Here is a 57,671-nt window from a genome sequence, read left to right on the forward strand (position 1 = left end):
TGGAATGTATCAAGTCCATCTGTAGATACTTTCTTTCTTCGCCAAGCAATCTGCGCCAATGAAGCACCCATCTTTAATAATTCCTGTTCATCTTCGTCCAATTCCATGTCTTTAATCTTTTGTGATGTTCTTGCTTCATACTCAGCCACCGCTTGCTCATACTGATTAGCAAACAAAGATTTTCCATTGATCCAATTAAAAAAGAACGGTTTGTAACTATTGTCTCCGTTCTTCGCTTGAATATATAATTCTGAAAATTTGTTAAATCCATTTGCAGTCGATTCTATGATGATGCGTCCTGATTCACTAACCGCCTGCGATAATGCATGTAACTGTTTATCTGCGTTCTTCCAAAAAGCAAACTCAGACAGATGCACGATACCGTTCAATGTATCGCCACGACCAATCTCTTTATTACCTGCCGTCAAGCAAGTAATCTTGCTACCATTATCAAAGCATAATGCTTGTCTGTTATTTACGATCAGTTTCGGTTTGATGATATCTGGTAATGAGTGATATTGCTGTTTCAATTTATCAAAAATCGTATTACAACTTGATTGATTGTGACTTACCAGAAAACAAGTCGTATTCTCATGCACAACACATTCTCTGATTGACAATGCAATCGTGATAGAGGAAATACCTAACTGACGGCTCTTTAAGATAATGTTGTTTGATTGCATATTTTGTACCAATTCCTTCTGCTCATCCGTTAAGATAAATGGTACAAGTTTTCCTTCTTTATCTGCAATCTTGATGAACGCTTCAATCCATGCCACCTTATTCTCGTCTTGCCACAACCAAGCAAGTTTTTGTGCATTTGTTTTACTGATCATCATGCACCGCCTTTAAGAGCAGGAATATTAATACCAGATAATAACACGTCCAATTCGTCCTCTGAATCCTCAAAGAAGTCACTATTATGGAAGTTTTCAACGTACTTAGCCGCATTGACATCTCCATTCAGTGCCTTGTTCATCATCTTCTGGTATATCTGCATTGTGTTTAGTGTTCTCATATTTTTCATGTATATTTTAATTGCTTTCTGAGCATCATCACGAATGAGCCAGTTATTCTCGCAGAATTCTTCTGTTTTGTTTGTTCCATCCTTGCTCTTGAACTGCATATCGCATTGACATAATTCGTCCCATTTGCATCTTTTCTTCTTATCTGACAGATACCACTGCACATACTTTGCAATGTGATATGGGCAGATTTCCTGCATCTTTTGAAGCAATGTTTTATCTTTACTCTTTGCCATTTGTTTCTCCTTTCCTGTTTGATTTTTTTTAAAAGTCCGATAATATCCGATTGCGCAACTTGTTGTGCGATCGAAGTTCAACATTTAAGTGAGCGTAGCGAATCTAATGTTGGACATCTAGGGGTTTGGGGCTTGTCCCCAACATGATGAGGAAACACTTAACGCTCTTCATTTACCTGCGGTAGCAATGTCGAGAAGGAACGCTAACGCTTATCCTATCTCTCCTAAACTGCGCAATAAATTGCTTGTTTACTTGGGATAGCAGAGAAGAGGAGTAGTAAAGTAATCGTCGTTTTCTCCAGTGTTTATAAGGGATTTCATGCATTTTGCGTACGTTTTCGTTACGACCCTATATAGAAGCATCGTAACAATTTTGTACGCAAATCGGCAAAAAATCCAGTAATTATAAGGGGAAAACGACGATTCTATACTCTCGCCCTAACTATCGTCCACAATCTAACGTCCTTACTACGACCACCAATTTTTCGTTTTGTTCTTTTCTTGTCTATTTTATAAGGTATGCCCATCTGCAATAACCGTTCATTTATTGTCTTAGCAGTTTTAACAATTCGTCTGTCTTTACGTACACCCAATTCCTGTACAAGTTCATCTTTCTGCGTATCCCAAAATTCTGTTTTATCGTTTGCATACCTTTCCAACTTGATCATAATTTCAATACATTCTGGATCATAAATTTCATATTTCATTCTCTCAATTTCACGAGTTCTTTTGTTGTATTTGTGCGTTCTCTCAAACTTATCAGCAAGATATGCGCAGTATCCGTAATCGCTGAGTTTTATCATCTTATTATATAACTCGATGTCGCTTTCTTTTTTCTTGAGCATCAATTGATTCACTTTTAAACAATTATCTTTTTTATCCTTATAAATGATTCCGCTCTTGTCTACATTCGCGTTGAATCTTAAATATTCTCTATAAAATTCATCTTCTCCGTTGAAGTCGAGGAATTGTGCAGGCGTAATATCTTTCTTAATCTGTGTGATCATACCGCCTAATTGTTCGTTGGTTCTGGCACGAACATAAACGTCAATCTTCTCTGAGTATGCACCATTGTCTTTCCTTCTGCCGATACGTCTTCTGCCCATGCACTGGATCAGTGAACCAAGATCACGAATGTCTATCATGACCTCTTTTACATCTTTGTCTTTGATGTTAACGCCTGCATCTAGGCAAGCAGTTGTGATAAGTAGATTCTCTTCGAATCTCTCATTTTCAAGCATCTGATTCAATTTATCCTTATCCATATACTTGGCATACTCTTTGTTACTCTCACTACAGCAAAAGATTGCATTGTCCTCGAACTGCTTGTATAATTCATATGCCTTTTTGACAGAGTCAATGAAAAAGATTGCCTTTGTACCTTTGTGAATTATCTCTTCTGCCTTACGTTTAAATGCGTCCTCACGGTAGAAGAAGTAGAGTTGATTGATAAATGACCAATTGGTAGGTATCTTGTATTTGAGTGGCTTAATTCCTTCTCTGATGCCTAATTTCTGGGCGTTATCTCCCAAATAATCTCTCATATAAGATTCAATATTCTCGCCCGTGGCGCTCATGAATATCTTAACCGCAGTAGGACATTCCATGATCATGTCATAAGCCACGTCTGTCGTGTCATTAAAGGACGCATCTTCTGTGAAATAATGATATTCGTCTGATACAATGTAACCGTAGTCGTATGGATTAAAGAAGTCCTCTTCTCCGAAGTCATTGTATCTTGACTTGTGCATGGAAAACTTCTGATATGTAACAATGTCTATCACATCATCTTTGCCGTCTGATTCAATTTCCATGATGAACTGATCGACACATTTGCGACGATGGATAAGGAAGAGAATCTTCTGACCCTCTTCCTTTGCAATATCATATAAGGTGTTCTTGATAAAGTAGGATTTTCCAACGCCAGTACCTGCCTCAATAATGACAGGTACATCTGGTTCCCATTTTTTAATATCTTCAACTGTGATTAGATCGCTTACTCTTGTATTTTTACTTACTTTTTTGTTTGTTGCCATTTGTTTGTTCTCCTTATGTTACGTTAGATTATTTGGATAAATACTGTTTGATTGTCTTTTCAAGATTTTCAGATTTTCTGAAAATAAATACATTTTTGTCTGGACATTTTTCATTGCGTTCTATTTTTTTAAGGATGAATCCTTGCATCATTAAATATCCTGCAAGTGCTTGATTGAATATAATTTTGTTTTCTGTTTTTGTTTTGTTCATGTGTTTGTTCTCCTATACTTGTATTTGTTTTGTTGAGTGGTCGACAAATTGTCGATTACTGATATTAATTAGTAGCCCTCAGTTTGAGGTTAACTGACCTAAATTCTGAGTGCCAAGATTGTTGGCAGTCAAAATTTTGGTTTTATATTTTTCCTCTGAATCTAACTGACCTAAATTTTGTACGTTAACATTATTAACGGTCAGAATTTTTGGTTATGCAAACATTTTCTTTTTTAATTCTTCGACTTCGGCTCGTGCAATATTCATCAATTCTTCTCGTAATTCTGGCGTAGATTTGAAGAGATATTCTGTTTTATATTTGTTTCTCCGATTTTGGCGAATCCTTACAATTGGGTATCCTTTTTTTGTCAATTTATTTACAAGTTTTCTCTGTTCAATTACAATTTCGCCTCTGTTTGTGTATTTCATAATTATTCTACCTCGTCTTTTTCTTTAATCTCGATTGAGTAATTTACTGTGTTCGTTCTTGTCAATGCATGACAATATTGTTCTTTCTTGATAATATCTCGGTCACATTCTGCATACAGACCATAGATATCTTCGATTTCGCTCATAAAAAATTTATCAACGAAAAATTCTTCTTTTGGTAATTTTATCTCAAGGACCTCTGCCGTTTCCCAGAGTAGTACATCGTTGATCTTATCAATGTCTATATTCGTTTTAAGATAACCGTTTTCTAATGTAATCTTTCCATTCAGATGATACTTGTTTCTGATTCGCTTGAAATCTTCTTGAGTATGTCGCTCAATACAATTATAAAATTCTGGCAGATCAAGTACATCTACCAGATAATGCTTAATATATGGTCTGTATCTATCGTCATAGTATCCAAGGAATGAACTATCAATGGTGAGTAGTATCATTATTGCTTCATCTGTCATATTTTTAGATAATCCATACAGTGACCACAACAATAATACTGTCGATCCCGCATATTTCTCTGTGTAATTCTTTTTCGTAACATCTTCTATTAGATTAGGATTGATTGATTCTTCGTTCTTGTAATCTTTCTCAGAAAATCTTGTGATGTGATTGTCGAAGCATTTGCCTTGATATTTGGCAAAGTCCACGCCTATTTCTTCTGTAACTGTGGCGTTCTTTGTTTTAGCCGATACGTCAATCGGAATATCTGAATAATTTGCGACTTGCCTTAATAAGAAAACTTCTTTAATGTCCCATCCCATTACTTCTTTTAGGATTGTACAAGACAATAATGAGTCAATGTCATCTGTTAATATTGTATGATAGTTGTTTGTTTTATCGTTATACCATGTTGGTAAACTATTTTTTAAATTCTCTTTCAATTTTTTCACCTATTGTTGGTGAACAAGATGGATAACCACCTTGCCCCCTCAATAAGTGAACAAAACTGAAAGTGAATAAGAATTTAACCATCTTATTCACCTTCTTTCTACCATTATAAGGTCTGCTAGTTACCAAGTTCCTGTTGAACTAAAATATAATTACGCCATACCCCATTTCGGGGCATAGCAGTTATTTGTTTAACCGAGTTATTTTTGACGTTGTGGCTTTTTTGCTTGTTTTCTTTTCCTCTCGTGGCTTCAATAAGCCATAACAGCAGTTTAACCAATCATTGTACATCTTCTCGGTCGGGATTACCTCGCATCTTTCAATGCCCTTAATCCATCTGGTTGAGCATCCGAGACACTCAGCCATGTACTTTTGTGTTAAATTGTGATAAATTCGTAAAAATTTTAAACGATCTCCGCCAAGCATCTCGTTGCTCCTTTCATTTATTCTCCATCACTTACTGTTGGTGTGATTGTAGAACCTGCGACTACAACTCCACTGTCGTCAATCAGTGCAACTGCATAGTATTCTGAGCAATAAACAGTAGTTGTTCTTGTAGATGCATCTCTGGCAGGTTCAACAAAAGGATTCTCTTTAGGAATTAATCCAATAGATTCTTTTTTGATAGTAAGGATATACCCTTCATGTTTTGCTGTGTCGTAAAGGCGATCAGTTACTAACACTGGAATTCCTCTGAAATATCCTAATAAGTTATTCTGCATGATTCCTGTGCCATCGGCTGTAAATGTCTTTGTCTTGTCAACGAAGCCATCCATCTTAAGAAATGATGGCACGAAAGCGCTATGAATGTAGATACCAGCAAAATCTTCTGCATTGGCATCATCTCCATATAAACCTAAGATAGCGTTCATCTCATCGAACGTGATCTGATGTTTTGTAGCAAGTTGACTCTTCAAAGGTGTTGTCAATGCAACATTAATGCAATCAGTGTCAAGTTTTCTTGCCAGAGAGATTGCCTGCTGTTTTGCGGCTTCATCTAATGCATTTCCGAACTCAACTGCGTCGTCGTAATCGTTTACGGATACAGCAGGAGCGGCAACCATCTTAATAGTTGCTTGTGTGCTTGTCTGTTTTAATGCTGTCTTATCCATCGCTGTTCCAACTGTAATGTCTTTTGCATCACCGATGTAAGCCCATTTTGGCATAGACACTGTTTCCCCAGGTTTACCGACTAAAGATTTAACTACTTTTGCACACTGAGAGATAACTACCTTTCCTTCAATTTTTTCACGTACTAATTCAGCATAAACATCTGGGATGATCATGTTTTTATTCACTGCATTTGTAGAATTGTTTACAATATTTGCCATTTTGTTTCCTCCTTAATTATTTGTTATTAATTTGTGTTTTGATGTCTGAAACATCTTCTCTGATGTCATCTAAGTCATCCTTATAAGATGTAAGCACCTGCACGAATTCTGCATTTGTCGCAGATAATTTTTCGTTTTGTTCTTGTGCTTTTGAGATGACCGAATATAATTTTTCTTCTCTGTTTTCGTTCTGTTGTTGCGATTTCTCCCACAATTTCCAAATGAAAAAAGCCATGGCAATTACCATGACAATCGGAAATCCTAACTGACTTATCGCAGTTTGAAGTACATTGTAATCCACTCCTTTGTCTACCTTTCCGAAAACCGTATTTAACGAGCGCAAAAGTTCCTTGGTTTCCCCACAACTGGGGAATTATCTGGCTAATGCCTTATATAACTCAGGATTATCTTGAAAAAGTTGTGCTTTTTCTCCGTAGGACATCTTTTTGAAGTCGGACTTTGTAACTGCTTGCTGTTTGCTGTGGTTGGTGGGTTTGCTCCCATTGTTCAACAGATAGCCATTGATTGCCACACTCACGGCTTCTAATCCTGCGTCCACATCTTCACCAAGATTCAGATACTGTCCTAACTCTGTTGGTAAGCCAAGTTCAGTAAGTTTGCTTGATAATTCTGTCTGGCGTTCCTTTGCCAGTAATTTCTGTTCTCTGGCTTCTAACTCTCTCATACGATTCTCAAATTGAATTTCGCTATCTGACTTCTGAGCAGGTTTATACTGATTTAATTCTTCCTTTACAGTTCTGAGTTCGTTTGAATACTTTGTACGAATCTTATCGCCCTCAGATTGAAGAATCTGCTGTACTCCTGCAAGTTGTTCATCAGATAGATTTAATGTTTCTAGTTCCATGCTCACGTCCTTTCCAGTTGCATACAAAACGCCCTGCAATAGCAGTTCTATCTGTTGCCCCTGTAATGATGTTGTTAATTTGTTGTATCAAAAAAAGACCTATCAAAACGATAGATCTCTTTCTTCCTTATTATATAATTGTGTTTAACGTCGCAGATTACGACCTTTGGATTTCTAAAATGGTAATTTGCCACCTTAAGATTCAAGGGTTACCGATTTGGTAACCCCTGCTACGTCTATATACATTTGAATTAAATAACGAACATTTTTATGTTTGGGATATGCGCCCCCTTATACGCACATTTCAAATTTCATTTTGTGCCGTAAATACGGGACTTGTAAATAATTTCCAATTTTTCAAAGTCGCTAAAACACTAGGTTTTTAGCCAAATTTTGATTTGTCCACGTTGGCAATTTGATAGCGTTACATGTCTAATATATGCTTCTCCATATACACACATTTCACCAACCGTTTTTTTCGGCTGTTTACCATTTTTTTTAAATTATTTGACCGAAAATAACGGCTGTTTTTTAACCAATATCAAATGCTAACATTTTGTATTTTGCCTCTCCATATACGCACATTTCGTGTTCCGAAAATAACGGTACATTTCATTTTTTCAAAATTTTTTGAAACGATTTTTTCGGTACATTTTTACCCAATATCAAAAGTTCAATTTCTGCATTCTGCTTTCTTAAGAGATACCCCCTCTTCCATATAGTGACTTTTTATGTTCTGGAAAACTCGGTACATGTAAATAATTCCCAGTTTAAAAAACCGCTAAAATACTAGGTTTCTGGACAACGCTTGATAGCGTTACATCGTTCTTCCTATACAGCCACTTAGCACGTCGCCTGTAAATGGCTATTTTACTGAGTTTTTCAATGTTTTTTTAGATGTAACTGGGAAATTTTTTGCCGTTTTTTTCCAAAATCTCCTGCCTCTCCTATTACAACAAGATTCGTGTTAAAAAAAATCCTTATAAACACTGACTTTATAACCCCTTTATTTTTAAAAGAGGGAACTTTTTTGACCGATTTTGTCTAAAATTGATTATGGGACTAGCACATTACCATTTGGGGAATCTGCTTTCTCTCCTATTACTGAGAGAACGCTATCGTTCAAATCTATTGTAATTACTGGATTTAAGAGGTGTTTTAAAATAAAAAGGGGAATTTTTTGGACTGATTTTTTCCAAAGGTGATTGTCTCTCCTATAGCCGAGAGAAGTACAAATGCTTAAACGCCTATAATTCCTAGTGTTTTTACATCTAAAAAAATAAAACCTAGACGATTTTTGCAAAATTTTTACTATTTCATGTTCTTCCTATACCCGCACTTAGCAAAAACTCTCAACACCGCATAAACACTAGGTTTAAGCGGTGTTCAAAAATAAAAATGAGAAGTTTTTGGGCGTTTTTTTACCAAAAATCTGAACCATCGACAGATTGTCTACGGTTGATTTACGGCTTTCCGTTTTTGACAAACCGTCCTCGTTCTGAGGACACTTAAACTAATGACTCCACGGTAACGTCCTTAGTTGCTTCTAGTTTCTTGGCTGTATGATAAACACGAAGCGTAAACTTCTTACCATTTGCGCCTGTGTCTGTTGTTTTTAAGGTTAATGTATTGGCTGTTGTGTCGAATATCTCCGTTGCAAACGTAAACGAATAGTCACTAATGATCTCATACTGCAACCCGTCCAGATGCTCTTTTACACCATCATTCTTTGTAACAAAGGTAAATACCATATCTTTATTTATAAACATTTTGTTATACCTGCTTGTGATAGATAGTGTCCAAGGATTAACCTCTGGCTCGCTCTCAGTAACCGTAATTTCGTCTGTTGTAACTTCTACATCGTGTTCTGTCCATCTTGCAGTAAATTTGACTATGCCTATCTTGATAAAGGTAACTGTGCCGTCCTGAGCGATTGTTGCTACATTATTATCTGATGATATCCATTCAATCGTAGGATTATCTACTATTTGATCATTAATATAAGCAGTTGTTTCCAGTTTGGCACTAGAAGGAATCTGGTATGCCTTTTCATAAGCACCTAATACAAGACGATAGTTAACTGTTGGTTTCCCATCTGCGGTACGCTCGCAAAACAAGTGGCAGATACCATTCCTTCGTAGGATATTGTCAATCTTATATGTACCACCATACTCATTAAATGTATCACTAATAGATATGCGCTTAGACGCTAAATTATCCTCTACAAGCAACTCTAGGTTTCCTGTCAACAAAATCATCGTCCCATCATTTGAAGACGCCATAGAAGCCATTTTCGTGCAGCAGCAAGGAATCCCCGTGACAGTTCCGCTGTTAAGGTTTATTGTACCATCTGTCTGCTGTATAGTAGATTTGTAGTAAACATCATTTTCTGCCGTTTCTTTGTTTAGAACGATGTAATACCTACCTTTGTACTTTAAAAGCGTTCCGGTGGACATAGGAGCATCTATTTGATAGTAAATAATCGAAGTATCACGTTCCTCAAGCCCATCATTATTTCTACGAAAGACAACCTTAAAGTCCTGTGCTTGTGTTACGGCTGTCATAGTTTTGCTTTCTCTCTGCATTGTTTTATTAAAACTTCTTTTTAAAGTGTCCAATTAATCACCGTCCTTTCTTCCTCATGGAGATGTGAGTGCCTTCATGTTCATGGTTTTTTATAGTATCTAACGGATTGAATCGTTCAAAATCAATCTGTAAATCATTTCCAAATAACGTAACATATTCTTTTGTCATGTCCAGAGTAGAGTGTCCCATAATCTTTTGTAGTCGGAATATATCGCCACCATTGATGATCCAATGCTTGGCGAAGGTATGTCTAAATAGATGGCATGATGTTTTGCTCACGTTATGTTTTAAATTGTAGTTATGGACTAACTGTTGATATGTTCTCACGGCTGACTGCTTGCCATAATCATTGCAGAAGAGGTAATCTTCTGGTTCTCCGCCACGAATTTCAAGATATTCCTGCAAGATTGCAGATAAGGATTCAGATAAAGGGATTACCTGTTGCTTACGGTTCTTGGTTTTGCGTAGCACGATAAAACCGCTTGAAAAGTCAACGTCACAGATACGCACATTTAATGCCGTACGTATACGATTTGCTGTTGCAAGTAAGTAGTTTTCGAATACCCACGTTTTGTACTCGGCAAACGTGCATTTGCGCAGATTTGGTTTTTCTAATAGTCGTTCTAATTCATCATCGGAGTAAGTTTGCTTGATTGGTTTTTCGATTTTGCATAATTGTATTTTAAAAGATTCCATATAACCACAATCCATACAGTAGTACAAAAACGCTCTGAGCGTCCTGAGATAAGTATTGATTGTTACGTCTTTGATTCGTACTTCGTCACGAAGCCATAAGACATAGTCGTCAATTGTGTCTTCTGAGATTGTATGCACTCGTTTTCTGGAGTCACAAAAATCGAAAAATCTTTTGTTGATTTGCTTATAAGATAGGATTGTTCTTTCTGATAAGTTTCTGACTTTGCATTTTTTTAAATACATTTCAAATGCTTGATTGAGAGTTAGATTTGTTGGATTTGACATCTTTATTTTTCGCATGATTCCCTGCCTTTCGTAGCGCTTGACTAGGTCAAGATTAAACGAAAAATCTAGCGAAAAATAAAAAAGCGATTCAGAAGCAAATCACCTCTAAACCGCATAAATACGCGCTTTTTTGAATGTTTGAATTGATCACTAGAACCTAAATCTAGCGCGTCTGCCAATTCCGCCACATCCGCAAATATACTATATACATTCACAAGAATCTCCGAACTCATATTCATCTTATGATTTCAGCTCTCTCGTTGACTGCTTGCTTAGTATATCAATTAATTTACAGAATGTCAAGCATTTATTTCATAAATTTTAAAGAAAAATTTTCATCATCCCTACTTTCTATTTCCTATACTACTTGATTACTAGTGAAGCGAAGAAAAATCTAGCGAAAATCAAAAATGCGATCTAGAAGCAAAATACTTCTAAACCGCATAAAACTTAACTATACTGAGCGTGCGGGGATTCGAACCCCGGACAACTTGATTAAAAGTCAAGTGCTCTACCACCTGAGCTACACACCCATATTCATTTTCTCATCGCTGTAAATATCAGCGAAAAACAGGGTGGGTAATGGGATTCGAACCCACGGCCTCCAGAGCCACAATCTGGCGCGCTAACCAGCTGCGCTATACCCACCATATATATTTTTACAAAAGAAAAGCGAGCCTGAAGGGATTCGAACCCCCGACCCACGGCTTAGAAGGCCGTTGCTCTATCCAACTGAGCTACAGACTCAAAAGCGGGTGATGGGAATCGAACCCACGTGATCAGCTTGGAAGGCTGGAGTTCTACCATTGAACTACACCCGCTTAGTCGGGGTGACAGGATTCGAACCTGCGACCTCTTGATCCCAAATCAAGCGCTCTAGCCAAGCTGAGCCACACCCCGATTCTATTGTGTTGGCTGTGAGTGTTTTTTGTTTGTGTCGCTCACAACAAAACCTATCTTACTCTATTATTCTCTATTTGTCAACACTTTTTTTCAATTTTTTTCAAAAAAAATTTTACAAACCAAAACGGAAGCATCTGAAACGATGCTTCCGCCTTGATTTTACATGCTTTTGAATTATTTTACTTCTTCAACGTCATCGTCTTTTGAATCCTCTTCTTCAAAAAAATCATCATCAAAATCGTCATCGAAGTCTTCATCAAAATCATCCATGTAGTCAGGTGTCAGATATTTATAAACTGCATATGCAATTCCTGCTACTGCTGCAACTGCACCAAGAATAGCAAGTGCCCATACAATTTTATTATCTTCTTTGTCCCTTTTGCTCATAATATCTGATACCTTTGCCATTTCTAAAAAATCACTAAAATTTTTCATGCCGCTCTTCCTTTCTATTCGTTTTTTTTATTATATCACTTATTGTTGCCTATTACTAACTATTTTTATTGCTTTATGTCAACTTTTTTTAATTTTGCAAAAGAAGCAAACATCTTCTTTCTCCCACACTTTTCAAAGTCAACCGTAACCTCATAATCACGACCTCCTGAAACAATGTCTTGCACAATTCCCTTGCCAAATTTTATATGAGACACCATATCCCCAACCTGATAAGATAATGTTACAGAAGATGGTGCTGCAAAAGTTTTTGTCTGATATGGCTTTCTAAATTTTTGAGCACGTGTTGCTGAAAATAAAGCCTTTTCTTTGCGTTTTTCTCTCGATTGCGTTTCCATTCCTATTTTCATCAGATTTTCTGGAATTTCATCAATAAATCTTGAAACAGAATTAAACTGTGTTCTTCCATGTACCATTCTTCTTTTTGCTGCACTTAAATAAAGTTTCTTCTTCGCTCTTGTAATTCCAACATAGCAAAGTCTTCTTTCTTCCTCCATATCATCATCATTTTCTGACATAATGGTCATATAACTTGGGAAAATTCCATCTTCCATTCCACAAATAAAAACGTAAGGAAATTCAAGACCTTTTGCACTGTGAAGTGTCATTAAAACAACTCGATTATCTGATTCTTCTAAGTTATCAATGTCCGCAACAAGTGCAATTTCCTCTAAAAGACCTTCTAGAGTCGGTTCCTGTGTTTCTTCTTCATAAGTTACAATCTTATTTAAAAGTTCTTCAATATTTTCAATACGACCAAGAGCTTCTTCTGTCTCCTCTGCTTTTAATTCTTCCACATATCCAGTCTTTTGTATTATTTCATCAAAAAGCTCTTTTAAAGTTCCTATCGCTTCTTGATTTCTAAATTCTTGAATCAAATCTGCAAATCCCTGAATTTTCTTTTTTGCATTTCCAAGAGTGGTTATCTGCTCTGCTTCAAAACATGCGTCCAAAAAGCTGATTCCATGCTCAATCGCATAAGTTTCTACTTTATTAACAGTTGCGGCACCAATTCCACGCCTTGGAACATTGATAATCCTTTTTACCGCCAAATCGTCTTGTCCATTATCAACCGCTTTTAAATAGCTAATCATATCTTTTACTTCTTTACGCTGATAGAAATTGGTTCCTCCTACAATTCGATACGGAATATTTTTTATCATAAATCGCTCTTCAAATACACGAGATTGAGCATTTGTGCGATATAAAATTGCTATATTTTTATACTCATATCCTTCATTTGAAAGCTCTTCAATCTTTTCTGCAATTTGCCCGGCCTCTTCATGTTCTGTTTCATACTGATGGAATTCAATAAAATCTCCTTCCTCATTTTCTGTCCAGAGTTTTTTCTCTTTTCTTCCATGATTATGCGCAATGACCTCATTAGCGGCATTTAAAATATTTTTTGTAGAGCGATAATTTTGTTCCAACTTAATCGTCTGTGCATCTGGAAAAATATTTTCAAAATTCAAAATATTTTTGATATTGGCCCCACGAAATCGGTAAATTGATTGATCATCATCTCCAACTACGCAAAGATTTCGATACTTTCTTGCCAACATACTTACCAGCTGAAACTGAATTGTATTTGTATCTTGATACTCATCAATCATAATATAACGAAATCTTTCCTGATAATAATCAAGCACTTCTGGATGAAATTGAAATAATTCTACTGTTTTAAACAATAAATCATCAAAATCAAGCGCATTATTTGAACGAAGCTGTTTTTGATATTCTTTATAAATTTCTGCAATTTTTTTCTTTCTAAAATCAAATTGATTCTTTATTTCATATTCAGATGGTGTAATGAATTCATCTTTTGCTGATGAAATTTCACTGATAATACTGCGCTCTGGCATCGTTTTTGTATCAATTTTATAAGTCTTGCAAATCGAACGAATCAATGATTTTTGATCATCTCCATCATAGATTGTAAAACTGTTCCCATATCCAAGCTTATCAATATGTCTTCTTAAAATTCGAACACAAGTAGAATGGAATGTACTAACCCATATATTTTCCGCCCCATATCCAACCAGCTGATCTACCCTTTCTCTCATTTCTCTGGCCGCTTTATTTGTAAACGTAATCGCCATAATATGATAAGGATTTACCCCCTGATCGATTAGATAAGCAATCCTGTGCGTCAAGACTCTCGTTTTTCCTGATCCTGCTCCTGCAAGCAATAATAACGGCCCTTCTGTACAAAACACAGCTTCTTTTTGTTGTTCATTTAATGTATCATAAATATCCATAAACGTTTCCCTTTCCTCTTTTTTTTGCGTGGCTTTATTATACTACACAAAGCAGAAAATGCACAGAACTCTTGTCATATAGTTTAAATAACCGTATAATGTAGTTATAAGATAAGGAGAATTACCATGGAATTTGAAGACAAACTGAAACAATGGATGGAGCTGGACTATGTACCGCCAGAAGATATCCCAAACATCGATCTATATATGGATCAAATCACAACATTTCTGGAAGAACAATTAAAAAATACAAAACGTTATGAGGAAGACAAAATTTTTACTAAAACCATGATTAACAATTATTCAAAAAATGGTCTTCTTCCTCCTTCTAATAAGAAAAAATATTCCAGAAATCATATGATCCTTTTGATCTATATTTATTATTTGAAAAGTTTTCTTTCGATTTCTGATATTAAAAACTTCTTAAAACCTCTGACAGATACCTTTTATAACAATCCAAAAAATCAAATTTCTTTCTTTGAAATTTACAAAGAAATTTTTCAGATGGAACACAATTACAACGAACCAATCCGTGAATCCATTATGGAAACGTTCGAAAAAGCACAGGAAACTTTTCCTGAACTGTCTGATGGAAAGCAAAAAGAACTACTTCAGAAATTTTCTTTTATCACCCTGATGGGCTATGATATTTACTTAAGAAAACAGGTTCTTGAAAAAATGATCGATGAATTATATCAGGACGATGAAACAGACAAAAAAAAGAAGAAATAGGATTGCTCCTATTTCTTCATTTTTTTAAATACCATATCATAGCCGTCGCTTCCATAATTCAATGACCGATTGACCCTGCTAATCGTTGCTGTGGATGCTCCAGTCTTTTCTGCAACTTCCAAATAAGTATGCTTATCTCTCAGCATAGAGGCCACTTCAAATCTCTGAGCTAATGATTCTAATTCATTTACCGTACATAAATCTTCAAAGAATGTAAAACACTCTTCTTCTGTTTCCAGCGTTAAAACAGCCTGAAATAATTTTTTCACAGCTTCTGTCTTAATCTTCTTACCCATTTGCTTTACTTCCTTTCTGTGCTTGTATTTCCAATATACAGCATCAGCGTGCTAAAGTAAAGAAGTTATTTTGTTCTTCCTTCTTTTTTAAGACGGTAAAAATAATCTTTTGTTTCTTCTACAACAACTCCGTTTAATGCAAGCAATGCAATCAAGTTTGGTAAAGCCATCAGTCCATTACAAATATCTGCAATTGTCCATACCGCTTCTACTGTCATAAAAGGTCCGATAAATACTGCTAAAATATACAGCCATTTAAATACCATAACGACTTTATGTTTTCCATTCGTCAAATATTCAAGACAACGCTCACTGTAATAATCCCATCCAAGAATTGTTGTAAACGCAAAGAATACAAGACACATCATTAATAAAAATGAAGAAAACTGTTCTGGAAATGGAAGCCCAATTGCAAAGGCTTTTGTTGTAACATTAACACCATCTAGACCCATATCCCATGCACCTGTCATAACAATTGAAAGACCTGTCATAGTACATACAACAATTGTATCAATAAATGTTCCTGTCATAGAAACAAGTCCCTGACGTACAGGCTCATTTGTCTGTGCTGCTGCTGCCGCAATCGGTGCAGATCCAAGACCAGCTTCATTGGAAAAAATTCCTCTTGCAATTCCCTTCTGCATAGCAACAATCATAGCTCCAATCGCTCCACCTGCTGCTGCACGCAGTCCAAATGCTGACTGAATAATTTCTACAAACGCTGATGGAATCTGTGGTAAATGTGTCACTACAATAATTAAACAAATCGCAATATATGTAACGGCCATAAATGGAACGATAATTTCAGATACTTTGGAAATACGTTTGATTCCACCGATAACAACAAGTCCGACACAAATAGTCAAGATAATTCCTGCGATTACAATACTCCAAGAATAACTTCTTCCAAATAACTCAACCGTATGGAGATTTTTTGGATCAAAAAATCCATTCACTGCGGAAGTAATACCATTTACCTGAGTAAAAGTTCCAATTCCAAATAGTCCAACCATTGTTCCAAACACACAGAACAATTTTGCAAGCCATTTCCAGTTTTTCCCCATTCCGCGTTCAATATAATAGAATGGTCCGCCAAGTGCATGTCCGTCCTCTGCGATCACACGATACTTAACTGCCAGCATTCCTTCTGCATATTTTGTTGCCATGCCAAATAATGCTGCAAGCCACATCCAGAACATCGCACCAGGTCCTCCAGCCACGATTGCTGTCGCACATCCTACAATATTACCAGTTCCAATTGTTGCTGATAATGCGGTACATAGAGCACCAAAACTCGTTACTTCTCCTGTTCCATCTTCTTCGTTATGGAAAATGTAATAAAGCGCTTTTTTAAGATGCAGAATCTGCAATCCTCCAAGGCGAATTGTCAGGAAAATTCCAGTTGCAAGAATTAACACAATCAATGGAATCCCCCAGATAAAATTATCAATCTTTCCCAAAACCTGATTCACTGCTTCTAACATAGTTTCTCCTCCAAAAAAATAGTATGCGAATACATTCTTCTCGTGTATTTTAAAATTTTATACACAAAAAAGAGCTGATTAACATCAGCTCTAAAGAGTATCTATCCATTGCTTTAAAAGCTCTGTCCTTTTGCCTGAGAGATTTGCTACAAAAAAATTTGCAGTCGTACACCTTCGGCGCTCAATTAAGAGACTCTCCAGAGATTTTGTTTTCGTACAGTCGAAAACCATGTTCATCATATTTAAATTCGCAATATCTACTTTATCTGAAAACATTAGACTTTTCAAGTATTTTTTTCAGATATTCGAAAGATTTTTTATATTTTTTTTAGATTCCGATCATATTTTCATCAATTTATTGTCACATTTTCTTCACATTTTTTGCCTATACTATGAATATAGCAAATAGCTAATACTCAATGCTAACTTTGCTAAAACTTTTTTTCATACTTTTTCATAATGCCGGGAATTAATTCCCGGCTCCTCTCATTTTATAGATATTTTCCATGTTCTTTGATCCCTCCTAATACTTCCTTGATTTGTTGAAGATTATCTAAAAAATAAATTCCTTGCTGTCTTTCCACCGAGGACAGTTCCATTTCTATCATATGCTCAAGCAACCCTTTCAAATGATCATAATAACCATTAAGATTATATAAAATACATGGCGCATCCAGCTGCTTTAAAGAAAGTTTTGATATAATCTCCGAGATTTCTTCTAACGTTCCAGTACCTCCAGGAAATGCGATAAATGCATCTCCAAGCTCAATCATTTTTTCTTTTCGCTCTGTGATATCTTTTGTTGCAATCAACTTTGTAACTGCTTCATATTGTACTTGTGCATCAATGAAAAATTGTGGTTCAACTCCTATTACTTTTCCTTTAGATTTGATAACGCTTTCTGCAAGTGCTCCCATAAGTCCCGTTTTAGATCCTCCATAAACAAGGTGATTTCCACTTTTTCCAATCCAGGTACCAAGCTCTTGAACGGCCTTTTTCAAAGATGGATCAGATCCTTCACTCGCTCCAAGATATACCGTTATATTCATACAAATTCTCCTTATATTTCCTTCTTTATACATGTTTCTGCTTCTCTTCCATTTTATCATATATCCAGTCAAAAATTCTTGCGCAGATACATTTTATGTGATACTATCAATGCAATTGAACAATGTTTAAAACAACCAAAAAGCCATTTGACCACTATCTGGCGGTCAGATGGCTTTTTTTATAAAAAACAAAGGAGATTTTTTAAATGGAATCATATAATTTTATCTTATTTTTAGCAGTCATTCTGCTATCGACAAAATTACTCGGAAATATTTCAAAAAAAATTCATTTACCAGCTGTCGTTGGTGCATTAATTGCAGGCGTAATTCTCGGGCCTTCCGTTTTAAATTTTATTTCTCTGGAAGGGGATGCCGGTACCTTTTTAGAATATACAGCAGAAATTGGCGTAATTCTTTTAATGTTTAATGCTGGACTCGGTACGGAAATGGAAGAATTAAAAGAGAATATGTTAGCTTCCGCCGTGACAGCCTTAATTGGAGTGCTTGTTCCTCTTATTGGTGGTTTTCTTTCTTATGCATTATATTTCAAGACAGATTTTTCGAATTATAACGAACTGTTAAAAGCCTTTTTTGTTGGTGTTGTTTTAACAGCCACTTCTGTCAGTATTACCGTAGAAACATTACGGGAAATGGGGAAATTAAAAGGACGTGTTGGAACTACCATTCTTGGTGCAGCTGTGATTGATGACATTCTTGGAGTCATTATATTAACTGTAATCACAAGTTTTAAAGATCCTAGCGTAAATGCTTATTCTGTAGGAATTAAAATTATACTTTATTTTGTTTTTCTTGTACTAATCGCTTTTGCGATATCAAAATGTATCCCCTACCTTGAAAAACATGATCATCATAGAAGATCTGCCATTTATTCCCTCGTATTTGCCTTCACCCTTTCCTATATTTCTGAAACCTTTTTTGGTGTGGCAGATATTACGGGCGCATACTTTGCAGGCCTTATGCTTTGTCGTTCCAAAGTAGAACCCTATGTGGAACGAAGAATTGAAATTCCATCCTATATGTTTTTTTCACCAGTATTTTTTGCAGCTGTCGGATTAAAAGTTCAATTAGGTGGTATGAATACATCTACCTGGATTTTTTCCATTTTATTACTAATTGTTGCGTTTCTTACGAAGGTTATCGGCTGCGCACTCGGAGCTAGATGCTGTGGTTTTCAAAACAAAGAAGCACTCCAAATTGGTATTGGAATGATTTCTAGAGGTGAAGTTGCACTCATCGTTGCACAAAAAGGACATCAGGTTGGACTTCTCGACCATACACTATTTGCTCCAATTATTCTGGTTGTCATTGTCACAACCATTTTAACCCCGGTTCTTTTAAAAATTTCAATGCAAGACTAAGAGCCATATTTTTCATAAAATAAATACTGATTTTGTTCCAGATGCTAACAAAGAAAAAAGAAGCCATTTTTTATGACTTCTTTTTTCTTTACAACTCAATAATCTTTTGATTTTTACTTCCTCGAAACTGCAAAGTAATATCTTTTTGTGATTCAATAAATTGTCCATCTACTAAAGTATCAATATTCTCCAGCATTTTCTCTGTGTAAGCTGTATAAATTTTTCCACCTTCCACAAAATCCTGGTCATATTGATACCCCGTATAACACCAAACTGTTTTTTTTGGATATTGTTTCTTGATACACTCTAACAGCTGCCAAAGTACTTCTTGATTTTCTGGTTCAAATGGTTCTCCGCCAAGCAAAGAAAACCCCTCGATATAATCCGGTGCTAATGATTTAAGAATTTCCTCTTCTGTTTTCTTCGTGTAAGGCATACCATAATTAAAATCCCACGTCTCTTTATTAAAACATCCTGGACAATGGTTTCTGCATCCTGAGACAAACAGACTTACTCTTACACCAGGTCCATTCGCAATATCATATTTTTTTATCGTCCCGTAGTACATATTTGTTTTCCTTCCTACAGATGAAGAACACGATCTTTAATTTCCTGGGTACGACCCTGGTTCCAGAATTGTGTTCCAATGTATCCACAGGTACGTCTTGCAACAAACATATGATCTTGATCTGTATTTCCACAATTTGGACATTTCCAAATTAATTTTCCAGATTCTTCTTCTACAATCTGTATTTCTCCATCATATCCACAAATTTCACAATAATCACTCTTTGTATTTAATTCCGCGTACATGATATTTTCATAGATAAATTGCATTACAGAAAGTACTGCCGGAATATTATTCTGCATATTCGGTACTTCAATATAACTAATCGCACCTCCTGGAGATAGTTTCTGAAATTCTGATTCAAATGCCAGCTTACTAAATGCATCAATCTTTTCTGTCACATGCACATGATAACTATTGGTAATATAATTTTTATCGGTAACACCTGGAATAATACCAAAACGTTTTTGAAGACATTTTGCAAATTTATATGTTGTAGATTCCATCGGTGTTCCATAAACAGAATAACTGATGTTTTCTGCTGCTTTCCATTCATTACATTTATCGTTTAGTTTTTGCATAACACTCAACGCAAATTTCTTTCCTTCTGGATCTGTATGTGTCTTTCCTGTCATACGAACACACATCTCATAAAGACCTGCATATCCAAGAGAAATCGTAGAATAACCATTATATAAAAGTTTATCAATCTTTTCTCCCTTTTTCAGTCGCGCAAGTGCTCCATGCTGCCATAAGATCGGTGCAACATCCGATATGGTTCCAAGTAATCTTTCATGACGGCATCGTAAAGCTCTATGACATAATTCCAAACGATCTTCAAGAATTTTCCAAAAAGCATCCATATCCCCTTCTGAACTGCAGGCAACATCAACCAAATTGATCGTTACTACTCCCTGATTAAAACGTCCATAAAATTTATGACTTCCATCTGGATTTCTTTGTGCATCTTCCACGGTAAGGAATGAACGACATCCCATACATGGATATACTTCCCCTTGTTTTAAAGAACGCATTACTTTTGCTGAGATATAATCTGGCACCATTCGTTTGGCAGTACATTGGGCTGCTAATTCTGTTAGATACCAATATTTAGAATTCGAATGAATATTATCATCATCCAGTGCATAAATCAGTTTTGGAAATGCTGGTGTAATCCATACACCCTTTTCATTTTTTACTCCTTGAATTCTCTGTTTTAATACCTCTTCAATTACCATAGCAAGATCATCTCTTGTCCTTCCTTCTGGAACCTCATCAAGGTACATAAAGACTGTAACAAACGGAGCCTGACCATTGCATGTCATCAAAGTTACCAATTGATATTGAATCGTCTGAATTCCCTGTTCGATTTCGTCACGTAAACGCATTTCTGTAATCTGATCGATAATTTTATCATCCATAGATTCTCCACATGCTTTTCGTTCTTTTACAACATTCTTTCGAAGCTTTTGACGGCTGACATCAACAAATGGAGCCAAATGAGCGAGTGTAAAAGACTGACCACCATACTGATTGCTTGCAACTTGTGCAACGATCTGTGTAGTCACATTACATGCCGTAAAAAAAGAATGGGGTTTTTCAATCATCGTCTCGCTGATAACTGTTCCATTCTGTAACATATCTTCTAAATTAATCAAGTCACAATTGTGTTCCTTTTGTGCGAAATAATCGGAATCATGGAAATGAATGATCCCTTCCTCATGGGCTTTCATAATTTCATCTGGTAAAAGCACTCGTTTCGTAAGATCCTTGCTAACTTCTCCGGCCATATAATCTCTTTGTGTTGAGTTAATTACTGGATTTTTGTTTGAATTTTCCTGATTGACTTCTTCATTGATATTTTCCAGAAGGGATAAAATTCCATCATCTGTCGTATTGGATTTTCTTCTTAACTCCCGGCGGTATCGGTACCGAACATATTTCTGTGCTACTTCATAACCTCTCATCTCCATAATACCGGTTTCCACCATGTTCTGAATATCTTCTACATCAACGGCATGAGATGAATTCTTTACCTGCTGTGCTACCTTTTCTGCAATAGCCATGATCTGGTATTGATTCATCCTGTGGATTCTTGAAACCTCCTGATTTGCTTTCTTGACCGCATTGATAATCTTATTCACATCAAATGCGACCTCTTCGCCATTCCTCTTTATAATCTTTGTCTTGATTCTAGAGCTCATAATCCCTCACCTTTGCATTTTTCTATTTGCCACTAAATATAGTCCTTTTTCGTCGTTCAAAACACCATATCTTGTGGCGCAATAATTATCTTACACTCTTTTTTAAAAAAAAGAAAGGGTTGACTTTTTGAAAATTCTTTTTTTTTACAAATTTTCTAAATGCTCTGAGAGAATAAAAACAGACTTAATCCGCATAACAAAGCCATCTTCTCTATTAAATGGCATGTTCCAGTTGTAATAAATATTCTTTTAATTCCATTCCTCCAGCATATCCTGTTAAAGATCCGTTCGCCCCAATCACCCGATGACAGGGAACAACGATTACAATTGGATTCTGATTATTTGCCATTCCAACTGCACGACATCCTTTCGGAATTCCAATTCGTTCTGCAATTTCTTTATAAGTACAAGTAGATCCATATGGAATTTTGCAAAGTTCTCTCCATACCTTTTGTTGAAATTCTGTTCCGTGAAAAGAAAGCGGTAAATCAAACTCTTTTCGATCACCACAGAAATATTCTGTCAGCTGATAGGCTGCCTGCTGAATCAGATGTGTTTCTTTTTTCTTTCCATCAATTGGATCATGTGGGTGATAATAAATTCCACAAATTCCATGACTATCTTGTGCAATTGTTAATTTTCCAATTGGAAATCTATAATCATAATAGTATCTCATATCTTTTCTCCTTTTTTGTCTTATTTTATCATATTTTATAAAATTGACAAGGTTTGATCCAACTAACTTCTTTGTTTCTTTTTTTATAATCTTTTACCAACTCTTGACACTTTCTGCTTTTTTTCGTAAGATGATGATAATTGAACTTAAAAATAATATTATCATTTTAGGAGGGATTGAAACGTGGACCCCAGTGTCATATTTCAAATCATTGCAATCATTATTTTGCTGGCATTATCTGCCTTTTTCTCGTCGGCCGAAACCGCTTTAACTACTATTAACCATCATGCAATGCGTGCTATGGCAGAAGATGGAAACCGACGTGCTTCCATTGTATTAAAACTTGCAGAACATCCAAATCAGATGCTTTCAAGTATTCTTGTCGGAAATAACCTTGTAAATATTTCCGTGACATCTTTGACTACAACCATTGCAATCAGTGTCTTTGGAAATATGGGAGCAGGAATCGCTACCGCAGTCATCACTATACTGGTTTTGATTTTCGGTGAAATTACGCCAAAGACATATGCAACCATTAACAATACAAAGATTTCTTTATCTTACGCACCGATCATCTATGTATTTACAAAAATCATGACTCCGGTTGTCTTTATTGTAAATAAGATTTCCGCTGTGATCCTAATTATTTTCCATATCGATTCTAGTCAGTCAAAACAAGTCATGACAGAACGCGAACTTCGTACCATTGTCGATGTCGGACATGAAGATGGTGTCATCGAAGATGATGAAAAGGATATGATTGATAATGTCTTTGACTTTAAAGACTCTATTGCCAAAGATATCATGGTGCCAAGAATTGATGTTTCCTTTGTACCACTCGATGCTTCTTATGATGAAGTTATGAAAGCTTTCATGGATGCAGGATATTCCAGACTTCCTGTTTATGATGGAAGCAAAGATAAAACTGTTGGAATTGTTTATCTTAAAGATGTATATTTTTATCGCAATAAACATCGTGGAGAAATTTTCCATTTAAAAGATGTGATTCGTAAACCGTTTTTCACCTATGAAACACAAAAAACTTCCAGTCTGCTCGCTCAGATGCGTGAAAAATCTGTAAGTTTTGCTATGGTCCTAGATGAATATGGTACAACTGCAGGATTGATCACTTTAGAAGATATTGTTGAAGAAATTTTTGGTGAAATTCGTGATGAATATGATACCGATGAGACATCAACATTTCGTGAACTTGAAGATGGTTCTTATATGGTAACCGCTTCTATGAAACTTGATGATTTAAACGATCTTCTAGATACAGATTTTGATTCAGAAGATTATGATTCTCTTGGTGGATACATTATTGAATTATTGGATCACCTTCCAAAGGAAAATGAAACAGCACAAGATGATCAGTTTATCTTTAAAGTTGTTCATGTCGATAAAAACCGTATGGAAACCATTCATATGATCCCAAAGAAAAAAAAGAATCAAGAAAATAAAGAGACAGATAATAAAACAGAATAAAACGACTTGCAAAAATCAAAATCCTGGTAGGAAATACCAGGATTTTTTCATTTTTATCGATATAAAAAACCTCCTGCTAAAATTTTAGCAGAAGGTTTTTTTGTTTTTCCTTATTTGAAGTAGTTTACTCCAGACTCAAAAATCTTTTGATCTTTATTTCCATAGATATTCATACCTACATAAGTATCACGTCGTTCAGAATGTCCCATCTTACCAAGAACTCTTCCGTCTGGACTTGTAATACCTTCAATTGCAAAGTAAGAACCGTTTGGATTGTAATCTTCATCCATTGTAGGATCTTCTCCAAGATCAACATACTGTGTTGCTACCTGTCCATTTGCGAACAGCTGATCTATCACATCATAATCTGCAACAAAGCGTCCTTCTCCGTGTGATACAGGAATGCTGAAAACATCTCCCACGTTTACTTCATTAAACCATGGAGATAGGTTCGATACAACTTTTGTATACGCAATCTTAGATACATGACGTCCAATACGATTTGTTGTCAATGTTGGAGCATTGGCTGTCGTCTGATCAACAATTTTTCCTTCTGGAACAAGTCCCAGTTTGATTAATGCCTGGAATCCATTACAAATACCAAGTGCCAAACCATCTCTGTTATTTAACAGATCCATAACTGCTTCTTTTAATTTTGCATTTCTAAATGCGGCAGCGATGAATTTTGCAGAACCTTCTGGCTCATCACCTGCACTAAATCCTCCTGGGAACATGATCATCTGAGATTCTTTAATTGCTTTTTCAAATACTTCTACCGAATCACGAATTCCCTGTGCATCCAGATTTTTGAATACTTTCGTGATAACATTGGCTCCTGCACGTTCAAATGCTCGTGCAGAATCATATTCACAGTTTGTTCCTGGGAAGACTGGAATGAATACTGTTGGTTTCGCAACTTTATTCTTACATACATATACATTTCCTTTTGTATAAATTCTTCCCATATTTAATGATTCTTGTTTTCCTTCAGATTTTGTTGGGAATACACTTTCCAATGGTTTTGTCCATGCTTCCAAAGCATCTTCCATCGAAATTACTTCTTCACCAAAGACGAACTCATGTTTCTTTGTAATTTCACCAAGCAATAATCCAGGAATTCCAAGTTTATGAATATCTCTTGTGTCCATTTCTACAACAAAAGATCCAAAGTGTGGTCGTGTCAAATCATCAAGCGTTACTTCTTCATCAAAAATGACTCCATAACGGTTTCCAAATGCCATTTTTGCAACAGCTTCGATTGTTCCACCTGCACCAATTGCATAAGCAGATTTGATCTCTCCTGATTGAATCAGTTTATGAATTCTTCTATAAATTTTCTTCACTTCTGCATAAACTGGAAGATGATATGCATCCTCTGGAATACACAGACGAATCAAGCGGTTTCCTGGTTTCTTTAATTCTGGTGTAACTACATCTTTTACATTCGCAACATCAACAGCAAAAGAAACTAATGTCGGAGGTACATCAATGTCATTGAAAGTACCAGACATACTATCTTTTCCGCCAATCGCTGCAAGGCCAAAACCAATCTGTGCCTGATATGCACCAAGTAAAGCTGCAACCGGCTGTCCCCAACGTGTCTTATCTTCTCCAAGACGTTTGAAATATTCCTGGAATGTCAAACGAATATTTCTATAATCTCCACCTGACGCTACGATTTTTGCAATTGATTCTGTAATTGCGTAAACAGCTCCATGGAATGGACTCCATTTAGATAAATATGGATCAAATCCATAACTCATCATCGTAACTGTATCTGATTCACCTTCCAGAAGTGGCAATTTTGCAATCATCGTCTGAATTGGCGTCATCTGATATTTTCCACCGTATGGCATAGTAACTGTTGCTGCTCCGATAGAACTGTCAAACATTTCAACCAGTCCTTTCTGAGAGCATACATTTAAGTTAGATAATGTATCTTTACAGATTTCCTCAAAAGAACGTGTCTCTTCTTTCTTATTAAAATAAGATTCTACGCGATGAGGAATTTCTACATAAACTTCTGTTTCCTGATGCGCACCATTTGTATCAAGAAAAGCTCTTGAGATATTTACAATATCTTTTCCTCTCCATGTAAGAACCAATCTTGGTTCTTCTGTTACGGTTGCAACAGCAACTGCTTCCAGATTTTCTTCTGCTGCATAAGCAAGGAACTGATCAACATCTTTTGGATCTACAACAACAGCCATACGTTCCTGAGATTCAGAAATCGCAAGTTCTGTTCCATCAAGTCCTGCATATTTCTTTGGTACCTTATCAAGATCTACTGTTAATCCATCTGCAAGTTCTCCAATAGCAACAGATACTCCACCAGCACCAAAGTCATTACATTTTTTAATCAGACGGCTAACTTCTTCTCTTCGGAATAATCTCTGAATTTTTCTTTCTGTTGGCGGATTACCTTTCTGTACTTCTGCTCCACATGTTTCGATTGATTCTTCTGTATGAACTTTTGATGATCCTGTTGCTCCTCCGCAACCATCACGTCCGGTTCTTCCTCCAAGAAGAATGATAATATCTCCAGGATCAGAATTTTCACGAATTACATTCTTTCTTGGTGCTGCACCCATAACTGCACCAATTTCCATACGTTTTGCAACATAATCTGGATGATAAATTTCATTGACCATACCTGTTGCAAGTCCAATCTGATTTCCATAAGAGCTGTATCCATGAGCTGCACCAGTAACGATCTTTCTCTGCGGAAGTTTTCCTTTTAATGTATCTTTCAGTGGAACTGTAGGATCTGCTGCACCAGTTACACGCATTGCCTGATATACATAAGAACGTCCAGAAAGCGGATCTCGGATTGCTCCTCCAAGACAAGTAGCTGCGCCACCAAATGGTTCAATTTCTGTTGGATGATTATGTGTTTCATTTTTGAAACTAATCAGCCATTCCTCTTCTGGTTTTCCATCAACAGAAACAGGAACAACAATGCTGCATGCATTGATTTCGTCGCTCTCTTCCATATTATCAAGAATACCGTCTTTTTTCAGTCTTCTCATAGCCATCAGTGCCATATCCATCAGACATACGAACTTATCTTCTCTTCCAGCAAAAATACTTTCATGATCTGCCATGTATTCATCATAAGCTGTCTTTAATGGAGCTTGATAAAATCCATCCTGAAATTCTATTTTTGTAAGCTCTGTAGAGAATGTTGTATGACGACAATGATCAGACCAGTAAGTATCAAGTACACGAATTTCTGTCATCGATGGATCTCTTTTTTCTTCATATTTAAAATAATTTTGAATATGAAGAAAATCTTTAAATGTCATTGCAAGGTTTAAAGAATCATATAATTCTTTTAAAGGAGCTTCTTCCATATCCTTGAAACCATCAAAAATCTTCACATCAGCTGGCTCTTCAAAATCCATAATCAAAGTTTCTGGTTTTTGTGCAGATGCTTCTCTAGAATCCACTGGATTGATGCAATATTCTTTAATTTCTTTCAGCTGTTCCTCTGTTAAATTTCCTTTGACTACATAAGTTGTCGCACTTCGAATCAGTGCCTCTTCATCTTCGTTTAAGAGTTTTACACACTGCTCTGCGGAATCAGCTCTCTGATCAAATTGTCCTGGAAGAAATTCCACACTAAATGATACTTCTCCATCTTCTTTTGGAAATTCTTCTTCATAAACATCATCTACCGGAGGTTCGCTGAATACAGTCATTAATGCTTTCTGATAACTTTCATCGGAAAGATTCTCGACATCATAACGAATCAGAACACGAACATCTTCGATATCAAGTCCGAGGTACTGACGTAACTCTTCGCGCAGTTCTTTTGCTTTGACTGCGTAGTCTTTTTTCTTTTCTACATAGACTCTCTTTACTTTACCCATAGTTTCCTCCCATTTACTCATGTAGTTTCTTTATCACTTGAAATGCGGTTGCATTTTCCAAGATCGTTGGCTGGTTTGCACAGAAAAATACAATTCCATCCACACTCGAGCGAACTTCGGATAAAAGCGTTCCTTCATAAGGATCCAGAATCTCTCCAAGAAGTTGTCCTCGATGTACCTCCTCATCGATCTTTGCAAAACGTCGGAAAAATCCTGCACTAGTTGCTTTTACCTGAACCATATCCTCTTCTTCTATAATACTCGCAATATACCCATTATGGCAATTATATTTTAAAATTCCCATTCTGGTTAAGAATCGAAGGACTGCAGATACTGCCTGTTTAGCGAGCTTTTCATCTACATTTCCGGTTGCCCCGGAATAAATAGAAAATGCATCTGTTCCTTCTATTTGCCAATTATAGTTGAGTGTGCTTTTATCAAAATTTCTCTGTTTACTTGTGATTACATATGGCAATCCAAATAAATTAGCCAAACTGGCGCTTTCTTTTCCTGTGGAAGACATCCTTACATGTGGAATAAAATCTCCATGTCGATAAAAAGATGGAAAATGGATTCCATAACGAAATCCTTTAATTTTCTGAAACAAATTGGCAGCCAGCCGGCTTGTCGGTTCTCCGTCAAAATTTCCCGGAAACTGCCGGTTAATATCACTATTATCAGAAACCCAATATTTTTTTCTTACATTCATAGAAAAATTATTCACACAGGGAATGACTAAAATCTGGTTTTCCCCTATGATAGCACCGCTTGCCTCAAGTTCCTTTAGACGTCTGACAAGAAGCGAACAGATATACAACTGCTGATACTCGTTTCCTCTCATGGAACCTACAATACAAGCAGCCGGCTCTGCATCTTCTCCGTTTTTCCCGAAACGATATCCAATAATAGAAAATTCATTTCTCAAATAAGAGCCAGATGTATATAGTGTTTCTTTTATCATAAGTGATTTCCTCCAATAATTCTTGCCACCAGGGATCCCTCAGCTACGCCTGGATGTTCTCTTAAGGTCATTAAGATACCATCTTCCGGAGCTATGATTTCTTCCTCTACAGCGCCAAGCAATGGATTAATGATTCTCCCGATACATTCTCCCTGTCTGACTTCCTCTTTTAGTTTTTTATGTGATACAAAAAGTCCGCTGGATTCGCAATTTAAATAAATCATCTGATCTTCTTTTACAATTGGTACTTTTTTCCCTTCTTTTACCGGTCCATTCCAGATACCAAGTTCTTTCATTACTGCAAAAATTCCTTCTATAATTTGCTCGCAATATTCATATTTAATTCGAAACGCTGCTCCAGACTCTGTTACAAGCGTTGGAATCCCAATCTGGTTTAACGCATAGGAAAGACTTCCTTCATTTACTGTCGCTGATGGATGAACCCACACAAGTTCTGTATTCATAAATCTTGAAATACGCATCAGTTCTTCACTATAGTCGTCATTGATACGAACCTGAGGCACTTCTTGCAAAAAAATATTACTGGAATGAATATCAATACAACAGGAAGCTCCTTTGATGTCTTCAATCAGACAATGAGCTGTATAACCTTCCAAGTCCCCGTCTGGATCTCCTGGGAATACTGTACTGTAATCCATATCAGAAATTGGTACAACACGCGTTCGTGCATCCAAACCAAGAGGATTAATTGCCGGATAAACGTCCACGATACCAGAAAGCAATGAAAAATCACTTTTAATTCTTCGGATGATCTCACTGCAAATATATTGCCCACCCAGTTCATCTCCATAAATTCCTGTAACCAGACAGATTCTGTTCTCTTTTCCGGTCAACTGATCCGGTGTTAAAGAATTCTTTTTAATCTTCAATTCCTCACCAATCGGCAGCTTTACAGATACTACTGTCTCTATCATTCTTTCAGCCTCTTTCTACTCTTTTGTCATTTTTGTCTCTCTGCTTGTGTTGTATCGTATCATAGAAAAAATACATTGTCAATGAAGGTCTCTTTTATGTTTTTTCAGCCTTTTCTTGCTTTTTTGCTTTAGATTTAGTATAGTGAAAAAAACAACAGAAATGAGGTGTTACTATGAGTGAATTTGAAGAAGACGTAGTTGTTGAAGAGGAAAATCCCGTTCTCCATCTTGAACTTGAAGACGGAACAAACGTTGATTGTGCCGTGATTGCACTATTTGAAGTCGATGGACAAGACTATATCGCTCTTGTATCCGTTGAAGAACTAGAAAGCGATAACGAAGAAAGTGCACTCCTGATCTATCGCTATGTCGCTTCTGAAGATGAAGAATCCTTTAGCCTTGACAATATCGAAAGCGATGAAGAATTCGAAAAAGTCACAGCTGCACTTGATGAAATCATGGAAGAAGACGACGAAATATAAGAAAAAGAATCCTTGTGATGCTTTCACAGGATTCTTTTTTTTACCTCAATCTAGAATTTCTTTCATATTGAATTTTTGTTCTTAAAATTTTGACCAATTCTTCGTATTTTTCTTCTGGCCCTTCTCCAGTTAAAACACAGTCCATAGAAAGACTCATGGATTCAAGCATTGTTTCAGAAATTGATTCCTTATACTTTAAAAGAACATTCAACCGTTCTTCATGGGTACTTGCATCAAGAAATTCAAGAAGCGGATTATCTTCCTCAAAAAATTCTTCCACTGGCTGTTCTTTCTTTTGCTCTTTTTCTACACTTTTAGAAAATTGCTCTTTTTCTTCTTCCGGCGAAACCTTTTCAAATCGAAATTTTTGTGAAATTTCCGGATATTTTTTATGATCGACGGGACTTAAAAACATCTCCAGTGGTCTTGCATAAATTTTAAAATTTCCATATAAAGCCTGATAAATAACAAGTTTTTCTCCTGTTTCTGAATGTATCGCAATCGTTATAATCTGATATAAGTTATTTTTAAAATGGCGATAAAATTCACCAGCTCTTGGCATTTGTCTTTCCATGATTGAATTCTCCCTCCTGTCTGTTTTTTTGTTTTGCTTCTCTTAGAAATCTTGATTTACGACTTTCTTTGTTATAGAGCTTCTCAACTGAAAATATATGTAAATATTTTTTAGCCCTTGTCACTGCTACATAAAACATACGGCGTTCTTCTTCAATATCTTCTTCCTTTACCGATTTTTTATATGGAATTACGCCCTCATTAACATCCGGTAAAAATACATGATCAAACTCCAATCCCTTAGAACTATGCATCGTACTAATAATAACACCGTCTTGTATTTCTTGTTTTTTCTCTGACTGCCGTTTTAGTTCCTGTGTATATTCCTCAATATAAGCAAACCATTCTTCAAATGTATCATACCCTTTTGCGGTTTCCTGAAGCTCCTCTAAAATTTGAGTCAATTCTTCTTCTCTCATTCTTCGAAATCTTGCATATTCTGCAAGATAAGCATTATATCCAATTGATTTCCGAATATAATTAATTGCTGCTAATGGTGTCATTTTACTAAGAACCCTGAGATCCTCTCTCATTTCTTCAATTGCATCATAAAGCCACTCTTTATCTTTTGATAATTCCAGTAATTTTTCAAAAGACACTTCGGTTTCTGTCAAATAATCTCTTCGAATATAACGATTCGGACGATTCATAACGCGAAGAAATGTACTTCTCCTGCGATCTCCCATAGCAAGCTGCATATAATCTATCATGTTTCTGGCAATCCAGTGTTCAAATATATTTGGAACGGTATCTTTCATACAAAATGGAATATTATATGCCATTAGTGTGCTTACAAGCTGACGTGGTCCCTGATTCGTTCTTGTCAAAATGGCAATTTTAGAAAGTTGCGTTTTTTTTGCCATTTCTTCTCGAATCATCATGGCAAGATGTCGATTTTCTTCTCTTTGATCTTTAAATATTCGTATGTCTACTGGATATAAACTTCCAACAAAAGATTTCATTTCCTTTGGAAAACGTTTTTTATTATGTATAATGACTTGTTCTGCAAAATCAACGATTTCCTTTCCAGAACGATAATTTGTATTTAAAATAATTTTTTTAGTTTCTTTATAATCCTTCGGAAAACCAAGCATTAATTCTGGTCTTGCTCCACGAAATTTATAGATAGACTGATCATCATCTCCGACAATAAATAAATTGTTAAACGGTTGTGCAAGCATCTTAACAATTTCATATTGCACTTTATTAATGTCCTGAAATTCGTCAATTAAAATATAAGGAAATTTTTGCTGCCAAGCCTTTCTAATATCTTTTCTCTCTTTTAATAACTCATAAGTATAAACAAGAATGTCATCGAAATCAATTTGTCTCTTTTGATGCAGCTTTTTTTCATATTGCTTAAATATCTTGCGAAAAATATCTTCTCCGCAGTTCTTACTATAATAATATTCCAAAGAAAGCATCTGCCCCTTGACCAAGCTAATTTCTTGTAAAACTGACCGAATAAAATCTGCTTCATCATCAATTTCTAAATTTTCTTCATAAAGAATTTCACGAATCATCTCATATTTCTTTGATTCTGGCAAAATATTTTCCACACGATAATGATAGGCATATTTTAAAATTGTAAAAAATACAGAATGAAAGGTTCCAAAGGAAACCGGCAGGGAGCACCCTGCCATCCTTTGAAACCTCTCTTTCATTTCTCCCGCTGCGGCTCTGGTAAAAGTAATAACCAAGATCCTTTCCGGCGGTATATGGTATTGTTCAATCAGATACTGCACCCTTTTCGTAATAACAAGGGTTTTCCCTGATCCCGGTCCTGCAAGCACCATCATTGGACCGTCTTTATGCATTACGGCTTTCTTTTGGACCTGACTTAGTTCTCCCAATCAGTCTCGTCCTCCAATTTTTTGATAGCAGCTTCAATTCTCTTGATAGATTCTTCTTTTCCAAGAATTTCCATCAATTCCGTAGCACCGCCTGGTGTCATCTGTTTTCCAGATACTGCAGTACGAACTGGCCACATCACATATCCATTCTTATATTCATGCTCCTTTGCAAATGCAAGAAGCATTTCATATAAAGCATCATTTGTAAAATCTTCCTGTTTTTCAATCACTGGAAGAATTTCTTTTAACACTTCACAAGCTGTTTGTGGTGTTGTTTTCATTTTCTTATGTTTGTACATAGAAACATCATAATCTGGAACTGCCTCAAAGAAATCAATATGCTCTGGAATTTCTGTAAACAATTCAATTCTTGTTTTCACCATAGATAAAATCTTATCAAAATCCATATCTCTGTGAATTGTTTCTTTTACATATGGCATTGCCAGTTCTTTGAAACGATCAAAGTCCATTGCTTTGATATATTCTCCATTCATCCACGCAATCTTCTTCATATCAAAAACTGCTGGTGTCTTAGACATATGTTTATAATCAAACACTTCTTCCAGTTCTTTCAAAGAATAAATTTCTCTTTCTCCTCCTGGACTCCATCCAAGCAGTGCAACAAAGTTTACAATTGTTTCCGGCAAAAATCCCTGTTCAATCAGATCTTCGAAAGAAGAATGTCCTTTTCGTTTGCTTAATTTATGATGTTCTTCATCTGTAATCAATGGACAATGAATATAAATTGGTTTTTCCCATCCAAAAGCATCGTAAAGACGATTATATTTTGGAGTAGAAGACAAATATTCATTTCCACGAACAACATGTGTAATTCCCATTAAATGATCATCTACAACATTTGCAAAATTATAAGTTGGATATCCATCTGATTTGATCAGAATCATGTCATCTAACTCGATATTATCCACTGTAATTTCCCCATAAATTTCATCAACAAAAGAGGTTGTACCTTCTGTTGGATTGTTTTGGCGAATAACATATGGAATACCTGCATCTAATTTTGCTTGTACTTCTTCTTTACTTAAAGAAAGACAATGTTTGTCATAATGGCTAATTGTCACATCTCCTGATTTAACTTTTAATGTATCCAGTCGTTCCTGATCACAGAAACAATAATATGCTTCTCCTTTTTCAATCAGTTTTTTTGCATACTTTAGATAAAGACCCTCTGCTTGACGTTCACTTTGAACATAAGGTCCAACTCCGCCATCCTTATCTGGTCCTTCATCGTGATGAAGCCCTGCTTTTTCCAGGGTATTATAAATAATCTGCTCTGCACCTTCAAGCTGTCTTTCCTGGTCAGTGTCCTCAATTCTTAAAATAAAATCTCCGCCTGCATGTCTAGCAATTAAATATGCATACAATGCAGTTCTTAAATTTCCCACATGCATTCTTCCTGTGGGACTTGGTGCAAATCTTGTTCTAACTTTGCTCATTCTTGCCTCCCAATGATATTTGTTTTTCTCTATTCTACATAAATTTTCATTTTTTGTAAAGAAGCATACCTAAATCTCATCAAGGATCATGGATGCCAACGGAAATGGTTGAAGACTTCTTTTTAAAATTCCCTGAATTGCTGCAATTAAAATTCCATAGTTCACAATTGGAACTCCTGCTTCCTTCACTCTGGCAATTCTATTTTTCATTTCTCTTCTATTTAAAGTACATCCACCACAATGAATCACGAGGTCATAGGATGCAAGATCATCCGGAAACGTATTTCCGCTACTTGTATGAATTTCAAACTCTTTTCCTGTATACTGACCAAGCCATCTTGGAATTTTTACTGTCCCAATATCATCACACTGTCTGTGGTGTGTACATCCTTCTGCAATCAAAATCTTTGCTCCTTCTTTTAACTGCTCCAGTGCTTTGACGCCTTTTACTTCCTCTTCAAGATCTCCTTTATATCTTGCAAATAAGATAGAAAAAGACGTCAGCATAATATCTTTTGGTACATCTGCTGCTACTTTAGAAAACACCTGAGAATCTGTGATCACAAGAGATGGTTTCTTTCCAAGCGCTTCTAATGTTTCCCTTAATTCATATTCCTTAACAACAATTGCCGTAGCATCTGATTCCAGAATATCACGAATGGTTTGCTGCTGCGGAAGAATCAATCTTCCCTTTGGCGCAGCCTTATCAATCGGAACAACAAGCACAACAAAATCTGATGGCTGAATCAAGTCTCCTACAATTTGGAATTTTTCTTCTTCCGAAGGTACTAATTTCCCAATTTTTTCTTTTAATTCAAAAATACCTTCTTTCGTCATTGCACTCACAAAAACTGCATGATCTTCCTGCCAAATATTTTTATGAAGATCCATTTTATTATACACTTTTAAATACGGAATCTTCTTTTCTTCTATCAAATGAATCATGTCTTTTTCAAAATCTGTGATTCCTTCTTGTGCATCAATAACAACCAATGCGATGTCTGCTTTATTTAAAACTTCCTTTGCCTTTTTGACACGTTTTTCCCCAAGTTCACCTTCATCGTCAAGACCTGGCGTATCAATCATAACAACTGGTCCAAGCGGTAAAAGTTCCATTGCCTTATATACCGGATCGGTTGTTGTTCCTTTTATATCAGATACAATTGCCAATTCCTGATTTGTCAAGGCATTGATAACACTTGATTTTCCTGCATTTCTCTTACCAAACAATGCAATGTGAAGCCTGTCTCCTCTTGGTGTCTGATTTAAACTCATATTTACCCTTTCTTTCTATCTTTGCGCCTTTCGGTACCCAGCAGCTTTTGCTGCTTTTTCATTAGGAAAGACTTTTAAATTGCTGGAATTTGCCATCTTGTCATAATCTTTCTGTCCAGGACAATGATAGACTTTAGAACGACTATTTCCACGAATTTCCATGTTGCTATTTTTTTGAGATGATGATGCTGTTTTATGTTGTGTTCTTCGAATTGTCGATGCTGTTGTTTCTACGTGAACACTACTGCTTTTTTTACTCTCACCGGTTTTGTAATCAATCTTAATTCCATCTTGCACATTATATACAAATACATTAAACTCGATATCTTCGCCTTTATCTTCGACTGACATTGCTTCCATCTGGACACCTTTAGCTACTAAATTATTTCCTTCAAAAACTGGTGTCACACGATATAAAACATGATTTCCTGTCTCACGCACATAATCTCCTACCATTTCTTCATAGGGAAGCATCCCATCCACATTAAAAGAACGAGTTCCCGTAATCAGATTCTTCTGATTCGCATTTTCTCCACTTAGCTGATAGGCAATCAAATGACAACGATTATACAAATATTTTCCTTCCACATTATCATATTTTACTGCATGCCATCCTGTTGGCTTTACCATACTAATTGTTCCACGCTTTGTCGTTGGCATAAGATCTTTTCCAACACAAGCTTCTGCTGTTTGACATCTTCCCTCAGAATCCAACTGACTATAAGATTCAAAAGATTTCATTGTTAAATCTCTCGACGAAAAATTTGGTTTATTATGATTAACAACAACCGTCATCTCCCCAGAATAATCCGGAATATGATTTGCCGATACTGATTTTTGTTTTTTGGCTGTCACAATGTTTGAACTTTGACTCGATGTACCTTCCTGACATCCGCAAAGAGATACCGCCATCAACATTGCCAATAAAACAGCATATAGTTTTCTGCTTATTTTCATTCTCTTTCTCCTTTAATATAAATTTCTTCTGTGATTTGATGAGAAGAGCCTTCAAATTCTTTTGTCTCAACCAGTTGCCACTGATCTAGGGACAAATCAAAAAACATATCCGCCGGATAAATTTTATTCCACCAGAAGATGATTATTTTTTTAATTTCCTTTTCTAAAGGAAGCAATGATTGATCTTCCACAAGACAATAATCATTCTCTCCTGCTTTTTCAAGGAAATCTTTACACACTACCCGGTTTTGAAATTCCTGATAAAGTTTTTCTGATGTTTCATTCATGAAAACTTTTGCATCCTTGACAATTTCCTTCATGCGCTGTCTTAAGATCCGATCTTGGCTTTGCCTTCGGTCATGAAAGCGCATACCGCCTTTATCGTCCAGACAAATCATAACGATCATAAATATTTCCCCTTTCCTTAAGAATATGTATCGCTCTTTTCTTAAAACAGTATATACTATTTTAAGAAGAAAACCTAGAATTTTTCAAAAATTCGCTGTATGATAAAAATATAGGAGGCACTTTTATGAACGAAACAAAAAAAGCATTCGAAAATTTTCACTTAAACAATCGTACGGTTCATACTTCTTTGATTGATTCCATGATTCTTGTAAAACAGGCTGCCATCACTGCCATGAAAAATCTCTCTTTAATAGAAGAAACAAAAGCAGATGCTATTTTAAATGCCTGTCATTTTTTTCTGTCGAATGATGACCGGTCCATGTTTCCAACCAATCCCCTGCAGGGAGGTGCTGGAACTTCCACTAACATGAATGTCAATGAAGCTCTTTCTTTAAAAGCAATGGAACTTTGTCCAGCTGTTGGGCATATTCACCCATTAGATGATGTAAATCGCTTTCAATCTACGAATGATGTCTATCCAACAGCTCTTCGAATTGCTTCTATTTCATGGATACGAAAACTAAGCAAAGAAATTTCTATGCTTCAGGAATCCTTACAAGAAAAAGAGCATATCTTTGCTTCTATTAAAAAAATCGGTCGAACTCAACTAATGGATGCCCTCCCGATTACACTTGGAAATGAATTTGGCTCCTATGCTCAGGCAATTGCCCGAGACCGATGGCGTATTTATAAGGTAGAAGAACGTCTTCGTCAGGTAAATCTTGGAGGCACTGCTGTTGGAACTGGAAGTAATGCAAACCGAAAATATACTTTCCTTGTAATTGAAATTTTACGTGACCTTACAGATATTGGCCTTTCCAGAGCAGAATATCCAATGGATCTGACACAAAATCAAGATGTTTTTGTCGAAGTTTCTGGCCTTTTAAAGGCACTCGCAGTCAACCTCATGAAAATAAGCAATGATCTTCGTCTAATGAATTCAGATCCCTATCAGGAAATTTGCTTGAAACCAATGCAAAAGGGTTCTACTATCATGCCCGGAAAAGTCAATCCTGTCATTCCAGAAATGATCAGTCAGGTAGCTATTCAGGTTGTTGGAAATGATGCTGCTATTTCCTATGCTGCCATGAGTGGACAATTTGAATTAAATGCATTTCTCCCACTCATTGCTGATAATCTGTTAAACAGCTTAGAACTTTTAACAAATGGAGTCCATATCTTTCGTGAAAAATGCATTGAACCATTAACAGTAAATATGAATGGATGCAAAAGACATCTTCTTTCTGTTACTGCAGCGGTTACATCTCTTGTTCCGCTCATTGGATATGAAAAGGCAGAACATCTGGCACAAAAATCCAACCATGATTTTTCCCTTTTAAAAAAACTAGCAAAAAAAGAACTAAAACCTGAAGATTTTTCTAAAATCTTCGAATAAAAAAAAGGCAATGCCACAAAAATCGCATTGCCTTTTTTCTATCCTTAAGAAACTGCCTTTATTTTTTCTCTCATTTTTTTAGGCTGTGTCATTTTCTCTGGTTTTAAAATATCTTCCAATTCCTTTTCTTTTAAAAGCCCAGCTTCAAGAACTAATTCCTTAATCGTCTTTCCTGTTTTTAATGAAATCTTTGCAATATTGGCTGCTTTTGTATAACCAATATAAGGACATAATGCAGTAGAAATTCCAACGCTCTTTTCGATGTAATCCATACATTGTTTTTTATTTGCCGTAATTTCTGTAACACAATGCTGTGTCAAAGTTTTTGCCGCTTCCTTTAATGTATCAATCGATTCAAACAAATGATGAAATAAAACTGGTTCAAACGCATTGAGCTCCAGCTGTCCAGCCTCTGCCGCCATTGTAATCGTACAATCATGACCAATGATCAAATATGCAACTTGAGATACAACTTCTGGAATCACCGGATTCACTTTTCCAGGCATAATAGAAGAACCATTTTGTCTTGCTGGAAGATTAATTTCTGCAATTCCCGTCTTTGGTCCAGAAGACATCAAACGCAAATCATTCGATATCTTGGAAAGATTCACTGCACATGTTTTCAGTGCATTGGATACACTAACAAAACCATCCAAATTCTGTGTCGCATCAATTAGATCTTCTGCTTGACGAAATGAAATCCCTGTAACTGTACTTAATTGATAACAAACATTGGATAAATAATAAGGCGAAACATTAATTGCTGTTCCAATTGCCGTTCCTCCTAGATTAACTACTTTCATCTCTTCCATCACACGATTTAACCTGTGAATATCTCTAGAAAGAACTCTTGAAAATGCATGAAAACTTTGTCCAAGTCTCATTGGAACCGCATCTTGAAGTTGTGTTCTTCCCATTTTGAGAATATCATCAAATTCTTCTGCTTTTCTCTCCATAGCAGCTTGTAATTTCTGTAGCTGTAATAAAGCTTTGGGTAAAAGTCTAAGAACCGTAAGTTTTCCTGCAGTTGGAATTACATCATTGGTTGACTGCGACATATTAACATGATCGTTTGGATGAACCATTGTATAGTCTCCTTTTTCTCCACCAAGAATTTCAATTGCACGATTAGCAATGACCTCATTTACATTCATATTTGCAGATGTTCCAGCGCCACCCTGTATTGTATCAACAATAAATTGATCTCTCAATTTTCCACTTAAAATTTCATTACAAGCCTTCACAATTGCTTCTTCTCTTTCTTTTGAAAGATTTCCAGCTTTTTTATTTGTCATTGCTGCTGCTTTTTTAATTGTTACGATGCTATCAATAAAAGTAGGATGCATCGGCTGATGAGTGATTTGAAAATTATCGGCAGCGCGCATGCTTTACACTCCATAATAGGCATCTGCCGGTACATTTAAAGTTCCAATTGAATCACTTTCCATTCTGCTCATTGTTTTTCCTCTTTTCTCGTGAATCTCAAAGTTGTCATTTTCATGTGAGAAAGCATATCCTACAAAATTTTTTTCGTAAATACCCTAATATTATTTACAAATTTCCAGAATAAAAAATATTATTTTGCTTTTCTTTTTTTATGAAAAAAGAAAAAAACTTAAAAAAATTAAGTGTTTAACGATTGAAGCTTTTTACAAACTGTATTATACTTAACTTAATAAACGATGATTTTAGACAGCAAAGGAGAACTTATTATGGACGCAATTGATAAAAAAATCATTTCTATTTTACAAAAAAATGCCAGAACCCCGTTAAAAAAAATTGCTGCAGAAGTCTTCTTGACTTCACCAGCTGTTTCTTCGCGTATTGAACGCCTAGAAAAAGAAGGAATTCTAACCGGATTTCACGCTTGCGTTAATCCAATCAAATTAGGATATCACATCAAAGCTTATATCAATTTTGAAATCAGCCCATCTCAAAAACCCGAAGTTTATCCATTTTTACAGTCCCACCCAAATGTCCTAGAATGCGACTGCGTTACTGGCAATTATTCCGTTTTGTTGAAAGTTGCTTTTCCAAGTACCATGGAATTAGATGGGTTTATCGGAGAACTTCAACATTTTGGAAAAACAAGCACTTTGATCGTATTCTCCACTATCGTTGAAAATCGTGGAGTTTCTACTGAAATAAATTCTTGATTATGATCCAATTGAAATCCAATCAAAGGAATTTCCATGATCTTTTATAATTTGTACTAATATATCGGTTTTCATCCAAATGGTAGCTGTATTATCATTTGGATGAACCGCAAGATATTCATATTGTTTCAGGTCTTTATCAAAAAAAACTGCCACTTCTCGATTCTCATCATTTAAAATTCCAAGTGGAGAAACAGATCCTGTCTGTAATTTTAAATATTTTTCAAGTCTCTCTTCCGATGCAAAACTTAATCTGGAACTTCCAATCTCGTCACGAACAAATTTTAAATCTGCCTGTTTATCTTCCTGTATGACTATTAGAAAATGATGTTTCCCACTTCCATCTCTTAAAAAAAGATTTTTTGCTCCTATTCCATTTTCATGCTGCCACAATCCTGACTTTTCAATATCTTCCACGGTATACATCGGTTCATGTTCGATTAATTCATATGTTGTATGATAACGTTTTAATGTATCTAATACAATCTTTCTATCATTCATTTTTCCCTCCAAAAAATAAAAAACTGATATACCATCGGCATATCAGTTTTTTCCTTTATGATTTAAAAAATCTTAGCTTCTTGCTCTTTCCTGAAGTAATGCTTTTACTTCTGCTTCTGTTGATAACTGCATAACTTCTTCTGCTAATGCTTTACATTCATCCATTGTCCAAAGAGACATAACTTTTCTTGTTGCAAGAATAGCTGTAGCACTTACAGAGAATTCATTTAATCCAAAAGCTAATAAAACAGGAACTAATAATGGATCACTTGCAGCTTCTCCACACATACCTGCCATAATTCCTTCTTTGTTTGCAGCACCAATGATGTTTCTAATAGAACGAAGTACTGCTGGATTATATGCAGAATACAGATAAGCTACATCCGGGTTACCTCTGTCAGCAGCCATTGTATATCCTGTAAGGTCATTTGTACCAATACTAAAGAAATCAGCTTCTTTTGCAAGAATATCTGCGATCAAACTTGCTGCAGCTGTTTCCATCATAACTCCGACTTTGATATCTTTATCATATGCGATACCCTCTGCATCTAACTCTCCCTTAATTTCTTCAATTAAAGCTTTTACTGCACGAAGTTCATCTACACAAGTAACAAGCGGAACCATGATACGAATCTTACCAAATGCACTTGCACGAAGCAATGCTCTTAACTGAGGTTTGTAAATGTCTGGTCTCTGAAGGCAGAAACGAACTGCTCTAAATCCAAGGAATGGATTTTCTTCTGTTGGAAGTCCAAGATATGGAAGAGCTTTATCTCCACCAATATCCAGCGTACGAATAATAACTGGTTTTCCTTCCAGCGTTTCTGCAACTTTTTTGTATGCTTCAAACTGAGATTCTTCAGATGGAACATCATTGCTTTCCATAAATAAGAATTCTGTTCTAAACAGTCCAACACCTTCTCCATCACGCTCCAGGACACCTTCTGCTTCTTCTGGTCCACCAATATTAGCAACCAATTCCACAACATGTCCATCTGCTGTCTGAGATGGTTTTCCTACGAATTTTGCAAGTGCCGCTTTTTCTTCAAGGAATTTTGCCTTCTTTTCTTTGTATTCTTCTACAACGGAAGCTTCTGGATTTACATAAGCATCTCCTGTTGCTCCGTCTAATACAACTTCATCCCCATCTTTTACAATAGAAGTGATGTTTTCAATACTTAATACGGCTGGAATTTCCATAGATCTGCAGATGATTGCAGAGTGAGAAGTTTTTCCACCGATTTCAGTTAACACACCTTGTACATTTTCAGGTTTGATTCCTGCAGTCATGGATGGTGTTAAATCTTCAGCTACCAAAATTGTTCCTTCTGGTACTGCACTAATATCAACATCTTCGATGCCAAGCAGGATTTTGATCAAACGAGTTTTAATATCGCCTAAGTCAGATGCTCTCTGCTGAGTTAACTCATCTTCTGCCATTGCAAAAATCTGTGCGAAGAAATCACATGCTTCTTCTACTGCAGCTTCTGCATTGATTTTTTCTCCATCAATTTTTGCTTCGATCTGTTCAGAGATTGCAGGATCCTGAATCATAAGGATATGTCCTTCTAAAATTTCAGCTTCCTGTTCCCCGGCAGTTACTTTCATTGTTTCAACTAATTTTGTAGTATTATCAATGAAAACTTCAATCGCATCACTTAAACGTTTCTTTTCTGCCTCAGTATCTTCTACTGTAGTCTTTGTGTAATTTAATTCCCGTTCTTTAATTACAACAACCTTACCGATACCAATTCCGGCAGATGCTCCTATACCTTTATACATTTTGCACCCGTCCTTTATTTATCAAATATTCTTCTTATTCCCCTAATCCAGATTCGATTAATTCTGTTGCATGTGCAAGTGCTGCTTCTTCATCAGGACCTTCACATACTAATTCGATTTCAGAACCACATTTGATACAAGCACCAATGATATTTAATAAACTCTTTGCATTGATTTTTTTGTCTTCGTAAATGATTGTTACATCAGATTCGAATTTTGTAACGGCTTTTGCAAGAACTCCTGCTGGTCTCATGTGTAATCCCTGTTCATTTTCAATAACAAATTTCTTTGATACCATAATTAAATCTCCTTCTCTACTATAAAATTATGTGTAATAATGCATCCGGATTGTATACAATACACGCATAAAAAAAGACCTTTCAACAAATGTCTTCACACTTATTAAAAAGGTCTTGCCTGCATTACCAGTCACAATCCATATCCAATACATATATAATACCAAATCTATGAATTTAAGTCAACAAAATTTATATAATTTAAAGTTCCCTTTCCATCATTAATCTTTTTACATAAATAATTAAATACATTTTTTCATCCGCTGATAATTTACAGTTGTAATGACCTTCTATATGTTCCACAATTTTTTGACTGCATATATAAGCTTCTGGATATTTTTTCTGGTTTCTCTCATAAAATTCCACATCATCTTCTTCATCTTCATTACCAATGGACCGATTTGCCTGAATCTCTGATTCCATAAACTCAAGATGTGTGGCAAAGCGCTGATATGCCGGATTTTCTTGATTTAAAGAAACCTCATAAAATTCTTGAATAATTGCCATAATTTCCTGTACAAATGGAGATTTTCCTTTCTGATCTAACGTAAAAATCTTCTCAATTTTATTTTTATCAAGTTCATCTCCAGCTTTTTTTCGGAATCCAATTCCCTTTCCCATTAAGATCACTTCATGTCCATTGGTATCAAATGTACTAACAACATTATTATTAATGACTTTTTGTATAATCATAATTTCCTCCCTAAATACTTCCAAGGATTTCTTTTGGAATATATGCTTGAACATAAATTCCTTCTTCCGTATATTCTTCTTTTAAAAGCTGTCCATAATTTCTTATGATCTGAATCTTTCCTGCTTCGTCATATCCATATGTCTTTTCCAGATACAACTTTTTCTTCTGAAGCATTTCTTCAATTGTCTGAAGAAGCTTTGCTGTACCTTCTCCTGTTTTCCCTGATATTTTTACAACTGCTTCTGCCCTTGGATCTTTTAGTATTTCTTCATCTTTTAAAAGATCGATCTTATTAAATGCCGTAATGACAGAAGATTCATTGGCCCCAAGTTGATTTAATGTATTATAAACTGTTTCCATCTGCTGTTCTTTCTGCGGATTAGATGCATCTACAACATGAAGAATCAAATCACTATATTTTGCTTCTTCTAACGTACTTTTAAAAGCATCTACTAAATGATGTGGAAGTTTTTGAATAAATCCTACCGTATCCGTCATAAGAATCGTTTGCCCACTTTCAAGTTCTACACTTTTTGTTGTTGGATCCAACGTTGCAAATAACTGATCTTCTTCCAAAACCCCAGCATTTGTATAATAATTTAACAAAGTAGATTTCCCGGCATTTGTATAACCAACAATACAAACAACCGGCATATGATTCCGCTGTCTTTGTTTTCTTTGCACTTGTCTGTGCTTGATTACATCTCGAAGTTCTGCTTTTAAATGAGAAATCCTTGTTCGAATTAAACGTCGATCCATCTCAAGTTTTTTCTCTCCTGGTCCTCTTGTTCCAATTCCTCCTCCAAGTCTGGAAAGAGAGGTACCTTTTCCAGTTAATTTAGAAGCCCTATATTTTAGTTGCGCAAGTTCTACCTGAATCTTTCCTTCTCTTGTAAATGCTCTTTTCGCAAAAATATCAAGAATAACTAATGTTCGATCCATAATTTTTGTATCAAGTGCCTGCTCCAAATTTGAAATCTGAGCTGGTGAAAGTTCATCATCACATACAATTCCTGTCGCATCAGTTCCATAAAGAAAGGCCTGTACTTCTTCTATTTTTCCCTTTCCAATATAAGTCCCAGGATGTGGAGCTTCCCTTAATTGAATAACTCGGGCTACAACCTCAGCTCCTGCTGTCTTTACCAGTTCTTCTAACTCATCCAACGATTCCTCTGTTTGCACGGGATCTTCTGTAGCGACCGCAACTAATATTACTTTCTCTTTGATTTCTTTTCTAATCTCTTCCATATAATCTTATTTCCTGTCTTGATTTAAAATTTGTTTTAACGCTATATCAAATGCTTTTTCTTTTGTTGTTTTTTGTTCTTGTTTTTGCTGCTTATACAGGTAATTTTTTTCCTGCTTTTCCTTTTCTATTTGATATTTATCAATGTCCATTCCAATATATTCTCGCGCAGCTCTTGCATCAATGTGCATATCTTTATCCGTAACTATCCATGCATCTACAATTCTATTATCTTTCCCAACTGCAAGCATAACAATGATTGATTTTGACAATGGATTCCTTTGAAAAAATCCCATAGAAATCCTTGCACAATCTCCATATTCTTTCTGAAATTTTTTATATAATGAAATTATATACCTTGATCTCTGATTTTTCATATAAGAATAAGCAAAAAATGCTACAATCGCAAATAAAAGTAGCAAAATCGATACGATCCATGTACTCATATATTACCCATTCTTTCCAATCTTTACAACTTATCTTCTGCAACTGATTCCTCATGTTCTGCCATTTTTTGAAAGAAATCTTCTTTTGTTGAAATCAATAATAAAAAAAGACTATCAATCAAAGACATCGCTGCTACACGAGTAAAGCTAATTTGATTATAAAAAATATGCTCTCTTGTCGCTGTAAGCAAAATATAATCACAAAGATCTGCCAGAGGTGAATGCATATGATTTGTAATCGCTACAATTCTTGCACCTCTTTCCTTTGCAATTTGTACAATTTTTAATAATCTTCTAGAAGCCCCAGAAGCCGAAATTGCAAACACTACATCTCCTGGATTCAATGTTCTTGCAATTGCTTCCTGATCTTCCCATATAATCGAACATACAGCATGAAATCCCATCTGTTTAAATTTATAAGCTCCATCCATTGCAATTGGAATGGTATTTCCCATCGCTGTAAACTCAATCATATCAGCATCCAATACAAGTTGAATAATCTCCTTTAGCTGGTTTGGATCTAAATTTTGAAAAGTTGCCTTAATTTCCTCTACTTTGCTTACCATAATATTCTGAATGGATTCTTCCATATGTTCTACACTAATTTCATTAGAAATTACTTGGTCTTCTTGATATTGCTGTTCGCCAGCCATTTTAATCTTCAAATGATGAAATCCCTTGCATCCTATTTTTTTACAAAAACGAACGATAGTGGCCTGACTCGTATCACAATGTGAAGAAAGCTCTGATACTGACATCTCTATTGCTTCTGAAGGATGCTGAATTAAATAATCCGCAACCTTCTTTTCTGCATCATATAAACTATCATAACTTAAAAAAATCCTATTTCTAACTGACATTTCATTATCCATGATTATTACCTCTGCAAAGTTTGTTTTTATTTTAACATTCTAACAAATTTATTATGACTCTTTTTCTACAGCTTGTCAATTTTATATACAAAAGGGAAAGAACTAAAAAATTCTTTCCCTTTTACTCTATCTTGTCTCTAAAAATGTCAGTTCTTTTTTCCCTTGTTTATCATTCGGATAAGCTTTTACATAAGCTTTTGCATATTGAAGTGCTGTATCATAATCAAACATCGATTCATATGCGCTAATTCTTGTAAAAAGAACCTCCTGTTTATTTTTCAGTCCATCCCTTGTCAAAGCTTCCTTCAAAATATCAAGACCTTCTTTATACTTTTTCTGTTTTGCATAAATTCCATATTCCGTGCAATAAATATCTCCTGCATCCGGCAAAGCTTGTATTCCTTGTTTGCACACATTAAGTGCTTTGTTCGTTTCTCCCTTTCCCATATAACAGAAAGCCTTGAACGAATATCCCCTACTTTCTCCTTTTGCAATCAATTGACCGTAAACTTTAATTGCATCATCATAACGTTCCAACTGATATAAGGATTCTCCTTCATAAAGCAAAGTGTCCGTTTTTTGTCCAGTCCAGAATAAAGTAAATTTACTAGCCGCTTCATGAAATTTTTCATAAGCTTTTTGATATTCTTTTCCATTTAAATACTCAATTCCTTCATTTGCCGTTGTTTTCTGAGTAACATACCCATACCCAGCAAAAACAGCAATTCCTATCACAATGACAAGAACTACCGTTACTATCTTCTTCATTTTATCGTCCATAAACATTTTCTCCATATCATTACCTGTCTGCTACGCTGTTTGATCCGACTGTCCATACAACAAGCCAGGATTTTTATTGCTGTTATTATAACATAGATTTGAAATGGATTCATCTTATTTTTTTATTAAGCCATAAGCATGCAAAAAAGAAACAGCCTGCCGCAAAACAGCAAACTGTTCCTTTTCAAAATATTTTTAAATCTTAACGAACTTTATCTAATTTCCAAATATCATCTACATATTCCTGAATTGTACGGTCAGATGAGAATTTTCCACAACTTGCTGTGTTTGTCATTACCATCTTCGCCCATTTATCTTTATCACGATATGCAGCTTCTACTCTCTTTTGTGCATCCACATAAGAACGGAAATCTTTCAGAATAAAGTACATATCTGCCTGACTTCCTGTATCTCCAAACAGAAGACTCTGATATAAATCTTTGTAAAGTTCTGGATCTCCTTCTGCATAAGTTCCATCCACAAGCTGCTCTAATACTTTATGAATATCTTTATCTTTCTGATAGATTTCATATGGATGGTATCCGCCATTCTGTTCATAATTAATAACTTCTTCTGAACTCAATCCAAAGATGAAAGCATTTTCTCTTCCAACTTCTTCTACGATTTCTACATTTGCTCCATCCATTGTTCCAAGTGTTGCAGCACCATTCAACATAAACTTCATGTTTCCTGTACCAGATGCTTCTTTAGAAGCTGTTGAAATCTGTTCACTGACATCTGCTGCAGCAAAGATCAGCTCTGCATTAGATACACGATAATCTTCAATAAAGACAACTTTTAATTTATTTTTGATCTTAGGATCATTATTTACTTTATTTGCAACGGCATTGATCAATTTAATGGTCTGTTTTGCTCTTCTATATCCAGCTGCTGCCTTTGCTCCGAAAATAAATGTTCTTGGATAGAACTTCATTTCTGGATTTTCTTTCAACTGATTATAAAGATACATTACATGAAGAATGTTCATTAACTGACGTTTGTATTCATGCAGACGTTTTACCTGTACATCAAAGATAGAAGTAGGGTCTACTTCGATACCATTATGTTTCAAAATATAATCTGCCAGGCGTTTTTTATTCTGAAGCTTGATTTCCATAAATTCTTTCTGTGCTTTACTGTCAGATACATATTTTTTCAACCCTGCCATTAAAGAAAGATCCGTTGCCCACTGGTCTGTTCCAATTTTTTTTGTTACCCAATCAGCAAGTAATGGATTTCCATGCATCAAGAAACGTCTCTGTGTAATACCATTTGTCTTATTATTAAATTTTTCAGGCATCATTTCATAAAAATCTTTTAATTCCTGATGCTTTAAGATTTCTGTATGAAGTTTTGCAACACCATTGACAGAATATCCTGCGATGATCGCCATATGTGCCATACGTACCTGACCATCCCAAAGAATTGCCATCTTACGAACTTTTTCTTCATTTCCAGGATAAGTTTCACGAACTTTTTCTACAAAACGACGATCAATTTCTTCTACAATCTGATATACACGAGGAAGCAGTCTTGAGAACAGATCGATTGGCCATTTTTCCAATGCCTCTGCCATGATTGTATGGTTTGTATATGCACAAGTATTTGTTGTAACTTCCCATGCTTCATCCCATCCAAGACCTTCTTCATCCATCAGAATTCTCATTAATTCTGCTACCGCTACTGTAGGATGCGTATCATTCATCTGAATTGCTACTTTTTCATACAGTTTTGTAATATCATCATGATTTTTCTTATATTTTGCAACAGCTGCCTGTAAACTTGCAGATACAAAGAAATACTGCTGTTTCAAACGAAGTTCTTTTCCTTCATAGTGATTATCATTTGGATACAGTACTTCAACAATATTTTTTGCAAGGTTTTTCTGTTCTACCGCTTTTTCATATTCTCCTTTATCAAAAGAATCCAACTGGAAATCAGTCATTGGTTCTGCATCCCAGATACGAAGAGTATTAACAATATGATTTGCATATCCTACGATTGGATAATCATATGGAACAGCCAGTACAGACTGGTAATTTTCCTGAACAAAATTTGTTCTTCCGGTTGCTTCATCATATTCTGTACGGATATCTCCGCCAAAACGAACTTCTTTTGCATATTCCGGACGTTTTAACTCAAATGGATTTCCATTTTTTAGCCATGTATCAGGAACTTCTACCTGATATCCATTTTCAATTTTCTGCTTGAACATACCATACTGATAACGGATTCCACATCCATAAGCTGCATATCCAAGAGATGCCAGAGAATCAAGGAAACATGCTGCCAGTCTTCCAAGTCCTCCATTTCCAAGAGCCGGATCTGGTTCCTGGTCTTCTACCATATTAAGATCAACACCAAGCTCATCTAATGCTTCTTTTACTTCTTTATATACTGACATATTAATTAAATTATTTCCAAGGGCTCTTCCCATTAAAAATTCCATAGACATGTAGTATAAAATTTTAGGATCCTTTTCTTCATACTCTTTCTGAGTATCCATCCAGTCTCCAATAATTGTTTCTTTAATTGCATAAGCAACAGCCTGATAAATCTGCTGAGGAGTCGCATCTTCGAGTTCTACACGAAACTGCATTTTCAGGTTGTTCTGCACTTCCAGTTTAAACATTTTCTTGTCAAATTTTGTTTTACTCATTATACTGCCTCTTCCTTTCGTATTTCCTAACAACAATAAAATTTTAACATAAATTTCAGAAATTTAATAGTACATAATGTAAATCTATGGTGAAAATTTTGTTATTTTCTTACTTTTTTTAAAAAATTGTCTTACATAAAGATCCATAGCCAACTTCATCATTTGGATAGGTTTCAAACCCCGGCATTTTCCGTGCTCCACGGTGTAAATATGCCTTTACTCTCTCTCCATAAAAATAAGGATCATTACCTCTTATAATCCCCCATTCCATCATAAGTGCTGCTGCCCCAGTGACAAATGGTGTTGCCATTGAAGTTCCAGACATTCTATTTTCTCCTCCTCCAGGTGCTGCTCCCAAAATTCCAACTCCAGGAGCCACAAGATCTGGTTTTGCCACGCATAGACTTGTATCACCTCTTCCAGAAAACTCAGCATAAGACCGATAACGAACATTATAAGCACCGACTGAAATCACTTTATCTGCCGTAGATGGAATTGTAAGCGTAAGAGTTTTACTTGGTTCAAGAAATCTTGTCTGTCGGTTACTTCCTGATGAAACCGGCAGCCACATTTGATATTCTCCATTTACAAGATGCACTGGTGTTATTTTAAGATTCCACTGACCGCTTTCAATTTCCTCTTTCTGCGGTATCCATACAAAATAAATCTCCTGCCGCACATTATAAGGCGTTGGCAAACCATTATATACAACAACTTTCGTATCTGCATATAAATATTCTGTTTTTCCTGGTTGATTCACCATACGATAACTTTTTCCAGAAGGAGAGACCAACATCAGTTCAAATTCATCTGCAAAATTCTTCCATATCTGCAAATTTATACTTGTCTCAGCCGGCGCGATATCAAATAAAATTTCTTCCGTTTTCTCTTGGATTACTCCCTGCTTGTGGCGCGCACTATCTCCCTCATTCCCAGTTCCAATGCAAAATACACTCTTCCATTGTCCTGCAATTTTAGATAAAAATGTTTCCAATAAAGAATTTCCGCGATGATCTCCATAATTGTGTCCATAACTAATATTCACTGCCAATGGCTTCCTTTGTTTTTTTGCAAAATCTACCACATATTGAACCGCCATCATTAATTGTGTCGTTCTTGGAAAATCATTTTCTTTTCCTAGTTTTACAATCAAAAAATCTGCCATTGGAGCAACCCCATTTCTTCCGCCACAAATAGAAGCTACATGTGTTCCATGCCCAGAAATATCCTGACTTCTTACGGAAGAACTCCCCCTTCCTTCCCGTAAGGCCTGATTAATTTCTTCTTGTAAATAAACAGTACCAATTGTAAACGGAGCGGGCGGATTCCCCGGAATCGTCTGGTCCCACAGTGAAATGATCTTCGTTGTTCCATTCTCATTTTGAAAATCCGGATGAAAAATATCAATTCCAGTATCAATAACTGCGATCAACACACCTTCTCCACTTAAATTGAAAGGACTATTTTTTATAGACAACATACAAGAAGCTGCAATTCCTTGCTGACGGCTTAACAAAAGAGCTTTTGGTTTTTCTATAAAAATAATCTGCTCAAGACGTGAGAAAGTCTCCAGCAGATTTTCTTTCATAAAAGCGATTGCATATCCTTCGCTTAAAGGTTCAACTTCCACGCCTTGTGGTAAATTAAGCTGCTCAAGGCTTCCAACATATTGAAAAATAATTTCCCATTGCCTCAAATTCTCATCATATCCAGCATTCAAATCCTGCGTCTTTTTCCTTTCTTCCACAGGTAAATCCAGTGCTAGCTGAAGCTGATTTTCAAGTTTTTCATCTTGTTCCATAAAACGATGGCTTTCTTTTTTTCTATTTTATGTTTTTTATAGCATAATGATGCACAATTGATGCACAGATTCCATACAAAGAAGAAGCAACCATAATGCCGGCAGCAATTGCAATAGCTGTAAGCATTGTCTTTTGTCCATATAAAGAAAACAGATGCCATTCTTTTGCGATGACATAATTCATTGTATAATAAAGGTTTCCTCCAGGAACTAGTGGAATAATTCCTGTAATTAAAAAAACTGTAACTGGTGTCTTTAAAATTCTTGCCATGGTTTCTGCATAAATCGTTGCAACAGCCGCAGCGGCTAAATTTGCTGCAAAGCCACTTGGCATCTGATTCCATACAAATAAATATGCCGCCCATGAAATCATTCCAGAAACACCAGCTGTCCACAATTTTTTTCCTCGCAAATTGTAAAGTAATGCAAATCCTAAACTCCCGGCAAAACTTGCAAAAATTTGAATCACTGCCATACACCTCCAAGAAAAACTAATGCCATAAAGGAACCTGCTGCAAGAAATACCGCAAGAAGAACCGATTCACAAACTCGCAAAATACCAGACATCATATCTCCTCCAATCATATCACGAAGTGCATTGACAAAGGCAACTCCAGGCACAAGCAGCATAATATTTCCAATAATAATCTTCCCATAGTCTTTTGTAATACCAAATCTAGCAGACAAATATGCAAGTGCTGCAACAAAAAAAGATAATAAAAAATTTAAAACCATCTCATTCGGGGTTAATTTACTTAAATATCTTGAAAGAACCGTAACAGCGCCTCCAATTAAAATCGCAATTGCTCCTTCTGCAATCCCTCCTCCATAAAAAATCGTCCATGCAGTCGCAATCGCTGCTGAAGTTAAAACTTCCTCCATAAAAGAATTGATTCTCCCAGTTTTTATTTTCTGTATCCTCTGTTTTACTTCTTTTTCATTTGGAAGATCTCGACACATATATCTCGAAAGTTGATTAAATTCATCTAGTTTTTTAAAATCTGTTTTATAATGACGAATACGCTTTGTTTGTGTCAAAATTTCCCCGTCTGCATCTTCAATTGAAGTTACAATACTTGAAGTAATTGAAAACACATCTGCTTTTTTTGCTCCATAAGCAAGACAAATACGCGTAATCGTATCCTCTACCCTAGAGACCCCAGCTCCAGAAATAAGCATTCCTTCTCCAATATCCATAGCAAATGCTAGTACCTTTTTTAATTTCATAAAACTGCCACCTCCTGCCTACATCAAATATTTACACGAAAACAAAGCTATTATAACATAAAGAAAATCCCTGTATGATAATCATACAGAGATTTTACTCAAAATTTTCATATCCTATTTTTCACATCAATCGTCAATTTTATGTGTCCATGCAACTGCAAGCGCTCCCGCACCAATATGGCATGCCACACTTAAGGATAAGGGATCTTCATGAAATTCCATTCCTGGAAATTCCTCCATCAGCTCTTCTTTCCATTTTTGTGCCGCCTCTTTATCTTTTGTATAAGCCGCCTGAAGATAAGCATGTTTTCCAAAATCTCCATCTGGAAAACGTTCTTCAAGTTCTTTTCTTGCCGCTGCAATCATTTTTTTCTTCGCCTGCTTAACTCCTCTTGTTTTTGCAAACGCATCCAGCTTTTCTCCATGGATTTGAAGAACCGGTTTAATACCAAGAACCGTTCCGATTGCTGCTCCTGCCGCTGTAACACGACCTCCCTTTTTTAAATATTTTAAAGTATCTACCATAATGTAGATTCCAGTATCTAGTTTGTCTTTCTCAAGAATCTCCTTAATTTCTAAGGCACTCTTTCCTTCTTTCACTAGTTTCATAGCATCTAATACAGATTGTCTCTGTGTAACAGAAATACGCTGATTATCTACCACTTGTACTTTTCCATCATAATCTTCTGCCAACATTCTAGCAGTTTCACAAGAACTGCTTAATCCGCTTGACATTGGAATATGCACAATTTCATCATAATCTTTTAAAAGTTTTTCCCAAAGATCAAGTACATCTCCTGGTGCTGGCTGAGAAGTCTTAATATCTTCATCCGCATTCAATCTTTCATAAAATTCTTCCTGCGAAAGTGTAATCTCTTCAAAATATAATTTTTCATTAATATAAAACGGCATTGGAATTACAGAAATACCAAGTTTTTTACCCTCTACCTGTGTAATTCCACTGTTACTATCCGTTACAATCGCTATTTTACTCATTACTTGAATCCCTTTCTCTTATTCTTACCCTACATCATAACAAAAATGTTATCGTACCGCAAAGGTTTTCCTATATATTTGAAAAAAATACAAATGAGTTCTTTCCCGTTTCCTGTTTCATTTCCTGTAAAAAACGTGCAATCGGAAATCCTACAACATTATAATAATCACCTTTTATCTCTTTGATAAATACGGATGCCTTTCCTTGGATCCCATAACTTCCAGCCTTATCCATTGGCTCTTTTGTAGCAATATAATGACGAATTTCTTCCTCTTCTAATTGATAAAAAGAAACATCGGTCTTCTCAAAAAAAGTATGTTTCTTTCCATTTCGAATCACACAAACTCCTGTATAAACCTGATGTGTCTGTCCACTTAACATCGAAAGCATACGAAAAGCATCTTCCTCATTTTTTGGCTTCCCAAGAATCTCATTTTTATAAGCCACAATGGTATCTGCCCCAACAACAACTTCTTTTCTTCCAGTCTGCTCCCATACATCTTCTGCTTTCTGTGTTGCAAGTTCTTCTACAATTTCTTCCGGTATTTCTTTTGTAATAACTTCTTCTACCTGACTTGGAACTACCTTGAAAGATAAATCTGCTAATTCAAATAATTCTCTTCTCCTCGGGGAAGCGGACGCAAGTATAAAATTTTCCACTGTTTTTCTCCTTTTTGCGAAAGATAAGGAGGTTCCCAGTTTCCTGAAAACCTCCTGTTTTCTTTCTATTTCTTAGTCGTCAATCTTTTCTTCCAGTCTTAAGTTAATTCTGCCCATCTTATCAATTTCTAGTACTTTCACTGCAACCTTGTCTCCAATGTTTACGACATCTTCCACTTTTTCTACTCTTTCCTTCGAAAGTTTCGAAATATGAATCATTCCATCTTTGTTTGGAGATAACTGCACAAATGCACCAAATGGCATAATTCTTACAACTTCTCCTTCATAAATATCTCCGACATTCAGAGGTTCTACAATTGATTTAATAATGCTAATTGCTTTATCAATCATATCCTGATCTTCACTTAAGATATCAATTCGTCCACTTTCATCAATATCGATTTTAACACCTGTTTCATCAATGATCGCATTAATTGTTTTTCCTTGTTTTCCAATAACTTCTGAAATTTTTTCAGGATCAATTGTATACTGAGAAATTTTTGGTGCATATTTTCCTACATGATCTCTTGCTTCTCCAATCACTGGATTCATAACTTCATGAAGAATATAAGTTCTTGCTTCTTTTGTTCTTGCAATTGCTTCACGGATAATCTGATTTGTTAATCCATGAATTTTAATATCCATCTGGATCGCTGTAATACCTTTATCTGTACCAGCTACTTTAAAGTCCATATCTCCAAAGAAATCTTCTAATCCCTGAATATCTGTAAGAATGATGTAATCATCATCTCCTTCTCCTGTCACAAGTCCTACGGAAATACCCGCAACTGGAGCTTTGATTGGAACACCAGATGCCATCAATGACAGAGAAGATGCACAAATACTTCCCTGTGAAGTTGATCCATTAGATTCCATAATTTCAGATACTGTACGAATTGCATACGGGAATTCGTCTTCTGTTGGCAATACTGGAACTAAAGCTCTCTCTGCAAGAGCACCATGTCCGATTTCACGACGTCCAGGTCCTCTGCTTGGACGTGTCTCTCCTACAGAATAAGATGGAAAATTATAATGATGCATATAACGTTTTGTTGTTTCGTTTACATCAATTCCATCTAGACGCTGTGCCTCTGATAAAGAACCAAGCGTTGTTACCGTCATAACTTGAGTCTGTCCTCTCTGGAACATTGCAGAACCATGAACTCTTGGCAAACAATCAATTTCTGCATGTAATGGACGAATCTGTTTGATATCACGACCGTCTGGACGTTTATGATCTTTTAAGATCATCTTACGAACGGTTTTCTTCTGAAATGCATAAACTGCTTCTGAAATCTGTGCCAACCACTCTTCATTTTCTGCATATCTTTCTTCCAGTTTTTCTTCGATCGCACGAATATTTTCTTCTCTTGTCTGTTTATCATCTGTGAAGACAGCTTCTTCCATTGCTTCTGGAGTGATAAATGCGACCATATCATCATACATTTCCGGATCTACAACATGATGTTCATAATCATGTTTTTCTTTTCCACATTCTGCAACGATGGTATCAATAAATTTAATAATTTCCTGATTTACTTCATGCGCTTTAAAGATTGCCTCTAACATTACATCTTCTGGGATTTCATTCGCACCAGCTTCGATCATGATAACTTTATCTCTTGTAGAAGCTACCGTCAATGCAAGATCTGATACTTCTTTCTGGGCAGAAGTTGGGTTGATCACAAATTCTCCATCTACTAAACCTACCATTGTAGAAGCTGTTGGTCCATCAAATGGAATATCTGAAATTGCAGTTGCAATTGCAGAACCAAGCATTGCTGTAAGTTCCGGGCTACAATCTGGATCTACAGACATCACAAGGTTATTTAACGCAACATCATTACGATAATCTTTTGGAAATAACGGTCTCATTGGGCGGTCAATTACGCGGTCTGTAAGAATCGCATTTTCAGAAGGTTTTCCCTCTCTTTTTAAATATCCTCCAGGAATCTTACCTACAGAATATAATTTTTCTTCATATTCTACACTTAATGGGAAGAAATCAATCCCATCCCTTGGCTTTTCTGATGCGGTTGCTGTAGATAATACAACGGTATCACCATAGTGCATAAAAGCTGCACCATTTGCCTGTGCTGCAACACGTCCAACTTCAACCATTAGTGTACGTCCTGCAAGTTCCATACTAAACTGTTTTGTCATAAAATTTCGTCTCCTTTATAAATTTCTTTGTCTTAAGGCGCCGAAACAACTGAAAAACCGGTTTTCTCTCCCTATTGCTATTGCTAAACTTCATAGAAGTTTTCCTACTTTCAAGACAAAAAATCAGCTTTTCAGTAGTCTCGGGAAACGCCTCTGCAACTTAATCAGTATAGCATGATTTTTTTGAAAAAACCAGATGAAATTTCTATCTTCATAAAAAGAAAAACCCATCGCAATGCTTTATAGCTTTGCAACAGGTTTTGCCTTGTATATTTTCTGATATAATCAGAATTATTTTCTTAATCCTAATTTTTCGATCAGTGCACGATATCTTTCAACATCTTTGCTCTTTAAGTAAGCTAATAAGTTACGTCTCTTACCAACCATCTTAAGAAGACCTCTTCTTGAATGATGATCTTTTGGATGCTGGTTAAAATGATCCTGAAGTTCCTGAATTCTTGCTGTTAAGATTGCTACCTGAACTTCTGGTGAACCTGTATCCTTTGCGTCTTTTCCGTATTTAGCTACGATTTCTGCTTTCTTTTCTGATGAAATCATTGTATTTCCTCCTTAAAATTCTTTTTGTCTCCTAATACCAGGAAAGGGTTGGAGTGCCCAAATCTGAGTATCGGTCAATAACTTCTTCATTTTATCATATGATTATCACTTTTGTAAAGAGTTATTTTCCCATATCTTTGCTTTTTTTACTTGCCGCATGAACAGCTTCAATCACAGCACTTCTCATACCCTTCTTTTCTAAAACTCGAACTGCCTCAATGGTTGTTCCTGCAGGAGAACACACAGCATCTTTTAATTCTCCTGGATGCTGTCCTGTCTCAAGCACCATTTTAGCACTTCCAAGCACAGACTGCGCTGCAAATGTATACGCCTTGCTTCTTGGAATCCCTTGCATTACCGCTGCATCTGCCATTGCTTCAATAAACATGTATACATAGGCTGGAGAACTTCCACTGACTCCAACAACAGCATCTATTAGATTTTCTGTTATCTTTTCTACCTTTCCAAAGCTTTCAAAAATATGATATACTTCATCAAATTCTTCTTCTTTTACATATTCATTGCAACACATACCAGACATTGCTTCTCCAACTAACGCTGGTGTATTTGGCAT

General features: G+C 35.9%; 51 protein-coding genes, 5 tRNA genes, 1 pseudogene and 1 riboswitch (2 of these 58 running past the window's edge). Of the genes and pseudogenes, 6 read left to right on the forward strand and 51 right to left on the reverse strand.

The window, feature by feature from the left end:
* The 18 genes from KQI71_RS00615 to pcrA form a co-directional block, all read right to left on the reverse strand.
* On the reverse strand, window positions 1-836 hold the 5' portion of the coding sequence (locus KQI71_RS00615) for a phage terminase large subunit family protein (protein WP_253287863.1). The gene continues 733 nt to the left of window position 1, outside the view; only the first 836 of its 1,569 coding nucleotides appear in the window; it begins with the start codon at window positions 834-836; its stop codon lies beyond the left edge, outside the window.
* Complete coding sequence (locus KQI71_RS00620; RefSeq protein WP_216433057.1) at window positions 836-1,261, reverse strand: hypothetical protein; 426 nt, start codon at window positions 1,259-1,261, stop codon at window positions 836-838. Before KQI71_RS00620 ends, KQI71_RS00615 begins: the two co-directional genes overlap by 1 nt.
* A 425-nt stretch (window positions 1,262-1,686) precedes the next feature.
* On the reverse strand, window positions 1,687-3,297 hold the full coding sequence (locus KQI71_RS00625) for a DEAD/DEAH box helicase family protein (RefSeq protein WP_216433059.1): 1,611 nt from the start codon (window positions 3,295-3,297) through the stop codon (window positions 1,687-1,689).
* 28 nt (window positions 3,298-3,325) lie between these two features.
* Window positions 3,326-3,508, reverse strand: coding sequence for a DUF5659 domain-containing protein (locus KQI71_RS00630; RefSeq protein WP_216433061.1), 183 nt, complete (start codon window positions 3,506-3,508; stop codon window positions 3,326-3,328).
* A 213-nt stretch (window positions 3,509-3,721) separates the two neighbouring features.
* Window positions 3,722-3,937, reverse strand: a complete 216-nt coding sequence (locus KQI71_RS00635; RefSeq protein WP_216433063.1) for a hypothetical protein — start codon at window positions 3,935-3,937, stop codon at window positions 3,722-3,724.
* 2 nt (window positions 3,938-3,939) lie between these two features.
* On the reverse strand, window positions 3,940-4,833 hold the full coding sequence (locus KQI71_RS00640) for a hypothetical protein (RefSeq protein ID WP_216433065.1): 894 nt from the start codon (window positions 4,831-4,833) through the stop codon (window positions 3,940-3,942).
* A 450-nt stretch (window positions 4,834-5,283) separates the two neighbouring features.
* Window positions 5,284-6,171 carry a phage major capsid protein gene (locus tag KQI71_RS00645; protein ID WP_216433068.1) on the reverse strand — a complete coding sequence of 296 codons (888 nt, stop codon included), beginning with the start codon at window positions 6,169-6,171 and terminating at the stop codon, window positions 5,284-5,286.
* Between the two features lie 16 nt (window positions 6,172-6,187).
* Window positions 6,188-6,472, reverse strand: a complete 285-nt coding sequence (locus tag KQI71_RS00650) for a hypothetical protein (RefSeq protein WP_216433070.1) — start codon at window positions 6,470-6,472, stop codon at window positions 6,188-6,190.
* Between the two features lie 72 nt (window positions 6,473-6,544).
* Window positions 6,545-7,042, reverse strand: coding sequence for a hypothetical protein (locus KQI71_RS00655; protein ID WP_216433071.1), 498 nt, complete (start codon window positions 7,040-7,042; stop codon window positions 6,545-6,547).
* A 1,502-nt stretch (window positions 7,043-8,544) separates the two neighbouring features.
* The gene (locus KQI71_RS00660) at window positions 8,545-9,654 is read right to left on the reverse strand and encodes a hypothetical protein (RefSeq protein ID WP_216433073.1); all 1,110 of its coding nucleotides are present in this window, start codon (window positions 9,652-9,654) and stop codon (window positions 8,545-8,547) included.
* A 4-nt stretch (window positions 9,655-9,658) separates the two neighbouring features.
* A complete protein-coding gene (locus KQI71_RS00665) occupies window positions 9,659-10,618 on the reverse strand; it encodes a tyrosine-type recombinase/integrase (protein WP_216433075.1) in 960 nt (319 codons plus the stop codon).
* 445 nt (window positions 10,619-11,063) lie between these two features.
* Window positions 11,064-11,136 (reverse strand) — tRNA-Lys (locus KQI71_RS00670).
* 41 nt (window positions 11,137-11,177) lie between these two features.
* Window positions 11,178-11,251: transfer RNA gene (locus KQI71_RS00675), tRNA-His, on the reverse strand.
* Window positions 11,252-11,276: 25 nt separating this feature from the next.
* Window positions 11,277-11,350, reverse strand: a tRNA-Arg gene (locus KQI71_RS00680).
* Between the two features lie 3 nt (window positions 11,351-11,353).
* Window positions 11,354-11,424: transfer RNA gene (locus KQI71_RS00685), tRNA-Gly, on the reverse strand.
* A gap of 4 nt (window positions 11,425-11,428) precedes the next feature.
* Window positions 11,429-11,503, reverse strand: a tRNA-Pro gene (locus KQI71_RS00690).
* A 177-nt stretch (window positions 11,504-11,680) separates the two neighbouring features.
* A complete protein-coding gene (locus tag KQI71_RS00695; RefSeq protein WP_216433077.1) occupies window positions 11,681-11,941 on the reverse strand; it encodes a DUF4366 domain-containing protein in 261 nt (86 codons plus the stop codon).
* Between the two features lie 65 nt (window positions 11,942-12,006).
* Window positions 12,007-14,217: a DNA helicase PcrA gene (gene pcrA / locus KQI71_RS00700; RefSeq protein WP_216433078.1), complete on the reverse strand. Its 2,211-nt coding sequence runs from the start codon at window positions 14,215-14,217 to the stop codon at window positions 12,007-12,009.
* Between the two features lie 126 nt (window positions 14,218-14,343).
* On the opposite strand from pcrA, the gene KQI71_RS00705 reads away from it, so the two are divergent.
* Entirely contained in the window at window positions 14,344-14,949 is a 606-nt protein-coding gene (locus tag KQI71_RS00705) for a DUF1836 domain-containing protein (protein WP_216433080.1), read from the forward strand.
* Window positions 14,950-14,957: 8 nt separating this feature from the next.
* Here KQI71_RS00705 and KQI71_RS00710 read toward each other — a convergent pair whose 3' ends face one another.
* The 3 genes from KQI71_RS00710 to KQI71_RS00720 form a co-directional block, all read right to left on the reverse strand.
* Entirely contained in the window at window positions 14,958-15,245 is a 288-nt protein-coding gene (locus tag KQI71_RS00710) for a YerC/YecD family TrpR-related protein (protein ID WP_216433082.1), read from the reverse strand.
* 65 nt (window positions 15,246-15,310) lie between these two features.
* Window positions 15,311-16,729, reverse strand: coding sequence for an alanine/glycine:cation symporter family protein (locus KQI71_RS00715; RefSeq protein WP_216433084.1), 1,419 nt, complete (start codon window positions 16,727-16,729; stop codon window positions 15,311-15,313).
* Between the two features lie 112 nt (window positions 16,730-16,841).
* Window positions 16,842-16,940: riboswitch (glycine riboswitch) on the reverse strand.
* Between the two features lie 280 nt (window positions 16,941-17,220).
* Window positions 17,221-17,778 carry a TIGR00730 family Rossman fold protein gene (locus tag KQI71_RS00720; RefSeq protein WP_216433086.1) on the reverse strand — a complete coding sequence of 186 codons (558 nt, stop codon included), beginning with the start codon at window positions 17,776-17,778 and terminating at the stop codon, window positions 17,221-17,223.
* A 206-nt stretch (window positions 17,779-17,984) separates the two neighbouring features.
* Between KQI71_RS00720 and KQI71_RS00725 the strand changes: the two genes are divergently transcribed.
* Window positions 17,985-19,157: a cation:proton antiporter gene (locus KQI71_RS00725; protein ID WP_216433088.1), complete on the forward strand. Its 1,173-nt coding sequence runs from the start codon at window positions 17,985-17,987 to the stop codon at window positions 19,155-19,157.
* An 88-nt stretch (window positions 19,158-19,245) separates the two neighbouring features.
* Here the strand turns inward: KQI71_RS00725 and nrdG are convergent, their stop codons facing one another.
* From nrdG to KQI71_RS00740, 3 genes are all read right to left on the reverse strand, one after another.
* The gene (nrdG, locus tag KQI71_RS00730; RefSeq protein WP_216433090.1) at window positions 19,246-19,725 is read right to left on the reverse strand and encodes an anaerobic ribonucleoside-triphosphate reductase activating protein; all 480 of its coding nucleotides are present in this window, start codon (window positions 19,723-19,725) and stop codon (window positions 19,246-19,248) included.
* Window positions 19,726-19,739: 14 nt separating this feature from the next.
* The gene (nrdD, locus tag KQI71_RS00735; protein WP_216433092.1) at window positions 19,740-21,929 is read right to left on the reverse strand and encodes an anaerobic ribonucleoside-triphosphate reductase; all 2,190 of its coding nucleotides are present in this window, start codon (window positions 21,927-21,929) and stop codon (window positions 19,740-19,742) included.
* 214 nt (window positions 21,930-22,143) lie between these two features.
* Complete coding sequence (locus KQI71_RS00740; RefSeq protein WP_216433094.1) at window positions 22,144-22,605, reverse strand: methylated-DNA--[protein]-cysteine S-methyltransferase; 462 nt, start codon at window positions 22,603-22,605, stop codon at window positions 22,144-22,146.
* A 183-nt stretch (window positions 22,606-22,788) separates the two neighbouring features.
* On the opposite strand from KQI71_RS00740, the gene KQI71_RS00745 reads away from it, so the two are divergent.
* Window positions 22,789-24,090 carry an HlyC/CorC family transporter gene (locus KQI71_RS00745; RefSeq protein ID WP_216433096.1) on the forward strand — a complete coding sequence of 434 codons (1,302 nt, stop codon included), beginning with the start codon at window positions 22,789-22,791 and terminating at the stop codon, window positions 24,088-24,090.
* 110 nt (window positions 24,091-24,200) lie between these two features.
* Here KQI71_RS00745 and KQI71_RS00750 read toward each other — a convergent pair whose 3' ends face one another.
* The 3 genes from KQI71_RS00750 to KQI71_RS00760 are packed head-to-tail and all read right to left on the reverse strand — an operon-like array spanning window position 24,201 to window position 29,858.
* Complete coding sequence (locus KQI71_RS00750) at window positions 24,201-27,962, reverse strand: phosphoribosylformylglycinamidine synthase (RefSeq protein WP_216433098.1); 3,762 nt, start codon at window positions 27,960-27,962, stop codon at window positions 24,201-24,203.
* Between the two features lie 13 nt (window positions 27,963-27,975).
* Window positions 27,976-28,923: a M14 family metallopeptidase gene (locus KQI71_RS00755; protein ID WP_216433099.1), complete on the reverse strand. Its 948-nt coding sequence runs from the start codon at window positions 28,921-28,923 to the stop codon at window positions 27,976-27,978.
* Window positions 28,920-29,858, reverse strand: a complete 939-nt coding sequence (locus KQI71_RS00760; RefSeq protein ID WP_216433101.1) for a M14 family metallopeptidase — start codon at window positions 29,856-29,858, stop codon at window positions 28,920-28,922. The genes KQI71_RS00755 and KQI71_RS00760 overlap by 4 nt, the downstream gene beginning before the upstream one ends.
* 173 nt (window positions 29,859-30,031) lie before the next feature.
* Here KQI71_RS00760 and KQI71_RS00765 point away from each other — a divergent pair, with 173 nt between their 5' ends.
* A complete protein-coding gene (locus tag KQI71_RS00765; protein ID WP_216433103.1) occupies window positions 30,032-30,340 on the forward strand; it encodes a DUF1292 domain-containing protein in 309 nt (102 codons plus the stop codon).
* Between the two features lie 40 nt (window positions 30,341-30,380).
* On the opposite strand, the gene KQI71_RS00770 is transcribed toward KQI71_RS00765, so the two are convergent.
* The 6 genes from KQI71_RS00770 to KQI71_RS00795 form a co-directional block, all read right to left on the reverse strand.
* Window positions 30,381-30,914: a DUF1653 domain-containing protein gene (locus tag KQI71_RS00770; RefSeq protein WP_253287864.1), complete on the reverse strand. Its 534-nt coding sequence runs from the start codon at window positions 30,912-30,914 to the stop codon at window positions 30,381-30,383.
* On the reverse strand, window positions 30,886-32,766 hold the full coding sequence (locus KQI71_RS00775) for an ATP-dependent helicase (protein WP_216433105.1): 1,881 nt from the start codon (window positions 32,764-32,766) through the stop codon (window positions 30,886-30,888). The genes KQI71_RS00770 and KQI71_RS00775 overlap by 29 nt, the downstream gene beginning before the upstream one ends.
* Window positions 32,754-34,223: a glutamate--tRNA ligase gene (gene gltX, locus KQI71_RS00780; protein WP_216433107.1), complete on the reverse strand. Its 1,470-nt coding sequence runs from the start codon at window positions 34,221-34,223 to the stop codon at window positions 32,754-32,756. Before gltX ends, KQI71_RS00775 begins: the two co-directional genes overlap by 13 nt.
* Window positions 34,224-34,292: 69 nt before the next feature.
* Window positions 34,293-35,498: a [FeFe] hydrogenase H-cluster maturation GTPase HydF gene (hydF, locus tag KQI71_RS00785; RefSeq protein ID WP_216433109.1), complete on the reverse strand. Its 1,206-nt coding sequence runs from the start codon at window positions 35,496-35,498 to the stop codon at window positions 34,293-34,295.
* A gap of 15 nt (window positions 35,499-35,513) precedes the next feature.
* Window positions 35,514-36,455, reverse strand: a complete 942-nt coding sequence (locus KQI71_RS00790) for a DNA/RNA non-specific endonuclease (protein WP_216433111.1) — start codon at window positions 36,453-36,455, stop codon at window positions 35,514-35,516.
* Window positions 36,452-36,862 carry a hypothetical protein gene (locus KQI71_RS00795; protein ID WP_216433113.1) on the reverse strand — a complete coding sequence of 137 codons (411 nt, stop codon included), beginning with the start codon at window positions 36,860-36,862 and terminating at the stop codon, window positions 36,452-36,454. The genes KQI71_RS00790 and KQI71_RS00795 overlap by 4 nt, the downstream gene beginning before the upstream one ends.
* 125 nt (window positions 36,863-36,987) lie before the next feature.
* Between KQI71_RS00795 and KQI71_RS00800 the strand changes: the two genes are divergently transcribed.
* Entirely contained in the window at window positions 36,988-38,259 is a 1,272-nt protein-coding gene (locus KQI71_RS00800; RefSeq protein WP_216433115.1) for a lyase family protein, read from the forward strand.
* Window positions 38,260-38,303: 44 nt separating this feature from the next.
* Here the strand turns inward: KQI71_RS00800 and KQI71_RS00805 are convergent.
* Window positions 38,304-39,716, reverse strand: a pseudogene (locus KQI71_RS00805) (aspartate ammonia-lyase).
* A 255-nt stretch (window positions 39,717-39,971) separates the two neighbouring features.
* Between KQI71_RS00805 and KQI71_RS00810 the strand changes: the two are divergent.
* The gene (locus KQI71_RS00810) at window positions 39,972-40,415 is read left to right on the forward strand and encodes an Lrp/AsnC family transcriptional regulator (protein WP_216433117.1); all 444 of its coding nucleotides are present in this window, start codon (window positions 39,972-39,974) and stop codon (window positions 40,413-40,415) included.
* Here the strand turns inward: KQI71_RS00810 and KQI71_RS00815 are convergent, their stop codons facing one another.
* The 17 genes from KQI71_RS00815 to proC all read right to left on the reverse strand — a co-directional run.
* On the reverse strand, window positions 40,416-40,916 hold the full coding sequence (locus KQI71_RS00815; RefSeq protein ID WP_216433119.1) for a prolyl-tRNA synthetase associated domain-containing protein: 501 nt from the start codon (window positions 40,914-40,916) through the stop codon (window positions 40,416-40,418).
* Between the two features lie 72 nt (window positions 40,917-40,988).
* Window positions 40,989-42,698 carry a phosphoenolpyruvate--protein phosphotransferase gene (gene ptsP, locus KQI71_RS00820; RefSeq protein WP_216433120.1) on the reverse strand — a complete coding sequence of 570 codons (1,710 nt, stop codon included), beginning with the start codon at window positions 42,696-42,698 and terminating at the stop codon, window positions 40,989-40,991.
* A 34-nt stretch (window positions 42,699-42,732) separates the two neighbouring features.
* Window positions 42,733-42,996 carry an HPr family phosphocarrier protein gene (locus KQI71_RS00825; RefSeq protein ID WP_216433122.1) on the reverse strand — a complete coding sequence of 88 codons (264 nt, stop codon included), beginning with the start codon at window positions 42,994-42,996 and terminating at the stop codon, window positions 42,733-42,735.
* A 199-nt stretch (window positions 42,997-43,195) separates the two neighbouring features.
* Entirely contained in the window at window positions 43,196-43,687 is a 492-nt protein-coding gene (locus tag KQI71_RS00830; protein WP_216433124.1) for a CAT RNA binding domain-containing protein, read from the reverse strand.
* Window positions 43,688-43,697: 10 nt separating this feature from the next.
* Complete coding sequence (hflX, locus tag KQI71_RS00835; RefSeq protein ID WP_216433126.1) at window positions 43,698-44,936, reverse strand: GTPase HflX; 1,239 nt, start codon at window positions 44,934-44,936, stop codon at window positions 43,698-43,700.
* Window positions 44,937-44,942: 6 nt separating this feature from the next.
* Complete coding sequence (locus KQI71_RS00840; protein WP_216433128.1) at window positions 44,943-45,380, reverse strand: hypothetical protein; 438 nt, start codon at window positions 45,378-45,380, stop codon at window positions 44,943-44,945.
* A 23-nt stretch (window positions 45,381-45,403) separates the two neighbouring features.
* Window positions 45,404-46,252 (reverse strand): MurR/RpiR family transcriptional regulator, encoded by an 849-nt coding sequence (locus tag KQI71_RS00845; RefSeq protein WP_216433130.1) that lies wholly within the window; start codon window positions 46,250-46,252, stop codon window positions 45,404-45,406.
* A 126-nt stretch (window positions 46,253-46,378) separates the two neighbouring features.
* A complete protein-coding gene (locus tag KQI71_RS00850) occupies window positions 46,379-47,032 on the reverse strand; it encodes a tetratricopeptide repeat protein (RefSeq protein ID WP_216433132.1) in 654 nt (217 codons plus the stop codon).
* A 202-nt stretch (window positions 47,033-47,234) separates the two neighbouring features.
* Complete coding sequence (locus KQI71_RS00855) at window positions 47,235-49,691, reverse strand: glycogen/starch/alpha-glucan phosphorylase (RefSeq protein ID WP_216433134.1); 2,457 nt, start codon at window positions 49,689-49,691, stop codon at window positions 47,235-47,237.
* 118 nt (window positions 49,692-49,809) lie between these two features.
* Entirely contained in the window at window positions 49,810-51,492 is a 1,683-nt protein-coding gene (locus KQI71_RS00860) for a S8 family peptidase (RefSeq protein ID WP_216433136.1), read from the reverse strand.
* Between the two features lie 22 nt (window positions 51,493-51,514).
* Entirely contained in the window at window positions 51,515-51,961 is a 447-nt protein-coding gene (locus KQI71_RS00865) for a threonine/serine exporter family protein (protein ID WP_330655189.1), read from the reverse strand.
* Window positions 51,958-52,719: a threonine/serine ThrE exporter family protein gene (locus KQI71_RS00870; protein WP_216433140.1), complete on the reverse strand. Its 762-nt coding sequence runs from the start codon at window positions 52,717-52,719 to the stop codon at window positions 51,958-51,960. The genes KQI71_RS00865 and KQI71_RS00870 overlap by 4 nt, the downstream gene beginning before the upstream one ends.
* 126 nt (window positions 52,720-52,845) lie before the next feature.
* Window positions 52,846-53,715: a DegV family protein gene (locus tag KQI71_RS00875; RefSeq protein ID WP_216433142.1), complete on the reverse strand. Its 870-nt coding sequence runs from the start codon at window positions 53,713-53,715 to the stop codon at window positions 52,846-52,848.
* 70 nt (window positions 53,716-53,785) lie between these two features.
* The gene (locus tag KQI71_RS00880; protein WP_216433144.1) at window positions 53,786-54,376 is read right to left on the reverse strand and encodes a Maf family protein; all 591 of its coding nucleotides are present in this window, start codon (window positions 54,374-54,376) and stop codon (window positions 53,786-53,788) included.
* 72 nt (window positions 54,377-54,448) lie between these two features.
* Window positions 54,449-56,539 (reverse strand): polyribonucleotide nucleotidyltransferase, encoded by a 2,091-nt coding sequence (locus tag KQI71_RS00885; RefSeq protein WP_216433146.1) that lies wholly within the window; start codon window positions 56,537-56,539, stop codon window positions 54,449-54,451.
* 291 nt (window positions 56,540-56,830) lie between these two features.
* Window positions 56,831-57,097: a 30S ribosomal protein S15 gene (gene rpsO / locus KQI71_RS00890; RefSeq protein ID WP_216433148.1), complete on the reverse strand. Its 267-nt coding sequence runs from the start codon at window positions 57,095-57,097 to the stop codon at window positions 56,831-56,833.
* A 121-nt stretch (window positions 57,098-57,218) separates the two neighbouring features.
* A protein-coding gene (gene proC, locus KQI71_RS00895; protein WP_216433150.1) for a pyrroline-5-carboxylate reductase crosses the window boundary here: on the reverse strand, window positions 57,219-57,671 show its 3' portion. The gene runs 345 nt beyond the window's last position; only the last 453 of its 798 coding nucleotides appear in the window; the start codon falls outside the window, past its right edge — the gene reads right to left on this strand; it ends in the stop codon at window positions 57,219-57,221.

Source organism: Anaerostipes sp. MSJ-23 (genome assembly GCF_018918155.1).
Taxonomy (GTDB): domain Bacteria; phylum Bacillota; class Clostridia; order Lachnospirales; family Lachnospiraceae; genus Anaerostipes.

What these genes read in the sequence shown, in the direction of transcription:
- KQI71_RS00630 (WP_216433061.1), bottom strand. Translation starts at nt 3,508, where the DNA reads ATGAACAAAACAAAAACAGAAAACAAAATTATATTCAATCAAGCACTT.
- KQI71_RS00720 (WP_216433086.1), bottom strand. Translation starts at nt 17,778, where the DNA reads ATGAATATAACGGTATATCTTGGAGCGAGTGAAGGATCTGATCCATCT.
- KQI71_RS00840 (WP_216433128.1), bottom strand. Translation starts at nt 45,380, where the DNA reads ATGAGTACATGGATCGTATCGATTTTGCTACTTTTATTTGCGATTGTA.
- hydF (WP_216433109.1), bottom strand. Translation starts at nt 35,498, where the DNA reads ATGAGTTTAAATCAGACACCAAGAGGAGACAGGCTTCACATTGCATTG.
- KQI71_RS00705 (WP_216433080.1), top strand. Translation starts at nt 14,344, where the DNA reads ATGGAATTTGAAGACAAACTGAAACAATGGATGGAGCTGGACTATGTA.
- KQI71_RS00620 (WP_216433057.1), bottom strand. Translation starts at nt 1,261, where the DNA reads ATGGCAAAGAGTAAAGATAAAACATTGCTTCAAAAGATGCAGGAAATC.
- hflX (WP_216433126.1), bottom strand. Translation starts at nt 44,936, where the DNA reads ATGGAAGAGATTAGAAAAGAAATCAAAGAGAAAGTAATATTAGTTGCG.
- nrdD (WP_216433092.1), bottom strand. Translation starts at nt 21,929, where the DNA reads ATGAGCTCTAGAATCAAGACAAAGATTATAAAGAGGAATGGCGAAGAG.
- nrdG (WP_216433090.1), bottom strand. Translation starts at nt 19,725, where the DNA reads ATGTACTACGGGACGATAAAAAAATATGATATTGCGAATGGACCTGGT.
- KQI71_RS00850 (WP_216433132.1), bottom strand. Translation starts at nt 47,032, where the DNA reads ATGGACGATAAAATGAAGAAGATAGTAACGGTAGTTCTTGTCATTGTG.
- KQI71_RS00875 (WP_216433142.1), bottom strand. Translation starts at nt 53,715, where the DNA reads ATGAGTAAAATAGCGATTGTAACGGATAGTAACAGTGGAATTACACAG.
- KQI71_RS00800 (WP_216433115.1), top strand. Translation starts at nt 36,988, where the DNA reads ATGAACGAAACAAAAAAAGCATTCGAAAATTTTCACTTAAACAATCGT.
- KQI71_RS00825 (WP_216433122.1), bottom strand. Translation starts at nt 42,996, where the DNA reads ATGGTATCAAAGAAATTTGTTATTGAAAATGAACAGGGATTACACATG.
- KQI71_RS00810 (WP_216433117.1), top strand. Translation starts at nt 39,972, where the DNA reads ATGGACGCAATTGATAAAAAAATCATTTCTATTTTACAAAAAAATGCC.
- KQI71_RS00765 (WP_216433103.1), top strand. Translation starts at nt 30,032, where the DNA reads ATGAGTGAATTTGAAGAAGACGTAGTTGTTGAAGAGGAAAATCCCGTT.
- KQI71_RS00625 (WP_216433059.1), bottom strand. Translation starts at nt 3,297, where the DNA reads ATGGCAACAAACAAAAAAGTAAGTAAAAATACAAGAGTAAGCGATCTA.
- KQI71_RS00795 (WP_216433113.1), bottom strand. Translation starts at nt 36,862, where the DNA reads ATGATCGTTATGATTTGTCTGGACGATAAAGGCGGTATGCGCTTTCAT.
- KQI71_RS00830 (WP_216433124.1), bottom strand. Translation starts at nt 43,687, where the DNA reads ATGATTATACAAAAAGTCATTAATAATAATGTTGTTAGTACATTTGAT.
- pcrA (WP_216433078.1), bottom strand. Translation starts at nt 14,217, where the DNA reads ATGGATATTTATGATACATTAAATGAACAACAAAAAGAAGCTGTGTTT.
- KQI71_RS00750 (WP_216433098.1), bottom strand. Translation starts at nt 27,962, where the DNA reads ATGGGTAAAGTAAAGAGAGTCTATGTAGAAAAGAAAAAAGACTACGCA.
- KQI71_RS00665 (WP_216433075.1), bottom strand. Translation starts at nt 10,618, where the DNA reads ATGCGAAAAATAAAGATGTCAAATCCAACAAATCTAACTCTCAATCAA.
- KQI71_RS00740 (WP_216433094.1), bottom strand. Translation starts at nt 22,605, where the DNA reads ATGAGATACTATTATGATTATAGATTTCCAATTGGAAAATTAACAATT.
- KQI71_RS00860 (WP_216433136.1), bottom strand. Translation starts at nt 51,492, where the DNA reads ATGGAACAAGATGAAAAACTTGAAAATCAGCTTCAGCTAGCACTGGAT.
- KQI71_RS00845 (WP_216433130.1), bottom strand. Translation starts at nt 46,252, where the DNA reads ATGGATAATGAAATGTCAGTTAGAAATAGGATTTTTTTAAGTTATGAT.
- KQI71_RS00790 (WP_216433111.1), bottom strand. Translation starts at nt 36,455, where the DNA reads ATGAAAATAAGCAGAAAACTATATGCTGTTTTATTGGCAATGTTGATG.
- KQI71_RS00760 (WP_216433101.1), bottom strand. Translation starts at nt 29,858, where the DNA reads ATGATAGAGACAGTAGTATCTGTAAAGCTGCCGATTGGTGAGGAATTG.
- KQI71_RS00815 (WP_216433119.1), bottom strand. Translation starts at nt 40,916, where the DNA reads ATGAATGATAGAAAGATTGTATTAGATACATTAAAACGTTATCATACA.
- KQI71_RS00715 (WP_216433084.1), bottom strand. Translation starts at nt 16,729, where the DNA reads ATGTTAGAAGCAGTGAATCAGGTTTTGGGAAAGATTGATAATTTTATC.
- rpsO (WP_216433148.1), bottom strand. Translation starts at nt 57,097, where the DNA reads ATGATTTCATCAGAAAAGAAAGCAGAAATCGTAGCTAAATACGGAAAA.
- KQI71_RS00855 (WP_216433134.1), bottom strand. Translation starts at nt 49,691, where the DNA reads ATGAGTAAAACAAAATTTGACAAGAAAATGTTTAAACTGGAAGTGCAG.
- KQI71_RS00725 (WP_216433088.1), top strand. Translation starts at nt 17,985, where the DNA reads ATGGAATCATATAATTTTATCTTATTTTTAGCAGTCATTCTGCTATCG.
- gltX (WP_216433107.1), bottom strand. Translation starts at nt 34,223, where the DNA reads ATGAGCAAAGTTAGAACAAGATTTGCACCAAGTCCCACAGGAAGAATG.
- KQI71_RS00885 (WP_216433146.1), bottom strand. Translation starts at nt 56,539, where the DNA reads ATGACAAAACAGTTTAGTATGGAACTTGCAGGACGTACACTAATGGTT.
- KQI71_RS00710 (WP_216433082.1), bottom strand. Translation starts at nt 15,245, where the DNA reads ATGGGTAAGAAGATTAAGACAGAAGCTGTGAAAAAATTATTTCAGGCT.
- KQI71_RS00770 (WP_253287864.1), bottom strand. Translation starts at nt 30,914, where the DNA reads ATGGAAAGACAAATGCCAAGAGCTGGTGAATTTTATCGCCATTTTAAA.
- KQI71_RS00755 (WP_216433099.1), bottom strand. Translation starts at nt 28,923, where the DNA reads ATGATAAAAGAAACACTATATACATCTGGCTCTTATTTGAGAAATGAA.
- ptsP (WP_216433120.1), bottom strand. Translation starts at nt 42,698, where the DNA reads ATGTATAAAGGTATAGGAGCATCTGCCGGAATTGGTATCGGTAAGGTT.
- KQI71_RS00870 (WP_216433140.1), bottom strand. Translation starts at nt 52,719, where the DNA reads ATGAAATTAAAAAAGGTACTAGCATTTGCTATGGATATTGGAGAAGGA.
- KQI71_RS00635 (WP_216433063.1), bottom strand. Translation starts at nt 3,937, where the DNA reads ATGAAATACACAAACAGAGGCGAAATTGTAATTGAACAGAGAAAACTT.
- KQI71_RS00645 (WP_216433068.1), bottom strand. Translation starts at nt 6,171, where the DNA reads ATGGCAAATATTGTAAACAATTCTACAAATGCAGTGAATAAAAACATG.
- KQI71_RS00695 (WP_216433077.1), bottom strand. Translation starts at nt 11,941, where the DNA reads ATGAAAAATTTTAGTGATTTTTTAGAAATGGCAAAGGTATCAGATATT.